The organism is Niabella terrae, assembly GCF_054783135.1.
In genome coordinates this window covers 288357-345762 of sequence record NZ_BAAGRD010000008.1, presented here as the reverse complement: position 1 = coordinate 345762, position 57406 = coordinate 288357, and the positions used below count along the sequence as shown (strand labels likewise).

At 50.1% G+C, this 57406-nt stretch carries 54 protein-coding genes (2 of these 54 only partly in view); 25 read left to right on the top strand and 29 right to left on the bottom strand.

The features are described from left to right. The 4 genes from ACYVI9_RS09655 to ACYVI9_RS09640 form a co-directional block, all read right to left on the bottom strand. Nucleotides 1-434, bottom strand: the 5' portion of a protein-coding gene (locus tag ACYVI9_RS09655; RefSeq protein WP_460763917.1) for a UDP-2,3-diacylglucosamine diphosphatase. It extends 352 nt beyond the left edge of the window; the window shows 434 of its 786 coding nt (coding positions 1-434); its start codon is at nt 432-434; the stop codon falls past the left edge of the window. 62 nt (nt 435-496) lie between these two features. Further along, on the bottom strand, nt 497-1363 hold the full coding sequence (locus ACYVI9_RS09650; RefSeq protein ID WP_460763914.1) for a DMT family transporter: 867 nt from the start codon (nt 1361-1363) through the stop codon (nt 497-499). Nucleotides 1364-1445: 82 nt separating this feature from the next. Beyond that, entirely contained in the window at nt 1446-3125 is a 1680-nt protein-coding gene (locus tag ACYVI9_RS09645; protein ID WP_460763911.1) for a C45 family autoproteolytic acyltransferase/hydolase, read from the bottom strand. After that, nucleotides 3118-4686, bottom strand: a complete 1569-nt coding sequence (locus ACYVI9_RS09640) for a phytoene desaturase family protein (RefSeq protein ID WP_460763908.1) — start codon at nt 4684-4686, stop codon at nt 3118-3120. The genes ACYVI9_RS09645 and ACYVI9_RS09640 overlap by 8 nt, the downstream gene beginning before the upstream one ends. 35 nt (nt 4687-4721) lie before the next feature. Between ACYVI9_RS09640 and ACYVI9_RS09635 the strand changes: the two genes are divergently transcribed. From ACYVI9_RS09635 to ACYVI9_RS09620, 4 genes are all read left to right on the top strand, one after another. Continuing rightward, nucleotides 4722-5114, top strand: coding sequence for an HYC_CC_PP family protein (locus tag ACYVI9_RS09635; protein ID WP_460763906.1), 393 nt, complete (start codon nt 4722-4724; stop codon nt 5112-5114). Nucleotides 5115-5266: 152 nt separating this feature from the next. Further along, nucleotides 5267-5626, top strand: a complete 360-nt coding sequence (locus tag ACYVI9_RS09630; protein ID WP_460763903.1) for a heavy-metal-associated domain-containing protein — start codon at nt 5267-5269, stop codon at nt 5624-5626. A 91-nt stretch (nt 5627-5717) separates the two neighbouring features. Further along, on the top strand, nt 5718-6257 hold the full coding sequence (locus ACYVI9_RS09625; protein WP_460763900.1) for a heavy-metal-associated domain-containing protein: 540 nt from the start codon (nt 5718-5720) through the stop codon (nt 6255-6257). Nucleotides 6258-6394: 137 nt separating this feature from the next. After that, nucleotides 6395-7222, top strand: coding sequence for a hypothetical protein (locus ACYVI9_RS09620; protein ID WP_460763897.1), 828 nt, complete (start codon nt 6395-6397; stop codon nt 7220-7222). 151 nt (nt 7223-7373) lie between these two features. Here ACYVI9_RS09620 and ACYVI9_RS09615 read toward each other — a convergent pair whose 3' ends face one another. Continuing rightward, nucleotides 7374-8024 carry a tetratricopeptide repeat protein gene (locus ACYVI9_RS09615; protein ID WP_460763894.1) on the bottom strand — a complete coding sequence of 217 codons (651 nt, stop codon included), beginning with the start codon at nt 8022-8024 and terminating at the stop codon, nt 7374-7376. Nucleotides 8025-8439: 415 nt separating this feature from the next. Between ACYVI9_RS09615 and ACYVI9_RS09610 the strand changes: the two genes are divergently transcribed. Beyond that, nucleotides 8440-9468 (top strand): COX15/CtaA family protein, encoded by a 1029-nt coding sequence (locus ACYVI9_RS09610; RefSeq protein WP_460763892.1) that lies wholly within the window; start codon nt 8440-8442, stop codon nt 9466-9468. A gap of 77 nt (nt 9469-9545) precedes the next feature. Here the strand turns inward: ACYVI9_RS09610 and ACYVI9_RS09605 are convergent, their stop codons facing one another. After that, entirely contained in the window at nt 9546-10157 is a 612-nt protein-coding gene (locus ACYVI9_RS09605; protein ID WP_460763889.1) for a DUF4332 domain-containing protein, read from the bottom strand. A gap of 165 nt (nt 10158-10322) precedes the next feature. On the opposite strand from ACYVI9_RS09605, the gene ACYVI9_RS09600 reads away from it, so the two are divergent. Continuing rightward, nucleotides 10323-11057 carry a ThuA domain-containing protein gene (locus ACYVI9_RS09600; protein WP_460763887.1) on the top strand — a complete coding sequence of 245 codons (735 nt, stop codon included), beginning with the start codon at nt 10323-10325 and terminating at the stop codon, nt 11055-11057. Between the two features lie 4 nt (nt 11058-11061). On the opposite strand, the gene ACYVI9_RS09595 is transcribed toward ACYVI9_RS09600, so the two are convergent. Continuing rightward, nucleotides 11062-11376, bottom strand: a complete 315-nt coding sequence (locus ACYVI9_RS09595) for an HPF/RaiA family ribosome-associated protein (RefSeq protein WP_460763885.1) — start codon at nt 11374-11376, stop codon at nt 11062-11064. A gap of 35 nt (nt 11377-11411) precedes the next feature. Between ACYVI9_RS09595 and ACYVI9_RS09590 the strand changes: the two genes are divergently transcribed. Continuing rightward, a complete protein-coding gene (locus ACYVI9_RS09590; protein WP_460763882.1) occupies nt 11412-12542 on the top strand; it encodes a serine hydrolase domain-containing protein in 1131 nt (376 codons plus the stop codon). Next, nucleotides 12542-13330: a TIGR02757 family protein gene (locus ACYVI9_RS09585; protein ID WP_460763879.1), complete on the top strand. Its 789-nt coding sequence runs from the start codon at nt 12542-12544 to the stop codon at nt 13328-13330. Before ACYVI9_RS09590 ends, ACYVI9_RS09585 begins: the two co-directional genes overlap by 1 nt. Before the next feature lie 18 nt (nt 13331-13348). Here ACYVI9_RS09585 and ACYVI9_RS09580 read toward each other — a convergent pair whose 3' ends face one another. From ACYVI9_RS09580 to ACYVI9_RS09570, 3 genes are all read right to left on the bottom strand, one after another. Further along, nucleotides 13349-14020 carry a sterol desaturase family protein gene (locus ACYVI9_RS09580; RefSeq protein WP_460763877.1) on the bottom strand — a complete coding sequence of 224 codons (672 nt, stop codon included), beginning with the start codon at nt 14018-14020 and terminating at the stop codon, nt 13349-13351. A 126-nt stretch (nt 14021-14146) separates the two neighbouring features. Beyond that, nucleotides 14147-15394, bottom strand: a complete 1248-nt coding sequence (locus ACYVI9_RS09575; protein ID WP_460763874.1) for a serine hydrolase — start codon at nt 15392-15394, stop codon at nt 14147-14149. A gap of 104 nt (nt 15395-15498) precedes the next feature. After that, on the bottom strand, nt 15499-17892 hold the full coding sequence (locus ACYVI9_RS09570) for an efflux RND transporter permease subunit (protein ID WP_460763872.1): 2394 nt from the start codon (nt 17890-17892) through the stop codon (nt 15499-15501). A 255-nt stretch (nt 17893-18147) separates the two neighbouring features. Between ACYVI9_RS09570 and recO the strand changes: the two genes are divergently transcribed. After that, the gene (gene recO, locus ACYVI9_RS09565; protein ID WP_460763869.1) at nt 18148-18936 is read left to right on the top strand and encodes a DNA repair protein RecO; all 789 of its coding nucleotides are present in this window, start codon (nt 18148-18150) and stop codon (nt 18934-18936) included. A 2-nt stretch (nt 18937-18938) separates the two neighbouring features. Here the strand turns inward: recO and ACYVI9_RS09560 are convergent, their stop codons facing one another. The 3 genes from ACYVI9_RS09560 to ACYVI9_RS09550 are packed head-to-tail and all read right to left on the bottom strand — an operon-like array spanning nt 18939 to nt 21107. Then, nucleotides 18939-19316 (bottom strand): YidH family protein, encoded by a 378-nt coding sequence (locus ACYVI9_RS09560; protein ID WP_460763866.1) that lies wholly within the window; start codon nt 19314-19316, stop codon nt 18939-18941. Nucleotides 19317-19365: 49 nt separating this feature from the next. Then, nucleotides 19366-20358 (bottom strand): bile acid:sodium symporter family protein, encoded by a 993-nt coding sequence (locus ACYVI9_RS09555; RefSeq protein WP_460763863.1) that lies wholly within the window; start codon nt 20356-20358, stop codon nt 19366-19368. An 8-nt stretch (nt 20359-20366) separates the two neighbouring features. After that, nucleotides 20367-21107: an ABC transporter ATP-binding protein gene (locus ACYVI9_RS09550; RefSeq protein ID WP_460763861.1), complete on the bottom strand. Its 741-nt coding sequence runs from the start codon at nt 21105-21107 to the stop codon at nt 20367-20369. Between the two features lie 101 nt (nt 21108-21208). On the opposite strand from ACYVI9_RS09550, the gene ACYVI9_RS09545 reads away from it, so the two are divergent. Continuing rightward, nucleotides 21209-22666 (top strand): TPM domain-containing protein, encoded by a 1458-nt coding sequence (locus ACYVI9_RS09545; protein ID WP_460763858.1) that lies wholly within the window; start codon nt 21209-21211, stop codon nt 22664-22666. A gap of 5 nt (nt 22667-22671) precedes the next feature. Here ACYVI9_RS09545 and ACYVI9_RS09540 read toward each other — a convergent pair whose 3' ends face one another. Both ACYVI9_RS09540 and ACYVI9_RS09535 read right to left on the bottom strand, forming a co-directional pair. Beyond that, a complete protein-coding gene (locus ACYVI9_RS09540; RefSeq protein ID WP_460763856.1) occupies nt 22672-23751 on the bottom strand; it encodes a BtrH N-terminal domain-containing protein in 1080 nt (359 codons plus the stop codon). A 7-nt stretch (nt 23752-23758) separates the two neighbouring features. Beyond that, a complete protein-coding gene (locus tag ACYVI9_RS09535; protein ID WP_460763853.1) occupies nt 23759-24166 on the bottom strand; it encodes a hypothetical protein in 408 nt (135 codons plus the stop codon). Between the two features lie 207 nt (nt 24167-24373). Between ACYVI9_RS09535 and ACYVI9_RS09530 the strand changes: the two genes are divergently transcribed. Further along, a complete protein-coding gene (locus ACYVI9_RS09530) occupies nt 24374-25156 on the top strand; it encodes a patatin-like phospholipase family protein (protein ID WP_460764922.1) in 783 nt (260 codons plus the stop codon). Nucleotides 25157-25169: 13 nt separating this feature from the next. Here the strand turns inward: ACYVI9_RS09530 and ACYVI9_RS09525 are convergent, their stop codons facing one another. The 3 genes from ACYVI9_RS09525 to ACYVI9_RS09515 form a co-directional block, all read right to left on the bottom strand. Continuing rightward, the gene (locus tag ACYVI9_RS09525) at nt 25170-26318 is read right to left on the bottom strand and encodes a beta-ketoacyl-ACP synthase III (protein WP_460763851.1); all 1149 of its coding nucleotides are present in this window, start codon (nt 26316-26318) and stop codon (nt 25170-25172) included. 155 nt (nt 26319-26473) lie between these two features. After that, nucleotides 26474-27391 carry a hypothetical protein gene (locus ACYVI9_RS09520; RefSeq protein ID WP_460763849.1) on the bottom strand — a complete coding sequence of 306 codons (918 nt, stop codon included), beginning with the start codon at nt 27389-27391 and terminating at the stop codon, nt 26474-26476. A 4-nt stretch (nt 27392-27395) separates the two neighbouring features. Beyond that, a complete protein-coding gene (locus ACYVI9_RS09515; RefSeq protein ID WP_460763846.1) occupies nt 27396-27893 on the bottom strand; it encodes a hypothetical protein in 498 nt (165 codons plus the stop codon). 456 nt (nt 27894-28349) lie between these two features. On the opposite strand from ACYVI9_RS09515, the gene ACYVI9_RS09510 reads away from it, so the two are divergent. Then, nucleotides 28350-29549, top strand: coding sequence for a DUF2062 domain-containing protein (locus ACYVI9_RS09510; protein ID WP_460763843.1), 1200 nt, complete (start codon nt 28350-28352; stop codon nt 29547-29549). Between the two features lie 38 nt (nt 29550-29587). Continuing rightward, a complete protein-coding gene (locus ACYVI9_RS09505; protein WP_460763841.1) occupies nt 29588-33439 on the top strand; it encodes a 1-acyl-sn-glycerol-3-phosphate acyltransferase in 3852 nt (1283 codons plus the stop codon). A gap of 77 nt (nt 33440-33516) precedes the next feature. Here the strand turns inward: ACYVI9_RS09505 and ACYVI9_RS09500 are convergent, their stop codons facing one another. Further along, a complete protein-coding gene (locus tag ACYVI9_RS09500) occupies nt 33517-34926 on the bottom strand; it encodes an Ig-like domain-containing domain (protein ID WP_460763838.1) in 1410 nt (469 codons plus the stop codon). A gap of 148 nt (nt 34927-35074) precedes the next feature. Between ACYVI9_RS09500 and recR the strand changes: the two genes are divergently transcribed. After that, a complete protein-coding gene (gene recR, locus ACYVI9_RS09495; RefSeq protein WP_460763836.1) occupies nt 35075-35692 on the top strand; it encodes a recombination mediator RecR in 618 nt (205 codons plus the stop codon). A gap of 30 nt (nt 35693-35722) precedes the next feature. Here recR and prfA read toward each other — a convergent pair whose 3' ends face one another. Beyond that, a complete protein-coding gene (gene prfA / locus ACYVI9_RS09490; protein WP_460763834.1) occupies nt 35723-36790 on the bottom strand; it encodes a peptide chain release factor 1 in 1068 nt (355 codons plus the stop codon). 255 nt (nt 36791-37045) lie between these two features. Between prfA and ACYVI9_RS09485 the strand changes: the two genes are divergently transcribed. From ACYVI9_RS09485 to rpiB, 6 genes are all read left to right on the top strand, one after another. Next, nucleotides 37046-38182: an amidohydrolase family protein gene (locus ACYVI9_RS09485; RefSeq protein WP_460763832.1), complete on the top strand. Its 1137-nt coding sequence runs from the start codon at nt 37046-37048 to the stop codon at nt 38180-38182. Nucleotides 38183-38288: 106 nt separating this feature from the next. Beyond that, complete coding sequence (gene murA, locus ACYVI9_RS09480; protein ID WP_460763829.1) at nt 38289-39593, top strand: UDP-N-acetylglucosamine 1-carboxyvinyltransferase; 1305 nt, start codon at nt 38289-38291, stop codon at nt 39591-39593. A 72-nt stretch (nt 39594-39665) separates the two neighbouring features. Further along, entirely contained in the window at nt 39666-40241 is a 576-nt protein-coding gene (gene gmk, locus ACYVI9_RS09475; protein WP_460763826.1) for a guanylate kinase, read from the top strand. Between the two features lie 121 nt (nt 40242-40362). Next, nucleotides 40363-41610 (top strand): hemolysin family protein, encoded by a 1248-nt coding sequence (locus tag ACYVI9_RS09470; protein ID WP_460763824.1) that lies wholly within the window; start codon nt 40363-40365, stop codon nt 41608-41610. A 90-nt stretch (nt 41611-41700) separates the two neighbouring features. After that, complete coding sequence (gene tatC, locus ACYVI9_RS09465; protein WP_460763822.1) at nt 41701-42567, top strand: twin-arginine translocase subunit TatC; 867 nt, start codon at nt 41701-41703, stop codon at nt 42565-42567. A 12-nt stretch (nt 42568-42579) separates the two neighbouring features. Further along, nucleotides 42580-43032, top strand: coding sequence for a ribose 5-phosphate isomerase B (rpiB, locus tag ACYVI9_RS09460; RefSeq protein WP_460763819.1), 453 nt, complete (start codon nt 42580-42582; stop codon nt 43030-43032). A gap of 13 nt (nt 43033-43045) precedes the next feature. Here the strand turns inward: rpiB and ACYVI9_RS09455 are convergent, their stop codons facing one another. The 3 genes from ACYVI9_RS09455 to ACYVI9_RS09445 are packed head-to-tail and all read right to left on the bottom strand — an operon-like array spanning nt 43046 to nt 46883. Continuing rightward, nucleotides 43046-45514 (bottom strand): bifunctional UDP-N-acetylmuramoyl-tripeptide:D-alanyl-D-alanine ligase/alanine racemase, encoded by a 2469-nt coding sequence (locus ACYVI9_RS09455; protein WP_460763816.1) that lies wholly within the window; start codon nt 45512-45514, stop codon nt 43046-43048. 9 nt (nt 45515-45523) lie between these two features. After that, nucleotides 45524-46504 carry a TerC/Alx family metal homeostasis membrane protein gene (locus ACYVI9_RS09450; protein ID WP_460763813.1) on the bottom strand — a complete coding sequence of 327 codons (981 nt, stop codon included), beginning with the start codon at nt 46502-46504 and terminating at the stop codon, nt 45524-45526. Between the two features lie 31 nt (nt 46505-46535). Then, nucleotides 46536-46883: a HesB/IscA family protein gene (locus ACYVI9_RS09445; RefSeq protein ID WP_460763811.1), complete on the bottom strand. Its 348-nt coding sequence runs from the start codon at nt 46881-46883 to the stop codon at nt 46536-46538. A gap of 242 nt (nt 46884-47125) precedes the next feature. Between ACYVI9_RS09445 and ACYVI9_RS09440 the strand changes: the two genes are divergently transcribed. Together ACYVI9_RS09440 and ACYVI9_RS09435 are read left to right on the top strand one after the other, a co-directional pair. Then, nucleotides 47126-47683 carry a hypothetical protein gene (locus ACYVI9_RS09440; protein ID WP_460763808.1) on the top strand — a complete coding sequence of 186 codons (558 nt, stop codon included), beginning with the start codon at nt 47126-47128 and terminating at the stop codon, nt 47681-47683. A 20-nt stretch (nt 47684-47703) separates the two neighbouring features. Further along, nucleotides 47704-49872 (top strand): cation:proton antiporter domain-containing protein, encoded by a 2169-nt coding sequence (locus ACYVI9_RS09435; RefSeq protein WP_460763805.1) that lies wholly within the window; start codon nt 47704-47706, stop codon nt 49870-49872. Between the two features lie 3 nt (nt 49873-49875). Here the strand turns inward: ACYVI9_RS09435 and ACYVI9_RS09430 are convergent, their stop codons facing one another. The 4 genes from ACYVI9_RS09430 to ACYVI9_RS09415 all read right to left on the bottom strand — a co-directional run bounded on the left by ACYVI9_RS09430 (nt 49876) and on the right by ACYVI9_RS09415 (nt 51980). Continuing rightward, nucleotides 49876-50418: an SRPBCC family protein gene (locus ACYVI9_RS09430; protein ID WP_460763803.1), complete on the bottom strand. Its 543-nt coding sequence runs from the start codon at nt 50416-50418 to the stop codon at nt 49876-49878. A gap of 126 nt (nt 50419-50544) precedes the next feature. After that, the gene (locus ACYVI9_RS09425; protein ID WP_460763801.1) at nt 50545-50886 is read right to left on the bottom strand and encodes a metallophosphoesterase family protein; all 342 of its coding nucleotides are present in this window, start codon (nt 50884-50886) and stop codon (nt 50545-50547) included. A gap of 9 nt (nt 50887-50895) precedes the next feature. Further along, entirely contained in the window at nt 50896-51324 is a 429-nt protein-coding gene (locus ACYVI9_RS09420; RefSeq protein WP_460763798.1) for a metallophosphoesterase, read from the bottom strand. 185 nt (nt 51325-51509) lie between these two features. Continuing rightward, nucleotides 51510-51980 (bottom strand): YciI family protein, encoded by a 471-nt coding sequence (locus tag ACYVI9_RS09415; protein ID WP_460763796.1) that lies wholly within the window; start codon nt 51978-51980, stop codon nt 51510-51512. A gap of 93 nt (nt 51981-52073) precedes the next feature. Here ACYVI9_RS09415 and ACYVI9_RS09410 point away from each other — a divergent pair, with 93 nt between their 5' ends. The 3 genes from ACYVI9_RS09410 to ACYVI9_RS09400 all read left to right on the top strand — a co-directional run bounded on the left by ACYVI9_RS09410 (nt 52074) and on the right by ACYVI9_RS09400 (nt 55362). Continuing rightward, on the top strand, nt 52074-52670 hold the full coding sequence (locus tag ACYVI9_RS09410) for a 3-keto-disaccharide hydrolase (RefSeq protein ID WP_460763793.1): 597 nt from the start codon (nt 52074-52076) through the stop codon (nt 52668-52670). A gap of 93 nt (nt 52671-52763) precedes the next feature. Further along, nucleotides 52764-54296, top strand: a complete 1533-nt coding sequence (gene gltX / locus ACYVI9_RS09405; protein WP_460763791.1) for a glutamate--tRNA ligase — start codon at nt 52764-52766, stop codon at nt 54294-54296. Between the two features lie 142 nt (nt 54297-54438). Continuing rightward, a complete protein-coding gene (locus ACYVI9_RS09400; RefSeq protein ID WP_460763788.1) occupies nt 54439-55362 on the top strand; it encodes a sugar phosphate isomerase/epimerase family protein in 924 nt (307 codons plus the stop codon). 14 nt (nt 55363-55376) lie between these two features. On the opposite strand, the gene ACYVI9_RS09395 is transcribed toward ACYVI9_RS09400, so the two are convergent. Both ACYVI9_RS09395 and ACYVI9_RS09390 read right to left on the bottom strand, forming a co-directional pair. Next, the gene (locus ACYVI9_RS09395) at nt 55377-56612 is read right to left on the bottom strand and encodes an alpha/beta hydrolase family protein (RefSeq protein WP_460763786.1); all 1236 of its coding nucleotides are present in this window, start codon (nt 56610-56612) and stop codon (nt 55377-55379) included. Nucleotides 56613-56688: 76 nt separating this feature from the next. Beyond that, nucleotides 56689-57406 carry the 3' portion of a LutB/LldF family L-lactate oxidation iron-sulfur protein gene (locus tag ACYVI9_RS09390; protein WP_460763783.1) on the bottom strand. 656 nt of this gene lie beyond the right edge of the window, so the window shows 718 of its 1374 coding nt (coding positions 657-1374); its start codon lies beyond the right edge, outside the window; it ends in the stop codon at nt 56689-56691.

Genomic DNA, 57406 nt, shown 5'->3' with positions numbered 1-57406 from the left:
TTGCGGAACAGTTTCTTCAGTCGTTTGTAGCCCTGATCGCCCGGACCCAGACCGTCGCCATGACCAATCAGAAACTGACGGCCGGACCATTCGAATGCCTGCGGTTCAAAATAGACATTCATGCCCAGCTCCTCCTGAAAATAATTGTTCATCCACATGTCGTGGTTGCCGACAAAAAAATGCAGCCGGATACCGGCGTCAGAAAGTGTTGCCAGTTTGCCGAGCAACCGCAGGTAACCACGGGGTACCACATACTTGTATTCATACCAGAAATCAAACATATCGCCGACAATAAAAATCTCGGCTGCCCGGTCTTTGATCTCATCCAGAAACTGCACGATCAGGCGTTCCCGCTCGAGGCTTTTCGCATGGCTGGGCGCCCCCAGATGAAAATCGGATAAAAAATATATGTTCTTTTGCCGTTCCAGATCCATTATGATAAAATTACAGGTTCCCTAAGCTAAAATCCAAAAACCAGCGCTTTCCTCAAAATTTCTTATTCCATCGGTGTGGCAACTTTTTTTTCATAATGACTGATCGCCAGACCGCCCAGCACCAGCAGCACGCCAATGATCGTAAACAGGCTGATCCGGTCCCCTACCAAAAGGGCGGCGATAATAATGCCGAAAATAGGACATAGAAACAGCCAGAAGCCGGCTTTTACCGGGTCCTGACCGATCAGCTTCAACCAGAGCGCTACAGCTACAATGGATACCGGGATAGCCAGCCAGCCCGTACCCAGCCAGAAATCAGTCCCCCAGTGATTCTTATGCGGCTGGTAGGTCATCCAGACAAATGGAACCAAAAAAAGGCCTCCCAGCAGGGTTTGCCAGCCATTGATGGTCAGTAAATGCAGACCTTCCCATTTTCTCATAGTGAAGTAAATAGTCCCGGCCGAATAAGATAACATACTGCCGATCAGAATCACCAGTCCTCTTACTGTTACGGATGCTCCGTCGAACAGGGGCCAGGCGACTACTACAAAACCGGCGATACAGATCAGCAGGGCGGTCAGTACCCGGCTGTTCATGGGCTTCTTCAAAACAAAAAAAGACAGAAAGCTGATAAATACAGGACTGGCGGCAACGGTCAGCGCGCCGATACTGGCAGTAACTTCATCCATTGCCACCACATAAAGCCCCAGATAAATAGAAATATTCAGGAGCCCGTAGATTGCCAGTTGTCTCCATTGGCGACCCCGGGGCAGTCGCTGTCTGAGCAGCAAATGGGCAATACTGAGCATAATCAGCGCCGCAATGGCAAATCGCCAGATGGCGACTACCAGCGGCTGCCCCTCCCGAAGGGCAATTTTAGTAGCCGAGGAAGCCGAAGCCCAGAGAATCGAAAATAACAGGCCTAACAAGACCCAGAGATAATTTTTATGCATGCAGGTAAAGGGCGTGAAAGTACAGCAATCCCTGCAAATCTCCGTACAAACCAGCCGCCTAATCCAGCTTTTCCTTGCAACGCTGCATCCTATCCGTGATATGCCGGCGTTCGGCCGCCGAGGGTATCTCGCGTTGTAATGCCTGCCGGTAATACGGGAGCGCGTCCGCGTACCTGCGCTGCGCAAACAGATAATCACCGGCGATTACGTAACTGTTATAAAGTGCAGGGTTGGCGGCCACCACACTGTCCGGAACAATCCGGCGGTGTTCAAAAGCCATTTCCTTATATGCCCGATAGCGTTCGAAAGCCCGGAACCGGGGACTGTATATAAAGGAGTCTGCCGGTATTTCCAAAGCAGTTTCATCAATCTCATGATTGTCCTGAAGGCCTCGCATCGAAAAGATTTTGTGCAGATCATAGCAACGGAAAGCACCCATCTGCCAGGGGCCGGTTGAAACCCATACTTTTAATTGCCGGGGTTCGAAAACGATCGAATGGTGGGCTATAAACTGATTGACGGCCTTTTCATTGCCCAGTCCGATATCCGCATTATCCAGTCCCTTGTAATCCCGAAGAATGGCCACGGTCTTGGCTACGGTATTGGCTCCGTTGACAGCCAGCAGCTGCTGCAACCGCCGGTAACGATAGCCCGAGGCCGTCTGAGATTGCTGCTCCCGGTTTTTCTCCGTACCACTGAAAGCCCTGCTTTGAAAATGATTGGTGCACTGGATGCTGTCGCCTCCCGGATCGTAGAGTGCCAGGGAGTCGGGGGTTTTTTCCACGATCACCGCGCGGTTATCGGCAGCCGAACCGACCAGAAAAGATTCGCTGACAAACATTTTTCTTTTACGGGCAATTGCCACGGCTTCCGCTATGTTTTTGGCATACTGGATGATTTCTCTGGCTACCAGGCTCACCGGGGTGGCGGCCCCCGATGGAATGTCACTTTTAGCCGCATTGATGGTCACCGTCAGCCCTTTTTCATTCATCCCTGAGACCACGCCAATAAAACCGCCCCAGGTCACACTCATAAAGCGGTAACCCTTGTCCGGTGCCATAAATGCCACAATCTTATTTCGGGCAAAGTGATCGCCCACCCAAAAATCAAAATTTCTTCCGATAATCAGGTTGCTGTCCTGCGAGGCTGCGCCCCAGGTTCCAAAAGACGTACAACCCACCAGCATCATGTTTTGCAGGGCATGACCGATATCATGGGCAGAATGGTAATTCAGGATCCGGGAATACTTGGTACCGATATTACGGTAACCCTCCGATGCCGAACGGGAAACACCGTAAATCTCCTGCTGGTACTCATCGGTTACATAATCCGAAAGGTCCCGGTTGAACCAGCCGATAAAATACTTGAGGAAATGAAGATAAAACCTGGAAGGGATCATTTTACCAATCTGTTCACTGAAATAATCTTCCTGCTTTTGAACCAGTTCTTCACTGAGTTTGCCGTTTTTTACACCCATGGCGAAGGGCGTGCCGGAAACATACATTTCATACAATCCGGAATTGCTTTGCCGAAGCCAGTTATCACCAATTGTATACAGGCCTGTATCCGGTTGGTTGCGTTGCAACGAAAGGGCCCTCGTATCACTGATGACCGGAGGGTCAACCCGGGAGACCCGTACCATATACCAGGCAAAGAGCCCCAGCAGCAGCAAGAGTACCGCCAGCACCCGGCCCAACCGGCGCCAGGTTCTGTTTTTTCTGATTTTCTTTTTATGCATTTCTAATGCTGTCTACCAGCGATTCATCCTGAAGTATCATCATCGAACTGAGTACGGCACTCAGCGAGGTTCCCAGGATACCATGCAAATTTATATGTTGCCCGGTTAAAAACAGATTGGGAATCCGGGTGCGGGGACTGATCCGGGTGGTCAATGGATCCCGATAGTCTTTTTGCACCCCATACATCGCACCGGCGGCATCCCCGATATAATCCCGGTTGGTCAGTGGTGTGGAACTGTAACAATGTCGGACCTGCGCCACTAATTCCGGGAAACGCCGGCCAATGAGTTCCAGGAGGATCTGGGTCTTCTCTGCTTTGAAAGCCGCGTATCCGCTGCCGCGGTCGGAAGCCTGCCCCACCCGGTTATAAGTCCCTGCCCAGGGTGCCAGTTCTTCGTAGCGCATTAGCGTCAACACCGAGACGGTCGCCGTAAAGCCCGGATGGCGTCGGTCTTCGGTAAAATAAAGACCGTAACCCCGCGGCCAGTCGGTTGTGGTATAATCCTCCTGCTGCCATACCTGTCCTTCACGCATATAATAATAATTGGCCGACTGATAAGCTAACTGACCTGGCGCCATGACCAGGTGCAGCGAAAAGCAGGACACCGTTGGCGTCATTGCGGCGATCCTCTTGCGGTACAGTCCCCTTAGCAGTCCCGAATCCGTCATCTCCAGTGTCGCCTGGGGATTGATATTGGACAGGAACTTTGCGCCCCGGATCAGCTCCCCTGTGGCCGTGCGGGCTGCCGTTATCAGACCGCCCTGTTCAATAAGTTGCGTAATTTCTGTATTGCGCAGGATGGTCCCTTTCTGCTGTCGGATGCGGGTCGCCAGCAGTTTGGCAATCTGTGAACCGCCGTTGCGGCATTTCCAGCTACTTTCAATATAACTGTTCAGGATCAAAGCATGGACATGAAAGGGAGTAGCCTCTGCACGACCGGCATAGAGCAGGTTATTGGCGGCCAGAACCTGGCGGAGTTTGGGATCGGAGATCAGTGCTTCGATGACCTTGACAGCGCTCTGGTCTGTGCCTTTATAGTCAGGAACCGCGGTACCTGCCCTGTGCAACTGATATAGGGGAAAAGAGGCACATACTTCCTGGATGGCGGCACAATAAGCCATAAGCCCGTCGCGCTGGTTGGGGAAATCCGCCGTCAGTTTTTCTATAAAAGCGGTATAACCCTGGGCCTGAGCGTATACCCTGGGGTCTCCTTCGATCATTATCCGGTCAAAACAGGAATCCATGCGCTCCAGCCGCAGTTCATCTATAATGCCCGCATACTTAAAGATCTGATACAGGTTCTGTCCCTTATCCAGTCCTCCGATATAATGTACACCGGTATCGAAAAGCTGCCGGTTGCGGGAAAAAGTCTGCAGGTTGCCTCCCAGCTGTTTGTTTTTCTCTACCACACAGACCCTGAGTCCTTTTTTACCCAGGAGCACAGCTGCCAGCAGCCCGCCCAGACCCGAGCCCATAATCACGATATCATAAAATTGCTTTTCCTCCGGCATTAAGACAAAAATCGCGTAAAAACCCAGTATAATTAACAGATTTAGCATTTTTAACCAGACGAATACCTGTAATTTTGCCCCGAATGAAGCAGATGGCCGTCATATTACTGACCTTTTGTTACATGCTGGTGACTACCGGCGTAGTGACGGTATCGCATTTCTGCATGGACCGGCTGGCTTCTGTATCCTTTTACGGTGGTTCCCAGAAAAAATGCGGCAAATGTGGTATGGAAAAATCTGCACACAGCTGTTGTAATGATGAAGCCGCCTTTTCCAAAATAAGCACCGGCCACTTTATGGCGACAGCCACTGCTGTCAAGGTGATGACAGCCAGTCAGCAGGCCCTGTTGCTCACCCGATTCCTGTTAACACCCCTACAAAACGGTGAGCAGTTGCTCCCGACCGGCAATACCGATCCCCCTCCATTACACCAGGGCACTCCGGTTTTCCTGCGTAATAATGTTTTTAGAATTTAATACCCTTCCGGAGCAGTGAAAACTGCCCTATTCTCAGATTTATGCACACAGGTGCAGCAGGATGGCTGTTGCTGTATGTTCGTCCATCTGTATTCCATGACGCTAGCAGGTATGACCGGTAGCGCACCTCCACAAACATTAAATTAAAAAAAATGAAAACATTATATATATTACTGACCGCCCTATTATGCTCCTTTTTCAGCAATAACCTGCAGGCACAGCAGGTCCGCAAAGAAAGTTTTGAAGTATCCGGTAATTGCGGGATGTGCAAAAAAACCATTGAGCAATCCGCCAAAAAAGCCGGCGCCAATTTTGCTTCCTGGGACAAAGACTCCAAAAAGCTCACCGTAAAGTACGGCAGTAAAACAAAATTATCGGCCATACAACAGGAAATTGCTGCTGCCGGGTATGACAATGCAGGCGCGCTGGCTCCTGATACATCCTATCAGCAGTTGCCGGAATGTTGCCAGTACGAACGGAAAGCTGCAATAAAATCAGTCGATAAAAAATAAGTCTTGCGGCTGACGCCGCTTTATATTTAATTAAACTGCAATCTCCGGAGCCCTAGGTTCCGGAGATTATAGTCAGAAAAAATTAGCATACATGAAAACAATTATCGTATCAATATTTGGGCTATTACTGGCGTGGCAGAGTCATGCCCAGTTTTCCAAAGCCACTTTGAAAGCCAACGGGCTTACCTGTGCTATGTGCAGCAATGCCGTCAATAAAGCCCTGGAGCGCCTGAGCTTCGTAGAAAAAGTAGAGGCTGACATTAAAAATACAGCTTTTAATATCCGGTTCAAACCTGATGCCGACGTCCAGCCTGATGCCATCAGGGAAGCTGTTGAGGGGGCCGGATTCTCTGTAGGTAGTCTGCGTCTTACCGCTCAGTTCCATCAGTTGAAAATCTCCAAAGATCAGCATGTGAAAATTGGGAATGCGACCTACCATTTTCTCAATACGCCCGAACAACATTTGAATGGAGAACAAACCATCACGCTGTTGGATCGAAATTTTGTAAGTGACCCGGTCTTTAAAAAAGTAAAAACCTACAGCCAGATGCCCTGTGTGATTACCGGCAGAGCCGCCGCTTGCTGTTCCGATGGCGAAGCCGGTCAGCGTATTTACCACAGTACTATTTAAAAATAGATGACCAGCTACAGCAGTCTGTCGGCTGCTGTAGTTTCTTTATTCCGTCCCGTCAGGGAATCAGGAGATCATGACCCGCGCCGGGGACTGGTTCTCAATGATCTTCTAATTTCTTTGAATCCTACCTTATTATGCAAGCGAAGTATCTTTTAGTAGCTGGGCTGCTGCTTTGGTTCCAATATAGTGGCGCACAAGAACTCTATGTATTTACGGAACCCGCGTCCAATATCCCCGCCCGTTCGTTCAGTGTTAAACTGAGTAGCAATCTGGCCGGGAAATCTATGGAAGACCGAAACATCATCGCCCAGCGTTACCGACCTGAGCTCATGGCCGGTCTCTCCAAGAATTGGATGGTAAAAGCCGGACTCGGGTTCTCAGATTTCAACAGTCCGCAATTTCGTTATGAATCCATCAATCTTTATAGCAAGTACCGTTTCCTCACCAAGGACGGAGACTTCAGCCATTTTCGGATGGCGGCCTTTGCCGATGGTGTCCTGTCCCGTTCTTACAGTCCCTATGATGAAATTAGTCTGCAGGGAGATAAAACAGCTGCAGCGGCGGGGATAGTGGCTACGCAACTCCTGCACCGCTGGGCAATCAGCAGTTCCCTTACCCATACCCAGGTGCTGGACAGGCATCGCTTCCGGCAGGAGCGGGACATTAACGGATTACCTTTTCAGGCAATGGATTACAGTCTGTCAGCAGGTTACCTGCTGTTGCCGCGGGCTTATACCGATTTTAGGCAGACAAATCTCAATCTTTATACAGAATTGCTGGCACAACAGAGTCTGGATGTGAAAGGATACTACCTGGACCTGGCGCCCTCCGTACAGTTAATTTTTAACAGTGATACCAAACTGAATCTGGGTTACCGGATACAAATCGGCGGTAATATGACCAGGATGGCAACCAATAGTTGGCTGCTCAGCTTGGAAAAGAGTTTTTTTGGATTCTTTTAGTGCGTTCAACAGCCAGGTAATTTATGCATTAACTCAGATAATCATGCGCTCAAAAGAAAGAGGCGGGAAGTATGGAAGTCTATTGAACTTTTGCAACTAATTTAAGTTCCTATTATTGAGCTGGTATTTAGAAAGGAGGCATTCGGCAATATTATCCCGGCATGCGGGAAATATATTTACCAATTTCTTTGAGCTGGTCCACGATCTGTTTGGTCGTCGGATTGCAGGCTTTTGCTTTACGGTAGAAATCTTTGGCTGCCCTGAATTCACGCTTATTCATCATAATACTGCACATCTGAAGATAGGCAGCCGCTTCGTTTTCCTTATCGGGTAACCCTTTTCGAACGGCCTGGCGGATATAACTTTCCCCTTGTTTAATATTACCCTTCTGCATGGCCAGCATACCCATTTGCAGCAGACTCGCGCCTTCTGCTTCTTTCATCGGCATTCCCAGATCAAGGCCTTTCTTCATCATCGTCTCCGCTCCGTCAAAATCCTGCTTGCTCATGGCAATATTACCTTTCAGGGTATAGTACACCGAGCGGATGGGCTTATACAGTAAATTGGGATATTTGACTGAATTCAGGATTTTCTCTGCACCTTCCAGGTCACCGTTTTCCATATAATCCTGGATCAGTCGCAGGGGTCCGAAAAAGAAATAACCGAAAATGAGAATCAATGCAATCAGGTATAAAGGAAAAGCGGGCCAGAACCCTGAGTAATAATTGGTAAGACCTCCCAGGATAACTAGTATGAGGGCAATGGGCAGACGATATTTTATAATAAAGTTATACGCTTTCATATTCGAAAAATATTAGGTCGGCAAAGATAAAGGGTTCTGCCTTAAAAGGCCGGTGGGATTTCAGAGAGGTTCGGTCGAAAAGCCGCGGCTCCGGGGCGTTTTGTGGCTCCCGCTGCAGGCAGCTTTTCTATTACAAACACCACAGTGCCGGCAGAAGTCGGCGCTGTGTCTGTAATACCCATCAAAACACTTTTTTAGTTGCGAACCGCTTAAGGACCCGGCTGTATTTAACGGCACCGTCTTTATCGATCTGTTTGATCCTGACATACAGGCGGGCAGAAGAATCTGGGGAATGGGCATCCTTTTTGGAGCAGGCGCTCAGGGATAGAAAATAACCGGCAGCCAATACACCTGAAAGTTATTTGGCGGAACAAAGGCCGGCAGATCAGCACATAGCCTTAATTTTGCGGACGTTATGACAGATCTGAAAAAAAACCGCCCCGTAGCGATATGGCTCATGATCGGAGCCGTCCTGATTATCATACAGATATTGCTGGGTGGCATTACCCGCCTGACCGGTTCGGGATTATCCATCACGGAATGGAAACCCATCCTGGGAGCTTTACCGCCCATGAACGAAAAGGACTGGATGCAGGCCTTTGACAAATACAAGGAAATCGCGCAGTTCAAATACCTCCACAACCATTTTACACCTGGCGATTTTAAATTTATTTATTTCTGGGAATGGCTGCACCGCAACTGGGCCCGTTTCATGGGCATTGTATTCATCATCCCATTTGTCTGGTTTGTTTACAAACGGAAAATAGACGGCAGCATGTTCTGGCCGATGATCATCCTCTTACTGCTGGGCATACTGCAGGGTGCGATCGGTTGGATCATGGTAGCCAGCGGTGTAGGAACCGATCTGGTCTATGTGAGTCATATCCGTCTGGCCGTACATTTTATGGCGGCGCTCCTCCTGCTGGTGTATGTTTACTGGTTTGCGTTAAAACTGAAGGTCCCTGATTTCCAGCGGCTCCGGATACCCCGGATTCGCCGATTTACAGTCCTGCTGCTGGTGGTACTTTGCCTTCAGCTGATCTACGGCGCATTTATGGCAGGAACCCATGCGGGCAAGTCCGCAGTTTCCTGGCCGAGTATCAATGGTCAGCTGATCCCCGGAGGTATGGGGGAAGACGGTGGCATCTTACATAACCTGATTACCATTCAGTTTATCCACCGTGGCCTGGCCTATATTATCCTGGCACTAATTGTCATATTCAGTTACCGGCTCTACCGGCAACCCAAGAATTCCCAACTGTATAAAATGCGCTATTGGCCACTGGCGGTTACCCTGCTACAGGTCCTCCTGGGCGTACTGACCCTGATCAATTACCTGACACCCAATAAACTGGCCCTGGGCATTGCCCACCAGTTCACTGGTATGTTCCTGCTGATCTTGATGGAACGTATTTATTTCTTTAGTTCCGGAAGGCCCAGATAGGTTCGGGCAGCGACCCTGCGCTAAGGTCCCTTTCGCCAATCGATTAGGTACCGTTTTCAGATCGCTGTTCGCCCTGGTTATTTACCGCCGTTAAGTGTCTGCTGTAATGCCTGTAATTCTTCCCATTTTGCTGCTGCCGCCAGTTTGGCCTGTTTCGGCCAGCTGGCCGGATCATGCATCTGAAACTTGGGACCGGCCGCATCCAGAATGGATTTCAGTTTTTTACCACTGGCTTTACCCAGTTCCTTGAAATTCCCGATACCTGCGGCCTGCAGTAATTTCGCAATCTTGGGACCGATGCCTTCAATGCGGGTCAGGTCTTCAGTCAGCGCTGTTTGGGCGGCGACTTTTTTAGCGGGCGCCTTCGCTTTTTTGACGGTTGCTTTTTTAACCGGGGTTTTGGCTTCCGGCCCTTTCACGGTAATCAGGCTGTTTTCCACCCCAAATACCGGATCAAACACATACTGTTCGGCCGCCCAGTCATTCACCCACTGGCCATTATCCAGTAAAAACCGGTATTGGTAGCTTTTTCCGGCCTCCAGGGCCACAGTGGCTGTTAAAAGACCGTTCTTTTGTGCTTTCAGTTGGATGGCTTTTTGGGGATCCCAGTTATTAAAATCTCCGAGCAGCAGTGCTATTGTAGCTTCGCCCAATGCCGCTGCGGGCAGGCTGAATGTAACTTTTTTCATTTTTGCGGTTTTTAAGAATAAAAACAGGTTTGTTAAGAATTTGCAAATATAGCATAAAGCCTGCTTAGCCCCTAACAACCGGAACTGATGTTGTAAAGAATGTGGACGAATCAGTCAATATTTGCTATTTTAGACCTCGTTTCCATTATCAAAAACTTACGGAGCATGCAAAAATGGATGAAATTTCTGGTGGCAGGCAGCCTCCTGTTGCCGCTGCTGACAGTGGCCGGCAGGCAGCCCAAACCCCGGGTGCTGGTCATGTGCAAGACAGCCGGCTTCTATCACAGTTCCATTCCTGCCGGACTGGCAGCCCTCCAGAAAATGGGAAAGGAAAACGGATTTATCACAGACACCACCCGGGATGCCGGTCTTTTCACAGAAAAAAACCTTAAAAAATATGCAGCGGTTATTTTTCTCAGTACCACCGGCACCATTCTGAATCCGGATCAGAAAGCTGCATTTGAAAAATATATAGAAAATGGCGGTGGCTTTGTGGGAATTCATGCCGCCACTGATACAGAATACGAATGGCCCTGGTACAACCGTCTGGTAGGGGCTTATTTTTTGAATCACCCCCAACAGCAACAGGCCCGATTGCTGGTCAAAGACCATCAGCATCCGGCCACACGGCATCTACCTGAAGTCTGGGAACGCAAAGATGAATGGTATAATTTCAAGGACATCAATCCGGACCTAAACATATTGATGACCATCGATGAAAGCAGTTATGAGGGCGGTGCCAATGGCGTCCATCATCCCATGGCCTGGTACCACCAGGTGGGCCAGGGCCGGGCTTTTTATACGGCATTGGGGCATACCGATGCCTCCTACGTCGAATCCCTGTTTCTCGAACATCTGTTGGGCGGGATCCGCTATGCAATGGGTGATACAAAGCCGTAGCCGGCTAGTGGGCTTTCATTTTATCGGTAATCGTTTTCAGCGAAGCCCGCAACTTGTCGATGGCTGCATTTAAAGCCTGATCATAACTATCTCCGAAAGCAGATGCCGCAATAGGATTTTTGCCCTTGATGCGGGCTTCCAGGGTACATCGCTTATCATCACTGGTCTTCCGGGTGGCGTTTTCATCAGAGAAATATACGTCGGTTCGGGTAAGAATATCAGCAAACCGGTCCAGTTCTTTTTGAATAATTCCTTTAATTTTCTCCGCATAGGCGCCATGTACACTGAGGTGCTTGTCGGCATTTATTTCGATTACCATGTTTTATTGTTTAAATATTACAGATCATCCCGGTTTTGAAAGTTAACCAATTTAATGAATATAAGCTTCGGCCTGCTGAATACCGTCAACTGGACCGGCCGGCTGCTTTAATGCTAACAATATTGCTTCCACTCTTGTTCGTTCCGGTCCTACTTCGGGCCCAGGACCCTTTTCAGCACCTGGCTGCTGCGATCCAGCAAAAAGCCGACAGTATGCGATCGGCGGAAGCTTTGCCGGGTATCATGATCGGTCTTTCCGATCAGCAGGGTACCCGCTATTTTGACTTTGGCTTTGCCGATCCGGAACAAGCGCAAGTTTTTGATGCCAATACGATTTTTGAAGCGGGCAGTATTACCAAGACGTTTACGGCCTATATACTGGAATCCGTACTCAAGGATTATGGGATCAGTGATGAAGCAGCTATGCTGGATTACCTGCCGCCACCGGTCCGGGCCAATAAAAGGCTGGCAACCATTAGCTTCAAAAGCTTGCTGAACCATTGTTCCGGCCTGCCCCGCCTGCCGGAAAACCTGCAGGTAGCCGGGCTGCAACCCTATGCAAATTATAACCTGGACAGCCTCTACCATTACCTGGCAAAAGCCCGGCCCCGGCCAGGCAGTCAACCCTTGTACTCCAACCTGGGGGCAGGTCTGGCCGGCGTGCTGGCCCAGCGGATCAGTGGTAGAAATTACCAACAATTGCTGGCAACCTATATTTACAGGCCCTTCGATATGGACGACGTGGCCGCAGATTCCAGCTACCCGCGTAGTGTCGGATACATGACAGGAAAAGTCCCCTATTGGACAATGAATGTGCTGTATCCCGCAGGTGGGCTTCGTACCAATACCCGGCAACTGCTCCGGTACCTGAAAGTGATGGCACAACCCTCAGGAAGCGTCGATACGGCCCTGATCGCTTACTTGCTGCAGCCCACCGTATCTGTCAATCCATCCATACAAATCGGACTGGGCTGGCACCTGCTGCGGCTTCAGGGCCATCCGCCGATCTACTGGCATAATGGGGGCACTTACGGTTTCTCTACCTTTGCAGCCTTCGTGGCCGGAACAGCTAAGGCGGTGGTGGTGGTGATCAATCAGTTTGACAAAAACAATTGCAGTGACGGCCTTGGTATATTCATTATGAAAAAATTACTGGAATTACCCTGATGGAAACAATCCCGCTCAAAGAATTTCTGGATCGCAAACAGACGCAGTACGAACAACCTGATTTTATTCCCCAGGATCCGATTTCCATTCCCCATCGCTTCAGCCGCAAGCAGGATATTGAAATCGCCGGTCTCTTTGCCGCCCTGCTGGCATGGGGCAACCGTAGAAGCATTCTGAACTCATGTAACCGGCTGCTGGAAGCCATGGACCAGGCGCCTTATGAATTTATCTGTGGGTATCAGCCCCGGGACTTGCGCTCGTTGTCGTCTTTTGTTCACCGGACCTTTAATGCGACCGACCTGTTTCATTTATTGCGGGTCTTGCAATATCATTATACAAAGGATGCCGGTAACAGCCTGGAATCCGCCTTTAGCCGGCAATTGAATGCTTCTGAACTTACGGTAGAAAATGCCCTGACGGGCTTCCATGCCTATATTTTTGATGAGCAACTTTTTGAAGACATCCCTGCCCGGACGCGCAAACATATTGCCACTCCGGCCCGCAAATCAGCCTGTAAGCGCCTGAATATGTACCTGCGCTGGATGGTCCGGCCCGCAGATCGGGGCGTGGATTTGGGTATTTGGAAGCAGTTCCGTCCAGCAGAACTGGTTTGTCCCCTGGATCTCCATGTAGGTCGGGTTGCTCGTCATTTCGGGCTATTGAGACGGCCGGCTAATGATTGGTTGGCAGCCACAGAATTGACAGCAGCACTCCGCCGGCTGGATCCTTCCGACCCGGTGAAATACGATTTTGCCCTGTTCGGATTGGGTGTAGTGGAAAAATTTTGAGGACCTGCGTGATCCGTGTCAGGATTTCTTACCGGAGAACATCAATTCCCGGACTTTCTCCTTGTCTTCCTTCTCCTTTTTCAGGTCGAACATCGTACCAAATACATGGTCCCAGATGGTGGTACTCACGCCAAATCCGTTGTGCTCATCCTTGTAATGATGGAGGTGGTGGTTGCGCCATAGTCCCTTCATCCATTTAAAGGGCGGATTCCAGGCATGAATGGCATAATGCATGGTGCCATACATCAGGTAACCCAGCATAAATCCGGGAAAGAACATCAAGCTGTAACGGCCCAGCAGGAGGTAAAAAACCCCCATCAGTAGGGATGCCAGTATGATGCTGGGTACCGGTGGCATAAACAGGCGCTGCCGGTCGCGGGGATAATGATGGTGATTGCCATGCAGGGTATAGGAAATTTTCTGCGCCGTCGGATGGTCGCTGACCCAATGGAAAATAAACCGGTGGGCTATGTATTCAAAAAAAGTCCAGAAGAACATGCCCCCAAAAAAGATCAGCAGCACCCGGGCCACCGAAAAATGTAAGGAATTATGGCTATAATAAAGCATTCCGAAAATGACTGGAATATACATCCCCCAGATCACCAGCGGGTGGGTTTTAGTCAGCATTTCCAGGTAATCATTCTTAAAAAGGCGGGCCTGGCCCTTATTATGAATCTTTTCGAACTTCATGACACAAAAATAAATCAAAATAGTACAATCATAACAGTTAAAACTGCAAGTTGTTCACGCATAATTCTTTAAGAAATCAATCCCCCCGGGTCAAAGACGGGTTCCACCGGTACCGGCTGGCCCAATTCAGTCATAGGAGAGCTGCCACTGACTGAGATCCGGCCGGTGCTTTCGGGTACGCGCCAACTCGTATTGATAGATTTTTTCTCCGACTTCCCTGAAAAAAGGATAGCCCTTTTCCAGGTATTCGTACTTGTTGTCGTTAAGAATGCCGTCCGCATTGACATAGATGGTGCCGCTTAACATAAATTCGACCTGGTTTTTAAAATCCACGATATAACAGACATCCGTGAGGAAACCATGACTCCAGCCGGTTTTATTAAAACTCCGGATATAGGGCGGAATGGGCTGCTGGCCGTCTCGGAAAAAGAAAAACTTGGTATAACTGTCAAAAAACGCCACCGGGTCGTATTCGGGGAACCGGCTTTCTGAAATCCGCTCGGACATATACCGGTACAGGCTCGCATAATCATCGGCGGTAAGGTCAAAATGCCGCGAGGCAGGAACCGAAGCCGGAAACAGCAGGCCCTGCATCATCAGTTGCAGGTCGGACAAAGTCGCCTTATTATGGCGGGTAAAATCATAAGGCGCCTGAACCAATTGCTCATTCCGGTCATAATGGGCATTACCGATCAGTACGGGCCGGCTGAAATCAAAATCAGCCCGCCCTTCAGCCGGCGGCTGTGTATAGATAAGTTTTTCCTCCTTTAGAAACCGGATCTGATTGGTAAACCGGTTCTCTTCCGGGGTCATGGATGTAAAACGACGGGTAATCCGCATATCGGTATAACCCTTGGACCAGAGAGTTTCATTCAGGTACTGCTGACCACAGAACTCGTAAAGCCGGTTATAGGCATCATTATCACTGACCAGGAAAATTTTCCTGAGATAGTGGTCTAATGAAGGCAACCCGTTGGCGGCCGTACTGTCGGCTGTTACCGCTGTCTGTCCGCTGTGACTGGAGTCGGTTAGCATCGGCGTAAACCTGTCGATACCCCTGGATCTGAGATGGTTCATCTTCTCCAGGGCGGTTAACGCGGTGGGCAGTTTGACCATTGATGCGGGATAGAAATACAGGTCCTTGTCCAGGTTCAGGTAATAGTTTTTAAAGCGGGGTCGGTTCCGCTTATCGCGGTCAATACGGGTATAGATGAGCTGGTAGCGGAAGGTATCCTTATGGTTCAGTATTTCTTGCAGCAGCGGCGAGGCATTTTTACGCAGCAGCCGGTTGAACCAGGCATCGGTTTTAGCCTGAGTATGGGCAGAATTCATACCTAATAATAATATAAATAAAAACAAGCCTCCGGTTTTCATAACAGGTTTTTAAACGCATCACAGGCATGGGAAACTGCCCATGGCCGGCGCCCGGACATCCGGACTGGCGCCCTTAAATTAAAACAAAAGCTGCGAACGGCCGATTATCCCGGATTTTTTTGCACCGCCGCCCCTTTGGAAGTCTTCCTGGCAGAAAAATTAATCAGCAGGGCTGGCAAAAGAGCGAGGTTGGTAATGGTAGCCGTAATCAGGGTCATGGAAGTCAGCCAGCCCAGGGCCTTGGTGCCTCCGAATCCACTGAAACAGAATATTACAAATCCGGCGATCAGCACCAGGGCGGTATATATGATACTGATGCCCGTACTGTGAATGGTCTGGATGACCGTCTGTTCCACACCATTCTGCTGCAGGGCGAGCTCCTGTTTATAATTGACAAGAAAACGGATCGTAATATCAATTGCAATACCCAATGCCACGCTGAAAATCAGAACCGTACTGGGTTTCAGGGGGACGCCTGCCCAGCCCATGACACCGGCAGTAATGACCAGGGGAATGATATTGGGTATCAGTGAACAGATAAGTATCCGCCAGGATTTAAACAAATAGAGCATGCAGACCGCAATCAGCAAAAAGGCCCAGAAAATACTTTCCTGCAGGCCGTTAATGATAAAGCGTCCGCCTTCCAGAAAGGCAATGCTGCTCCCTGTCAGCTGAACATTGTACTGGTCTTTGGGAAACAGGGAATCTGCCCGGGCGCGAATGCCTGAAAGTAGCGCTGGCAGCTTATGGGTGCCGATATCGGCCATATTTACCGTGATCCGGGCTTCTCTTTTACTGCTGTCCATGAACCGGGAGAGCAGTTTACCAAAAGCATCGGCACCGGTTGCTTCATTGCCGGATGCGGATTTCATATTCAGGTACCGTGCCAGTCCCGGCAGGTCCAGTTCAGAAGGCATGGAATAATTGCTGCTATCACCTTCAAAAAATGCCTGTTTGGCAAATTTCAGTCCTTCAATTAGGCTGAGCGGCCGGGCCATTTCCGGCTGGGCACTGAGGTACTCGGTAAAGGCATTGATTTTCTCGAGGTTCCCGAAATTTCGGGTCACGCCGTATTTCTTCTTTGTATCAATGATAATTTCCAGTGGCATCACCCCTTTGAAATGCTGTTCGAAAAATTTCAGGTCGGTATAGATCCGATCCGTTTTGGGGACATCATCCACCATATAGGCATTGCTTTGCAGCCGGAAGGTTCCTGCGAGCGCGACGATCAGCAGCAGGGCAGTAATGCCGTAAATCAGTTTACGGTGTCCCAGGCTCCAGCGTTCCAGTCTTGCCAGCCATCGATTTAGCCGGGGGTTGATCAGGTAGCGGGTATGCTTGGCCTTGGGGGCGGCTAAAAAGGAAAGCACCACCGGAATCAGGATCAGTGAGATAAAGAACAGCAACATGATATTGATGCCTGCGACGACCCCAAATTCTTTCAGAATGGCACTTTTCGTCAGTGCGAAGACTGCGAATCCAATCCCTGCTGCCAGATTACAGAACAAGGTCACCACCCCCATACGACCTACCATATCGATAATGGCCCGGTTCTTTTTTTCTCCGGTAGCGATCTGCGCATCGATCGCCTGCTGCCGCTGCCAGCTTGTATGATATTTATTCAGAAAATAAATACAGTTCGGTATCCCGATCACTACGATCAGTGGCGGAATCAATGCAGTCAGCAGGGTGATATTATAGCCAAACAAATGAATGGTGCCCAGACTGAATACCACGCCTATCAGCACGACGGTAAGGGACAACAGCATGGCACTCAGGGACCGGAAAAAAAGCAATAGTATGATGGCTGACAACAATATCGAAGCAAACAGAAAATAACGCATTTCATGCGCAATACGGGTCGCCATAACGGTGCGTATATAAGGCAGGCCGCTGAGTTTGAGACTGACATGCTGTTGCTGCTCAAATTTGCTGGTCAGCACCAGTATCTGGTTGATGGCAGCGTCTCTTTTTTTGGAATTGATGACAGCCGCGTCCATCGTCAGGCCCATCAGGTAGGCGTGGGTGTCGGGATTATATATCAGTCCCTGATAAAAAGGCAGGGTCAAAAATACGGCGGCATTGCTGTCGATCGCTGTCTGGCTCCGGGTGGCATCGGTAAACAGCTTCTGTGCCTTCAGTGTTCCCGAGGCGCTGTCCTTGATCAGGTTGACGGTTCCCGGTACAGCGATGATATCAGTCACCCCGTATACCTGCTTCAGGTCCTGCTGTAATTTCCGGTAGGCATTAAAAAAATCTGCCTGAAAGAACCGGTTGGTCTGCACCCCGATAACCATCAGGTTACCGTCTTCCCCGTATTTTTTCTTAAAGGCCTGATAAGCGATATTTACCGGATGATTGACCGGTATGGCTTTGGTGAATTCATATCCCAGCTCTACTTTACTGCCCCAGTATCCGAATAAGGCCGTAGCGGCTATGATCAATGTCAGGAATATAAAACGATACCTGATTATCACTCTGCCGATTTGCTCCCACATAAATATTTAAGTTTCGAGTTTCCTTGGTCAAAATCAAATGCAGTCCAATACTTTGCAGGTCAAAATACAGGTCTCATGCCCCGCAAAGAAAAGGAAAAAGCGGGCTATGCATGGTAAAATCCGGTTTTCTTTATCAAGCCAAATAGATAAATAAATGATTAGCAGACTGTTAAAAAATTAAATGCGGCCGTTGATTTTCTCCTCCGGCAGGCCTCGAACCCGACAAGCGGCCCCGGCCTGCAAAACAGCCGGGCAATGCTTACCTTGCAGGCTTCCCGGATTATCGTGACGGAAAAAATACATACCACCCACGGCATTGTGCTCAGAACCGTAAAATACGGTGAGACCAGCATCATTGTATCGGTATACACCGAATTATTCGGCCTGCAGTCCTACCTGGTGAATGGGATCCGCAAGGCTAGCCGGAAAGGCAGCAGCAAGGCGGTATTTTTTCAGCCGGCCGCCTTACTGGACATGGAAGTATACCACAATGAACTGCGGCAACTGCACCGCATCAAAGAATACCGGTTCACCCGCCCCTATCAGCGGGTTTTTACGGATGTACTGAAAAATGGTGCGGCCTGCTACATGATTGAGTTGTTGACCAAATGTCTGAAGCAACCGGACAGCAATCCCGGTCTTTTCGCGTTTGTAGAAGATTGCCTGCTGCACCTGGATGCAGCTTCAGGAAAAATACTGGCCAATATGCCGCTGTTTTTTGCGGTCCAGCTTTGCCGGTTTTTTGGCTTTATGCCGGCGGGCCGGTCGATCGCGCTGAAAGAAGATGGCGCTTTGGTTTTCGATGCCCAGGAGGGTCAGTTTACCGAAGGCCCGGTCTTTCACAACGAACTGCTCCGGGGTCCGTCGGCAGCACTGCTGGCCGAACTTCTACTGGTACAGCAACCCGAAGAGCTAGCCACTATTGAAACCAATGTAGCCATCCGGCGCGAGGTACTGGAAATCATGGAAACCTACTATAACCACCACCTGCAGGATTTCGGCAAACTGAAGACCCTACCGGTACTGCGGGCACTCATGCGCTGAGCTCAAACACTTTTGGTCAGGTACCAGATCAGGATTATAGAAATAAGTAAAATGAATCCCGTAAGCAGATACACCAGCAAAGATGATTTGCGGTATTGATGCTGGTTGATCTGTCGGGTCACACCCCGATAGCGCAAAAAAGCCAGCAGGGTGGTCAGGGTACCCGCTCCTACCAGCAACACCCCAATGGCAGAAGAGTAGCCGGGTGAAGGAGCAGCAACCGGACTGCCCAGAATCAGCGAAAGCTGCTTGACAAATAAAGAAAACTTGACCACCACAAATCCGAAAGCCATGATGCCAATGGCAGTACGGATCCAGGCCAGAAAAGTTCTTTCGTTGGCCAGGTGATCGGCCAGTTGTCTGGGATTAGTCGGCTCCATAGGCTAAAGATAGCTGAAAGCGCGGGGATTCGGCGGGACCGGATGCGTTTTAACTGCTGTCGGCGACCTGGTTCGCATCCGCGCTGGCCGCCAGTTTCGTCGCCAGGATACTGATAATAAAAATCTGCAGACCATGAAAGAGCATCAGGGGCAGCAACATCAGACCGACCGCCGTTCCGGCAGGAAATACAATCTTGACAAATACCGTTCCGTGTATCAGGGATTTTTTGGTCCCACAGAATTGTGCAGTGATCTGATCCGCCCGGTTAAAATGCAGGCGGCGGGCCATCCAGCCAATCAGGCCGTACATTATAAAAAATAAGGCCAGCAGCACCAGTATCAGAAGGAGCAGCACTCCGGCACTTAGCTGGCTAAAAAGCTGTTCGTCAAAGGAACGCGCAAAACTTTTGTAAATGATCAGCAGGATGACCGCCCGGTCAAAAACCGTGAGTTGTCTGCTGTAATGCGCAACCCATTTGCTCAGGTATCCCCGCAACAACATGCCCAGGATCACCGGTAACAGAATCTCCGAAACCAGTTTCAAATAGATATCGGTAAGGGAATAGTCATTGTCGCCTGCCTGCAAGAAAAGGCCCATCCACAAAGGGGTAACCAGGATCCCGATCAGCCCTGAGATACTGGCGTTGAAAATGGCAGCGGTGGTATTGCCCCGCGCCATTGATACCATCACGACAGAGGAGGAAACCGTCGAGGGCAGGGCACCCAGAAACAATAAGGACAGCCAGAGCTGCCGGTAATCGCCCCGGGCCGCCAAAGGATATAAAACCAGTATCATCAGAGGAAACAGCAGAAAACTGGCCGCCTGTACCAATAGGTGGAGGCGCCAGTTGCCCAGTCCCTTCCGGATTTTAGTACCGCTGAGCCGGACACCGTAAAAAAAGAAAATCAGCGCCACACCGATTGTGCTGATGCCATCCAGGGGCAGGCTGGAGCCGGCGCGGGCTGCCTGAGGAAAAAAATACGCCAGCAGGAGGGTGGCAATAATTGCCAGCACAAATTTATCGGGTTTTAATTGCTTCATTTTCTCTCTTAATCCCGGTAGGCCCTTCCGGTCAGTTCCAGAAATAAACCTTCCAGCCCCTCCTGGCGGTGGGTAGCCAGCAGATTGCTCAGGCTGTCCGAACTGATAATCTCGCCCTGATCGATCAGGGCGATATCCTGACAAAGGTCTTCGGCTTCCTGGAGTTGATGGGAGGTATATACCAGGGTCGTACCGGCCGCATTAATGGATTTCAGGTAGGCCACTATTGCATTGCGGGACTGTACATCCACACCCACTGTAGGTTCATCCAGAAACAGGAGCTCGGGTTGATGTATCACGCCGATCGCCAGATTGACCCGGCGTTTCATGCCGCCGGAAAACTGCCGCACTGGCTTATCGGCGACCTGTTGCAGGCCCATCAGCCCCAGCAACTCCCGGGTTTTCTCCCGGATCACCGCTGACGGCATACCATACCAGGCGCCGAAGAAAGCCAGGTTTTCCGCCGGGCTTAGTTCTTCATAAAAAGCAAAATCCTGAGGTACCAAACCGATCCGGCGGTTCAGGGCCTGCTGGTGGTCCTTCAGTTCACTACCCAGTAACTGTACCGATCCCTGGTGATAGGCCAGCAGACCGGTCATCAGTCCCATCAGTGTGGTTTTGCCTGCCCCGTTGGGGCCGAAAAGACCAAAACGGGTGCCCTGCCTTACCTTCAGGCCGAGCCCCCGGATCAAAGGCGGCTGTCCCGGATAGGCAAAAGCCAGGTTGCTGATTTCGATGGCTTCACTCATAGGGCGAAAATAGAACAGTCCGCTTAATTATACGCCGGGAATTTACGGTTCCGTCACACAAGTAGGAACCGGCCGATTTGCTTATTTTCGTAGACCTACTTATGATAAAGACCTCATTATTAGCAACCTTATTAGTGTTCTCGGGGCTATGCGTCAAGGCACAATACAGCATCCGGTCGGTGCCGGATCCCAAAGCCAGAAATGCAGCTTATTTTGTCAGCGATCCCAAAGGCATTTTGGGCGCCGATGCCACCCGCCGGCTGAACGAACTATGTGCGGCCATTGAACAGGAAACCAGTGCAGAAATTGCCATCGTGGCCATTGATGATTTTATAGGGAACAGTGATTTTGATTTTGCCCATGAGCTGTTCAATTACTGGGGGATCGGTAAAAAAGAAAACAATAACGGGCTCCTGCTCTTAATAGCCAAAGACCGGCACCGCTACCAGTTCGTTGCCGGTTATGGCATGGAAGGCATCCTCCCGGATGTCACCCTTGGCCATATTGGAGCAACCTATCTGGTGCCCCGTTTTCGGCAGGGAGATTATGGTGGTGGTGCCCTGGCCGCAATTGAAGCCATCGGGGCCATTCTACGGGATCCGGCACAGGCAGCATCCCTGCTGGTCATACCTGAGCGCCGTAGCGGATGGCAGCGCTATAAATACCCGCTACTGGCAGGCTGTTTGTTAGTGCTATATGTACTTGTTTTTCAACACATGCGCCGGGTCATTCGCCGGCGCCATCTGAAAGGTTCCAATACCTCCTTTTATATCGCCGGTTTTTTATCGCTGTTCCTGGGTTTTTTTGGCTTCATTTTTCTGCTGGTCAGTTTACAGGGTAAGGGTAGCCCTGTTTTCAGCGCTGCAGCGTTGCCCTACTGGATCGCCATTCCTGGCGGATGGCTGCTGTTCCTGCGGTACCTGACCGGACGGAGCGAACTGCTCAGCCGTACTAAAGATGTAGCCAACCGGGTCGACCGGCTATTGGCGTACGATCGCAGGATGTTGCCTGCCATGCTGATGTCCCCCGTCTGCTTTCTGGGGAAGATCGGCCTGATCAGACATATACGAATCCGTAACCGGCGACTGAAGCCGCCAGACGACAGTGGTCAGTGGAAAAGAATCAACAAAGACAAAAGAGGCGCCCTCCATCGCTACCTGAACCCCGAACAGCGGAAACTGGAAAAATACCAGTCCATCAGCCATGAAATATGGACAAGTAAAGACCGGGATCAGGTAAAGATCATCGCTTATCCGGGCACCCGGTTTAAAAAATATGAAGATTGCCCGCGCTGCCATTACCATGGCCTGAGGTCCAAAATCAAAACCCTGAAAAGCGCCACTTATTCCCGCGAAGGGCTGGGGCAACGGATGCAGGCCTGTGCGGTCTGTTCTTTCGAACAAAGCCTGGGTACGGTCGTACTCCCCCAATTAGTCAGAAGCAGCGCCTCCTCTTCCGGCGCCTCAAGCAGTTCCTGGAGCAGCAGTTCCGGCAGCAGTTCTTCCGGAAGCTGGGGTGGTGGCAGCAGTGGCGGCGGCGGTGCCGGAGGTAGTTGGTAATAATTTCACCGGGCTTTGCCGATGCATTGTTTTAAATCCTGAAAAGCTTTTTTCTCCAGTGCCGAAATGGCGATCAGGCGCTCGCCCATATCCTCATAATCCGACTGGGCGTTGAGCCTTCCCTTGTAGATGCCGGCCGCCTGAATGGCGGCGTCCCTCCAGCGATCTCCGGCAGCAGTAAACTGTGCCGACACTTCCATTAACGCATCGATGGGCAGGTAAGCATGTGCCTGTTGCAGAAAAGCCCCGTATATAAAACGGAACCCGCCGCCACCCGTACCGATCTCTTCCTGCATGCGGACCAGTTGTGCGAGATAGCTGCGTGCCTTTTCATCACCCAGCCGGGACTTCCATTTTTTGATCTGCCGGCCGGTATAAGCAATCCCGGAAACGCCGGCGATAGGACCGGGTATCTGCAGCATATCCCTGCAGTTTCTTTTAATGCCTTTGATAATACCCTGCCGCATCTGTTCTGCTGAGGGTTCCTTCAAATGATCGCCCGGATAATAGAGTTGTCCATGGGGTGCAAAAGCGCCCTTCGCAAAACGCACCCGTTGAAGTTCATAGCTGTTCATGGTCACCAGGTCTTCCATGATGGGATCACTGATATAATAGTCGTCACCGATCTTATCCACAACGATCAGGTTATGGGCATTGAAATGAAACCGGTATTCCCTGGGGAAATAAGTCAGATAAAACACACCCACCTGGCAGGCGCTGGGTTTACCGGCCAGCAGCCGTTCGTCCAGCTCCCGCATCGCCTTTTCGGGAGAACGGTATTTTTTTCGGGTTACCTGCACGCCCAGGGCTGTACAGGTCCGTTTAAAGATCAGTCCCGGCATGGTCCGGAAAGAAATAGCCGGTCCGCCGTTCACTTTCATAAAAGGCAACTGGACATAAAACAGGCCGGAACCGATGCCAAAAGCCAGGGGTTCTGTAATCCTGGAAATGCCGTAATGATGTAATAAAGCCGTAGTGACACCATTTTCGCAATGTGCCGCCTGCATATGTTTGAATGCTGTATGCTGTAATTCCAATTTCAGTTGATTGTAGTTGATGGTGCCACGGACCCTGGCCTGTAGCATAATGTGATTACGGAGTGGCTCCGAAAGGAGATTTAAGTTCCTCAAGGGAAATTTCAAAAAGATCGGCATACCGCTGCAGCTTTTCATTGGAAAGCCTGCGGAATACATCCGGTTTTAAATGTCGTTTCACGGTCCATTTCCAAAAACCCGTATAAGCTGACAGGATACTGACATCCATAATTTTCTTTTCCATAAAATAAAAGATGGGGCTGACCTGTCCTTTTAACAGTTGTTCTCTGGCTGCGGCCACTTTGTGGTCCACATCCTGCCAGGCGATGTCCAGGGCCTCAGTTTTAACTTTCCAGCCGCTGCTCTGGCCGGTCGTATAGTTGCCCTGATCGTCCACGACATAGGTCACTTCCCGGGCAATCCGTCCCAGTGCGCCGTCATCCTGTGGAATTTCATCTTTTTTCATATACCCTAAAGTTATTAAAACCGGTCGATTGCCGAACAGGTAAACATCCTGTTACCGCGGCAAGCTAAGTAAATTTGGTGAAACTGTTCCGGGAGTTTTACCTTCGTTTTATCGGAAAACCCCGCCAGTGAGCCGGAAATTTAACCGGGGATTTTCCCCCTGCAGAACCGGAATTATTCCAAACCAAAACCTGTAGCTTTGAATCTGATGCGTCTATTCAGAAAAAAAAAGAGGATTATCGGACTGACCCTTTCCGGAGGCGGGCTTCGGGGGATTGCCCACCTGGGCGTCATCAAGGCGATGGAAGAACGGAATATGGCACCACAACTGATCTCCGGTTCCAGCGCCGGCGCGATAATTGGCGCCTTTTATGCTGGCGGTTACGGCCCGGATGAACTCATAGATATTGTGACCCGGGTCAGTTTTTTCAGCGCCCGGTCACTGCGTCTGCGGCGCTCCTCCTTATTCGACCGTGAAATCCTGATGAAGATTTTCAAACATTACCTGCCTGAAGATTTTTCGCAACTCAAAATACCCCTGTATGTAGCCGCCACGGACATTGTTACCGGGAAACCCAAATATTTCAGTGAAGGCGCGCTGCATGATGCGCTTATGGCTTCGGCCAGCATTCCCTTTGTTTTTCCGGTGGCCCGTATCCGGGAACATTTTTACCTGGATGGCGGCATCATCAATAACCTGCCGGTAGAACCGATCCGGGAGCAATGCAGTTTGCTGGTCGGTGTCAATGTGAATGCCATTTCCCACAGGGAGGGCGCTACCCTGAGTGGCAGGTCTTTGTTTGACCAGGTCATACACCTCACACTGAGCCAGTCGATACATCATAAGGCACGACTTTGTGATCTGTTTATCAATCCGCCTGATATGACCCGGTACAGTATGTTTGATAAAAAAAACGCTACCGTGATTTTCCAGTATGCCTATGAATATGCCTGCGGCTATCTTGATGCCAGAGCCGCCGATCTTCGTTGATCCGGGCGCATCATCAGACGGCTGTCAGCAGGGCATACATATAGCTGAACCGGGAACTTTCGGGTACGAGCAGAAATATTTTGTCGCCTTTTTTGATTTTGCCGCTGCGCAACAGTTCGTCCACCATAAAATATACAGAGGCGGCACCTACATTGCCGACATAGTTCAGGTTGACAAACCATTTTTCATAAGGAATATGATGGCCCAGTTTGAGGTGTTCTTCGTAAATTTTATCCTTAAAGAAATTACTGCTCATATGCGGGCAGTACCAGGTAATATCATCGGGGTTCAGCCCTCTTCTTTCAAATAGTTCCGGCAGTGGCCGGCCGCCCAGCGGTACGATATTCGGACTCAGGAGTTTCACATCCTGTTTGATGCTCATGACGGATTTTTCGTTCAGCTCCTCGTGGGTAAATTCCAGATAACTTTTCAGGGTGCCGTCTTCCTGCTTTTCTGCGCCGCAATACATGCAGGCTTCCATGTCGTCGGCATAGGAAATCCCCTCGATCCACTCCACTTTCAGGCTCAGGCCTTCCTTATTGGGTTGATTGGTCAGCAGGAAGGCAGAGGCTCCATCAGAAAGCATCCATCGCAGAAATTCCTTATCAAAACTGATATAAGGGTTCTGTTCCAGTTCTTCCAGCTTGTGCACTTCATCCTCAAACTGATTAGCGACCAAAGAAGCAGAAAAACGTTCGGAACCCGTCGCCACGGCAGTCTGTGCATCACCTGTTTTCACCGCCATATAGGCATATTTTAAAGCGTGCATACCCGCACAGCAAACGCCACTGGGAGACACCACTTCCAGTTTGCCCAGTTCGGGCAGCCAGCCATGGACCATGACCCCATGGCTGGGCATGATCTGGTCGGGAGAGGAAGTGCCACAGGACAGTACATCCACCTGCTGTAATCCATCCGGGTCGTCCTGGAACAAAACTTTAACCGCCTGCGCCGTCAGCTGGGCATTGGTATGGGTGGGTTTCCCCCCTTTTTCGAGCGCATAATAGCGGTTCGTAATCCCATTATTTCTTAACACGATTCTCCGGGACTTCGAAGGTTTACCATTAATATAACCCAGGTATTCTTCCATATCATCATTTCCTACCGGTTCATTGGGGAAATAATGTGCCGTCTTTGTAATATAAACTTCGTTCAATGCCATATACTTTTCTACTCCTTTTAATCCGGCAGAGGCCCGGATGCCATCATCCGGTCGCAGGGAGGTTTACTGTTTTCGTTTTGACCTCGACGGCTGCGGTTGCAGTAAAGATTTCGATGCAGGTTTTCTTGTTCCGCAACCCCTGCCGGCGCCAATTGTTAAATTTGTTCTTTAAAATCCACACTCCTGTAATAGGCCAGCAGCCGCCTGTTTTTCTTACCCGAAAAGGGTCGGAAAAGCAAAGCATCCACCAGCAAAATCAAAGGAGATGCCACTAAAAGTGCCACCGCAAGATAATGTTTATACAGGACAAGTATCTGAGTTCTTTTTTCAGGATGTTTTCGAATAAGCTGCACCCATTTCTTAAATATTTTTCCGGCTTTGCGCTCAATAAACATCAGGGAATATTTTACCGGTACCGCACCCGCAGCCAGCAGGGCCGGTTGTAAACCCGTATAGTCTCCTTTTTCCAGATAGGGCAGTAATAGTTCTCCATATCGGGAAGCCCCCCGAATATCAGCTTCCGCTACGCCGGGCAGTGGAAAAATGCCCCATTTGCGGGTTTTCTTTCCTGTCCCCAGCCAGTGAAATATCGTATAGTAACTCAGGTGATTAAGATGGCGGTCGACCAGGGCAATATTGCCGACAAGCCTTGCGCCCGCCGCCTGCAGGAGCGCCTTGTTGCGTTCCTGGGCATTGATCCACATATTGCGGCAACCGCTGATTGTGATGACCGGTGTATCTTTTATCAGCGCCTGAAACCGGGGATCCTGGAGCAGGGAGCTGGAAGGAATACTCGGATTCAGGTTCCAGGGCTGCCAGCCCCAGATGATCAGATCATAATGGTCATGCCGGGTCTGCCAGGGCTCCAGTTCGGTAGCGACGCCGTCCACGGATTCCGGAACGGTATCAAAAAATTCAGGTTTTGTCCAGGGGAATGGAAATGGTTTTTTGGTCCTGTTCTGCAGAAACTCCACTTCGACACCCGCATCCATCAGCGGTGCGGTGAAATAATTCAGGATTTCTCTTAATTGTCCGGATTGGGTGTAATACGGCACCAGGATTCTTATAGCCATTCCTTTAACTTTCCCTCTTTAATGCCGATGATGGCAGCGCTTTTGATTGTTTACTATATATATGCACCCTTTTTTGAACCAGGGTGGGGAGGCGATCATAACCACCGATTACTTTTTTACTGTCTTCGCTGGTATTCTTATAATAACCCAGATTTCGGGGTGCATGTTCCTGAATCATCAGTCTCAAAAACCGGTATTCCGGATTTTGAGGCGCAGCAGCAATGGCGGATTCCAGTAATTTATACCCCTGTTTGAACAGGGCCAGTTTTTTTGCAGGAACAGCTACCAAGCCTGCTTTACGCATTAACAGCGCGCCTTTAAAGGCACGGCTTTCTGTCCGGGATTCAGTAAGTCGACCCAGCTGGGCATCTACCACAGCCGTACTGCCGGAACTCAGTGCATCATAAATTGCTTTCCGGTTGACCGACTGGGCCGCTGCCGTTAAGGTTCCCGCAAAACAGGCCACCAATAAGCTTATTTTTAAAAAGTTCAGATATCGCATCATGAATAAGTTTGCAAATGTAGAAATAATTTTGTGCCCCCGCAGGCATTCCGCGCCCGAATCGATTCAACCGGCACTGATTCCCGGGAATCGCCGGTTCCGCACCCGTTGCTATCAACAGATGGCTTTGGCGGCTTTCAGGTTGCCTATGCCCCGGGTGGCCAGGGGCAGCACATCAGCTAAACTTTTGAAAATGAGAAGCCGGGGTTTAATCTCGGGGCAAAAAATATGCGCCTGTTCTAGGGGTCGTTCAGCGATTAAAAATTAAATAGGTACTGATTATTAATAACTTACGGAAATAACCCATGGTTTTTCAATGGATTCCCGATCTGTAACCGCTTTCAACGATCCATCGGCAGGGAAATGGTTCAGGATACAAAGCCGAATCCGGCCCGGCTTTTCTTTGTTGTTTTAAGCCGGTGATTGGCAGGCAAACTTTATTTTTGGTGCGTGACCATGGATTCACATATCCTAAATCCAACCCGACCGTTTTTTGAACAGGAAGGCATCTGTGTAATAATTCCTACCTATAATAATGCCGGAACGGTTGTAGCAGTGCTGCAGGAAGTCCTGCAGTACACCGATCAGGTTATCGTGGTCAATGACGGCTCGACTGATGACAGTTCCCGATTGCTGGAAGCTTTTAACCAGGTGACCCTGATCAGTTATCAGCCCAACCGGGGCAAAGGTTATGCCCTGAGAACCGGTCTGCGTCGGGCCCTGCAAGCCGGTTATCGCTATGCCATTACCATGGATTCCGATGGCCAGCATTTTGCCAGTGACCTGCCGGTTTTTCTGGAAGCCCTCCGAAAATCCGGGCCGGCCCTGATTATGGGCGCCCGGAATATGGATACGGCCGACAATGTCCCCGCCAAAAGTAGTTTCGGCAACCGGTTCAGTAATTTCTGGTACCGCCTGGAAACCGGTATCGACCTGCCGGATACCCAGACCGGCTACCGGCTCTACCCGCTGGAACCGATTCGGGGGATGCGCTTCTTTACCCGCAAATACGAATTTGAGATTGAAATCATTGTCCGGCTGGCCTGGAAGGGCGTCCCGGTGAAAGCGGCACCCATCCGTGTTTATTATCCCCCCGCTGAAGAGCGGATCAGCCATTTCCGGCCTTTCCGGGATTTTATGCGCATCAGTCTGGTGAACACTGTGCTGGTAATCATTTGCTTTTTTTATATCTGGCCCCGGAACTTTTTCAGACGGTTTACCGGAAAGAACTGGAAAAGGGAACTGAAAAGACTTTTATTAAAACCGGGAGAATCTGATATCAGAAAAGCCAACGCTGTAGCATTCGGGGGCCTGATGGGCGTATTGCCCATATGGGGCTTCCAGCTACTGATCGGGGTGCCCCTGGCCCACCTGCTTCGGTTGAATAAAACCCTGTTTATCCTGGCCGCCAATATCAGCATTCCGCCCATGATCCCGGTGATCCTGTTCTTCAGTTATAAACTGGGTAAACCCTTCATGGGAAGCCGGGCGGTGGACATCCATTTTGATAAAAAGCTCACCCTGACAAAACTGGCACAGAACTTTGAACAGTACCTCTACGGCAGTCTGCTATTGGCGCTACTGGTAGCCGCCGGTTTCTGGCTGCTCACTTTTATCCTCCTCAAACTGGCTGCCAGACGCCGCAGTTTGTCCTGATCTGGCCGACATTCAATATTTTTGGCACCCATCAAAGAATGCAACAATTATTCAGTTCCATATTCTCTTTCTTTAAGCGCCATAAGGCGTTATGCTATGGCTGCTTTTTTACCAGCCTGGGACTCAGTTTGTTTTTTGGATTGCAGGTACGTTTTGTGGAGGATATTTATGCCATCATTCCGAAGGACCAGAAAATTGAAAAACTAACCCGGATATTCGAGAACTCCCGGTTCGCAGACAAAGTGGTCATCATGGTCTCTGCCAAAGACACCCTGCACCCAGCGCCCCAGGCACTGGTCGCTTATGGAGATGCGCTGGCGGCGGCGCTGGAGCATCAGGCCGCGCCCCTGATCCGTAATATCCGCTATAAGATTGATGCGTCTTTTACCGATCAACTTTTTGAAACCCTCCAGCGGCATCTGCCGGTCTTTCTTACCGAAGCGGATTATCATAAGATCGATACCCTGATGCAACCTGCGGAGCTGAATAAATCACTGAACCGCAGCAGTTCGATACTGAGCCTGCCCGCTGCCAGCCCGCTTAAAAATATTGTCATTAATGACCCGACCGGCATTTCATTTATCGCACTGAAAAAACTGCAGCAACTCCAGTATGAGGACAATATTTCCCTGTACCAGCAACATTTTCTTACCCGGGACCAACAGCACCTGTTGCTTTTTCTGAGCCCCGCTTATCCTGCAGGCAATACCGGTAAGAACCAGCAGCTTTTTAAGATCATGGACCGGCTGAAAGATTCACTGAGCAGCCAGCCAGGCCCCCGCATCGGGATGCAGTATTTCGGGGGGGCCGTTGTTTCCGCAGGTAATGCCGCCCAGTTGCGAAAAGACACCCTGTTTACACAAGGCATCACGGTTGTCCTGCTGGTCCTGTTCCTGGGTTTGTATTTTAAAAAGAAAAGAGCGCCTTTATTGATATTGGTGCCGGTTATCTATGGCGCCGCTTTCGCATTAGCCGCCATTTATTTTATCAAAGGCAGTATATCCGTAATTGCCCTGGGTACCGGGTCCATCGTGCTGGGCATCGCCGTCAATTATTCCTTGCATGTCTTCAATCACTACCGCCATACCGGAGATATCCGGACCGTGGTCCGTGATCTGGCTTTCCCGCTGACGATTGGAAGTCTGACCACCATACTCGGTTTTTTCAGCCTCCGCTATGCCCAATCAGAAATGTTGCGTGATCTGGGGCTATTTGCAGGCTGCAGTCTGATCGGTGCCGCCTTATGTTCACTGATTTTCCTGCCGCATTTTATCAGCGGACGAAAACCGCCGGTGGTACGTCCTACCTGGATCGATCGAATATCCGGTCTGCGACTCGAGCATAATAAATGGCTGGTTATCGGCATTCTGGCACTCACCGCTGTTTTCTATTATTTTTCCCGGCAGGTTTCTTTTGAACCGGATATGACCCGGCTGAACTATATGCCGGCGCAGGTACAGCAGGCAGAACAACAGCTTAACCGTATCAGTGGGGCGGCCCTTCGCTCCCTCTATGTGGTGCATGAGGCCCAAAGCCTGGACGGGGCGCTTCGAAAAAGCGAAGCGGTCCAGCCCCTGCTCGATCTGCTGGAAAAAAAACATTGGATCTATACGCGATCCGGCGTCAGCAACCTCTTTATTTCTGACAGCCTGCAAAAGAACCGAATCGATCGCTGGAACCGGTACTGGACAAAGGAGAAAAAGCAAGAGGTTTTGCAGCAGCTGGATGTCACTGCTCCCACATCCGGATTTACGGCGGCGGGACTGGAAGGATTCCGTAGTCTGCTGAACCATGATTACCAGCCGGTAGCCTTTCAGGAGCTGCAACAGCTGCGCCGGAGTTTTTTGGAGGATTATATTACAGAAAAAAAAGACGGGAGCTCGGTAGTTACCCTGGTTAAAGTACCACAGGAACATAAAAAACAGGTTATTCAAAGCCTGGAACAGCAGCCCGGCACCACTGTACTGGACCGCCAGTATCTTACCAGTCGGCTCACCGATATGGTACAGGCGGATTTTAACCGCATTGCCTGGACCATTTCGCTGATCGTTGCGGTGGTGCTGCTGCTTACTTATGGCCGGATCGAACTGATGCTGGTTTCCTTTATACCCATGCTCATCAGCTGGATCTGGATTCTGGGCATTATGGCCATTTTTGGCATTCAGTTCAACATCGTAAACATCATCATTTCTGCATTGATATTCGGACTGGGTGACGATTACAGTTTATTCGTCATGGATGGCCTGATCCAGCAGTATAAAACGGGCAGAAAAAACCTGGCCTCCTATAAATCCTCAATCTTGCTGTCCGCCATTACTACGATTACCGGGCTGGGGGTACTGCTTTTCGCCCGACATCCGGCCCTGCAATCCATCGCTTTTATATCAGTGACCGGCATCCTCTGTGTGGTGCTGATGTCGCAGATCCTGATTCCTTTCTTTTTTAACCTGGTCATACAGCGCCGGGCCCGGCGCCAATTCCATCCCTGGACGATCTGGAGCTGGAGCAGGTCGGTATTCTCTTTTGTCTATTTTGGCCTGGTGAGCCTGCTGCTCACCCTGATTGGCCTGGTGGTAATCCGACTGCGTATTTTCGGCCGGAAAAATGGCAAGCGTATTTACCATTACCTGCTCTCCGGATTCTGCATGTCGGTACTGTATATCATGGGTAATTTCCGCAAGCGACAGCTTAATCCGCAACGGGAAAATTTTGAAAAACCGGCGGTCGTGATTGCCAATCATCAATCCTTTCTGGACATTCTCCAAATGGCTATGCTGAGTCCCCGGTTGATCCTGCTGACCAACAAATGGGTCTGGAAGTCTCCGGTCTTTGGCTGGGCCATAAAAATGGCTGATTTCTATCCGGTTGCCAACGGTATTGAAAATAGTGTACCGTTGCTGCATGCCCAGGTAGAGAAAGGCTATTCTATCGCCGTTTTTCCCGAGGGCACCCGCAGTCCGCAACCGCCGATGAAACGCTTTCATAAAGGCGCTTTTTATCTGGCAGAAGCGCTGGGCCTGGACATCGTACCCGTCCTGTTTCACGGGCTGGGCTACACGATGACCAAGGGTGATTACCTGCTTAAAAACGGACCCATTACCGCCCAATACCTGCCGCGCATCAAAGCAGATGACAAGTCCTGGGGCGATACCTATCAGGAACGGACCCGAACGATTTCCCGATATTTTAAAGAACAACACCGGCAGCTTACCCAGGAACTGGAGCAACCGGTCTATTTCAAAGAACATCTTCGGTTCAATTATCTTTATAAGGGCCCGGTGCTGGAATGGTATCTGCGGATCAAGCTGCGCCTGGAAAACTATTATCAGCCCTTTCATGAACTTTTACCGCGAAAGGGCCGGTTTCTCGACCTCGGATGCGGCTATGGGTTTCTGGTTTATATGATGCACTGGAGCAGCCAGGGCGGCAGAAAGTTCACCGCGGTGGATTACGACGCCGAAAAAATCGCCACTGCAGCTAATTGTTTCAGCAAAACGGAAGACCTGACATTTATACATGGTGATATTGCGGGATTTGAAATGGAGGCTTACGATGGTATCCTGATCTGTGATGTGCTGCATTACCTCGATGCGGAACAGCAATTGCAGGTATTGCGGCGGGCCATCGACAGCCTATTGCCGGGAGGCCAGCTGATCATCCGCGACGGCGATGCCGAACTCAGGGAAAAACACCGCGGTACCCGGCTTACCGAATGGTTCTCTACCCGGATATTTTCTTTTAATAAAACAAACCAGCCCCTGCAATTCCTGTCCGGCAGTATGATCGAAAGACTGGCAAGGGAACAGGGCCTGCGGTTCCGCCGTATCGATGACACAAAATATACATCCAATGTAATCTGGGTGCTGCAGCGGGACGCCCGCCGGGAATAGTCACCAACAAAAAGCTTTAGGGTGCAGTAATTTTTAATGCCTGCAGCGGCAAGGACTGTCCGGGTTTTCCCGCATGGCTATTGCATTCTTACCTCAAACTCGGTCTTCCATTGATTGGGTTTGATCACAAGTTTCCTGGAAATCCCATCTATGAGTTCGGGTTGGCGGTGTTCTTTGAAAAATTCACCGGTATCCCATTGCAGGTTGCCATTGCGGTCATAGAGGATACGCATGTCATACTCGCCGGGATTGTAAAGCTGCAGTCGTATGGTGCGATCTGCCGGAATCGCAAACGCATCCCTGACCGCCTCGCCCTGACCGATCAACAGTACCGGGTGCCGGTCCAGATCAATATCGACAAACTTTATTTCTGCCTGACCGTAATCGTTGCGGGAGCGGGTACGGAACCGGATGGTATCCTGCCTGGCAATGGTTCTGTCCAGGCTATCAGCGGCGAATTCCTTTTCCAGAATCAGATTATACAAAGTATCCTCCTGCCATGGGACATTCATCGTAATTACTTTATGCGTGCTGTCCAGCGAAAAATGGTATTCCGGAGCCGGGGTAAAATTGCTGTCCAGACTCAATCGCATTTTGGTCGTGTCAAATGTCTTCAGGGGATCCAGGAAACTGATGGTAAAAGCTTTCAGAATGTCTTGTTGTTCCCCTTCCAGATTCGACTGAAGCTTCAGTCGTTTCTCCTTGGGATCGGGCTCATCGGCTTCGTCATCGGTCTCACGCACCCGGGCCGGCTGATAAGCCCAGAGACGTACTGGTGGCGGCGGTGTGGGGCTGATCACTACGGGGCTATCCGCAAAGGCAAAAACCTGTTCTCCGTTGAACAGATAAGAACCGCCTTCGTCTTTCATGGCATAGACCCGGTACGTGCCCGGCGCCAGGAAACGGAAGAAAAAAGTACCCGAAGTATCTACCCGGGTAATATAGCGGGGACGCTCTTTGGTTATCACACTATCCTCCATACTACTGTAGAGCATAACAGTAAGGGTGCTATCCGCTTTTCCTGTATTGGCCATCCGGACATTGCCGCTCAACTCCAGGGAATCAAAATAATTACCGGTTGAAAATACATACAGCAGGTCCTTGCCCCGGTTGCCTTCATTGAGATCCTTAATCACATTGGCAAAATTGTAGACATAGGTCGTATTGGGTTGCAGGCTATCTTTGATTTTTACTGTCACTGTCCTGAGTTTCCGGGTAACTTCAGGCATCAGCCGGGGAAAGGGTGAAATCACCATATTCTTATAAACATCTTCGAGCTCCACATATTCATCAAACAGAATCTTGATTTCCTTCTTGTCAAAATGCAGGGTTTCATTGGGCGGATCCACGCCCACGATCACGGGTGGTAAAGTGTCCTTCGGCCCTCCTGAAGGTGGCACAATATTGGCGCAACCGGTATCCATCAGGGCCAGTGCCGCCAGACAAATTAATGCCAGCACAGTTATCAGCAGGTTTCTCAGACGCATAGAAAGCAAACATAAAACGTTTTCAGCAAACTCAACAATTCCACCGTCCGGGCTAGCTAATATTAACAAACTATGGTCCGGCGCGCCACCATAGGTCCTGCATCCAGATTCCCGTTGGATCAAATGCAGGATGTTTTATCTTTGCCGGATGCAATTTTCTTCGGCATTATTAGAAGCCGCCGTTACTGAATTTTCCCGACTGCCGGGCATCGGTAAGAAAACAGCACTCAGGCTGGTCTTACACCTCCTGAAGCAGGAACCGCAGGAAGTCAAGCAGTTTAGTGAAACGATCGAAAGAATGCGCAGCCAGATAAGGTTTTGCAAACGTTGCTTTAATGTGGCAGACGGTGATTATTGCAGCATCTGCGCCAATAGTTTCCGGCAACAACACAGCATCTGTGTGGTAGAAACCATCAGGGATGTAATCGCCATTGAAAGTACCCAACAGTTCAGCGGCACCTATCATGTACTGGGGGGTGTCATTTCACCGCTGGATGGCGTGGGACCGGACCAGCTGACCATTGAGCCACTGATCAGCCGGATTGGACAGGAAAACACCGAGGAACTTATTTTCGCCCTCAATCCGAATATCCAGGGAGATACAACCATTTACTATATTCAGAAAAAACTTCAGGATAAGCCGATTCGAATTACGACCATTGCCCGCGGTATTGCTTTTGGCGGCGAACTGGAATATGCTGATGAGCTGACCCTGGGACGGAGTCTGCAGAACCGGTTGCCGGTAGAAAAATACATGAATGGCTAAAAGCCCCTAATCGTTATTGAGTCTGGACGTTCAACTTTCCTGGCGGGTCAGTTTTTCGGAATTCTCCGCAAACTGCAGGGCATCGATAAATTCCTGAAGGTCTCCGTTCATCACTGCATCAAGATTATACGCCGTAAAATTGATCCGGTGATCGGTCACCCGCCCCTGCGGAAAATTATAGGTACGGATTTTGGCGCTGCGGTCGCCACTGCTGACCAGACTTTTACGGTGCCGGGCTATTTCCTCTTCCTGCTTACGTACCTGTTCTTCGTACAATTTGGTCCGCAGCATTTGCATGGCTTTTTCCCGGTTGCCCAGTTGGGTCCTTTCGGTCTGACAGATCACCACCGTGCCGGTGGGTAAATGGGTAAGCATGACCTTGGTTTCCACTTTATTTACGTTCTGACCGCCCGCACCGCCACTCCTGGCTGTCTCCATCTTCACTTCAGACTCCTTCAATTCAAAATCAATTTCTTCAGCTTCCGGCATCACGGCAACCGTAGCCGCGGAAGTATGTACCCGGCCCTGGGTTTCCGTATCGGGGACCCGCTGCACCCGGTGTACCCCGCTTTCAAATTTCAGGGTACCGTAAACATCGTCGCCGGTAACTTCCAGCTGCACTTCTTTATAACCGCCGACCGTGCCTTCACTCTCGCCCAGCACCGCGGTCTTGAATCCATGATGTTCGGCATATTTGACATACATCCGCAGCAGGTCGCCGGCAAAAAGGCTGGCTTCATCACCACCGGTTCCGGCGCGGATTTCCATGATGACATTCTTCTCATCCTGCGGATCCTTGGGTATCAGTAACTGCCGGATCGACGCTTCCATGGTTTCCCGGCGCTCCTGCAGGTCGGTGGTTTCGGCCTTGGCCAGTTCCCGCAGTTCCTCATCGTCGCCGTTCAGTGCTTCCTTATTGAATTCAATATCGCCCAGCAGATTTTTATAGGATTCATAGGCCCGCACGATCTTTTCCAGCCCGCGGTATTCCTTACTGGTAGCTGCAAATCTCTTATTGTCACTAACGATTTCGGGATTGGTTAGCGCCACCCCCAATTGTTCATATTTTGCCCGAATGGCTTCTAATTTATCTAGCATACATCAAATTTTTCTGCCGGCTGACGGGCCTGGCAGCTGTTGGCCGCTACAAGCGCTACCCTCCTGCGCCCTGTTCGCCCAAAAAGCGGCTGCGAAATTACACAAATTTCACCGGTTTCATGTAAAACCAGTCAGGAGGTGTTCCGCCCGAAAGCCGTGGACTGCTCTGGTCCTTTGCCTCCTGCCTCAAGGAATCTTCCAGGACGCCGATTTTGTTTACTTTTGATCCGCCGCCAGGGCCTGGCGGTATTTTTTATGAGGTGGACAAAACTTTACCCCGATCAGATTTTTGACGGTTACCGGATCCATTCCGGCAAAGTCCTGATCCTGGACCGGGACAACCGGGTGGAAGCCCTGTTGCCGGCCGGGGAGGCCGGAGAAGAGCTCCAGCCCCTGAAAGGGCTATTGACACCCGGTTTCATTAACTGTCATTGTCACCTGGAGCTGAGTCATATGCAGGGCCAGATAGCGGAAGGCACCGGACTTACGGGCTTTGTCCGCGAGGTTATCCGGCAAAGACAGCAGCCCGAAGACAGGATTGTAGCCGCGATCGAAGCAGCCGACACTGCCATGCAGGAAGCGGGTATCGTCGCTGTGGGCGATATCTGTAACACCACCGATACCATCCGGCAAAAGGCCGTCAGTCCGATCTATTACCACAATTTCGTGGAAGCCATGGGTGCTGATCCGGCTGTAGCCGATAAAAATTTCACCTATTATCAGCAACTGAAGCAGCAATGGGTCGAAGCCGCAGGTCCCCGTCGGGTTTCACTGACGCCGCATGCGCCCTATTCGGTTTCTGAAGAACTGATGACAAAAATACTCGCAGCCGGCGGTCCGCAGCCCCTTCAGAGTATCCATAACCAGGAGACCCAGGATGAAAACCAATGGTTTATTTCCGGCACCGGCGCTTTCGAACAATTATTTACCCTGCTGGGTATTGATACCCGCCACTTCCAGCCGTCGGGGCAGAATAGTCTGCCTAGTTATGGCAGGCATTTCGCCGCAGGCCAGCAATGGTTGCTGGTGCACAATGTGGCCACCGCACCCGCCGATATAGATTTTGCCATGCAGGCGCCGGCTTCCGTTTACTGGTGTCTGTGCCCCAATGCCAATTGGTATATCAGCAGGCAGCTACCGAACCTGACCAGCCTGGTATCCTACAGTGACCGGATCGTCCTGGGCACCGACAGTCTGGCTTCCAACCACCAGCTCAGCATCCTGGCTGAAATAAAAACCCTCCGGCAACACCGGCCTGATCTGCGCCTGGAACAACTGCTTCAATGGGCTACCCTGAATGGTGCCCGGGCCCTGCGGATCGATGACCGGTTCGGTAGTTTTGAAAAAGGCAAAATTCCGGGCCGGGTACTGATCGATCCCGAAACGATCTGATCCGTTCCGCGGAGATGCCCTCACTAACGGGGATGGGAAGAATTCAGCCCTGAGAATGGGCGGTGCATCGGTTTGCCTTTATCTTCGTAAAAAAATAAGATTCCTGATGAATGTTTTTGAAGTACAGGGCGGTAAACGACTGCAGGGGGCGATCCAGCCACAGGGTGCCAAAAATGAGGCCCTGCAGGTAATCAGCGCCGTACTGCTTACCCCCGAAGAAGTAACCATCAACAATATTCCCGATATCCTGGACGTCAACCTGCTCATTGAACTGCTGAGCGAAATGAACGTCAAAGTCAACCGTATCAGTCGCAGTGAATGTGTCTTTAAAGCCGATCAGGTTAATATCGAATACCTGCACAGTGCGGCTTTCAAGCAGAAAAGTGGCCGGTTGCGGGGCAGTGTCATGCTGGCCGGCGCGATGCTGGCCCGCTTTCAGAAAGCCTTTATACCCAAGCCGGGCGGAGACAAGATCGGACGCCGCCGGCTGGACACCCATGTGATTGGGTTTCAGCAATTGGGCACCCAGCTGGAATACAATGCCGAAGACGGTTTTTTTCATTTAACAGCACCCGAACTGAAAGGCAGCTATATGTTATTGGATGAACCTTCCGTAACCGGTACGGCCAATATCGTGATGGCCGCCACCATGGCCCGGGGCACGACGACGATTTACAATGCCGCCTGCGAACCCTATCTGCAACAGCTTTGCAATATGCTGAATCTGATGGGCGCCAAAATCAGCGGCATCGGCAGCAACCTGCTGACCATCGAAGGCGTGGACTACCTGGGTGGCACCCGCCATACCATCCTGCCCGATATGATTGAAGTTGGCTCTTTTATCGGTCTGGCTGCAATGACACAGAGTGAACTCACTATTAAAAATGCAGGGATCAGCCATCTGGGTATTATTCCTGAGAAATTCCGGCAGCTGGGCATTCAGATGGAATTCCGGGGTGATGATATCTATATTCCTTCCCAGGAACGCTATACCATCCAGAAATATTTTGACGGTGGGGTGCTCACTATTTACGATCATCCCTGGCCGGGCTTTACGCCGGACCTGCTGAGCATCGTACTGGTGACGGCCATTCAGGCACAGGGCAGCGTGCTGATCCATCAGAAAATGTTCGAAAGCCGCCTTTTTTTCGTAGATAAACTCATCGAAATGGGCGCCCAGATCATCCTCTGTGATCCGCACCGGGCAGTAGTCATTGGCCTGGAACGCGCCCATTCCTTGCGGGGTATTACCATGAGCAGTCCCGATATCCGGGCCGGCGTAGCCCTGCTGATCGCTGCACTGAGTGCGGAAGGTACCAGCCGCATCCAGAATATTGAACAAATCGACCGGGGCTACCAGTATATTGATACCCGCCTGCAACAGCTCGGTGCCGATATCCGTCGGCTGTGACCGATATAGCTGCCGTCCATACGGCACCAACGGATTTTTTTCTACAAAGACAATTTCCGTAATTTGTAGCCCATGGCTTCCTCAAAAAATAAGATCCTTATTATTACCGCACCTTCCGGCGCGGGCAAAACTTCCATCACCCGATACCTGCTGGAAAAGTTTCCGCAATTGGCTTTTTCGGTTTCAGCAGCCACCCGCAAACCCCGGCGCGGCGAAAAAAACGGCCGGGAATATCATTTCATGTCGGTGGACCAGTTCCAGCAGAAAATCAGAGAAGGCGCTTTTCTGGAATGGGAAATGGTTTACGAAGGCAAGTATTACGGCACCCTGAAATCAGAAATTGACCGGCTCTGGGCCAACCATACTTTCCCCCTTCTGGACATTGACGTAAAAGGCGCCATACATATTCAGCAACAATATCCCGGCCAGTCCCTTTCGATCTTTATTGAGCCACCATCCGTAAGGGAACTGGCCCGCAGGCTGGCGAGCAGGGGTACCGAAACAGAGGAATCCCTGCAGACCCGTGTCAATAAAGCAGAGTATGAAATGTCATTCAGTGACCATTTTGATCATGTGGTGGTCAATGACGATCTCCAGGAAGCCTGCCAGGAAGCAGAGGACCTGATACGAAAATTCCTGGGTCTATAGCAGCCGGAGCTTCCAAACGACAGGGTGGTCGGCGGCTCAAAAAAGGAACCCATAGAACTTTTACCGGTCGTCCACCAGAAAATCTATCGGTATGATACTTGCAGGATTGTATCTTTAACATATGGATTCGACGCTTATATTATGGATTGTTGCGTTGTTGTTTATGATGTTCTTCGCGGGTATTGAAATGGCTTTCTACAGCGCCAACCGCCTGAATATCGAACTCAAACGCAAACAGGATACCACGGCAGGACGCCGGATGGGCAAATTTGTCAGTAGTCCCGCCATTTTTCTGGGTTCCGCCATTACCGGCTATATCCTGGCCCTGACCGCATTTGTATTGCTCACGGCCGAAGTCATGCGTCCCATCTGGGAACGGCTGAATATCCAGGTAAGAAGCACCCAGATTCTTCTGGAAATACTGCTCAACCTGGTCCTGGTCCTGCTGCTGGTAGAATTTATCTCGCGGGCTATTTTCCGGGCTAAAAGCAATAGCCTGCTGAGCCGGCTTTCGATATTGGCGGACTTTTTTTACTGGCTTTTTGCCCCGGTGACTTCTGCCCTTTTCAAAATTTCCAACTGGATTTTAAAATATGTCTTTAACGTAAGGCTGGACAAGAACAAATCACCCCTGGGGCGCTCCGATCTGCGTTTTATGTTTGCCGAAGGGCTGCGGAGTGAACGTAAGGCTGAAACCAGCACCCAGTTGCTGGAAAATGCCCAGGAATTGCCCCATGTCCGCATCAAACAATGCCTGGTGCCCCGAAAGGAAATCATTGCCGTCGACGTGAAGACTTCGGTGGATGACCTGCTGCAGAAATTCAGCGAAACCAAGCGCAGCCGGATCATTGTTTATGAAGACGCCATCGATAATATTCTGGGATATGTGCACCAGCTGGATCTGTTTAAAAAACCAGCTGATATTTCTTCCATCCTGATCCATATCATGGCGGTACCGGAGAGTATGAATGCGGTAGACCTGATCCATAAGTTCAGCAAGGAAGCCAAAAGCATTGCCTGGGTGGTGGATGAATTCGGCGGCACGGCTGGCATCATCACCATGGAAGACCTGCTGGAAGAACTTTTTGGTGAAATCTGGGATGAATACGATACCGAAAAATTCGTGGACAAACAGATATCTGAAAATGAATTTATTTTCAGCGGCCGGCTGGAACTGGACTATCTGGAAGAAAAATACGAGCTCTCTTTCGAGGGCAATGAGGCCGAAACCCTGTCGGGCTATATTATCAATCACCACGAAACCATCCCGGGCCAGAAAGAGCGGATTATCATCCGGGACTATGAGTTTGATATCCTGGCGGTTACCCATACCCGTATAGAGATGACCAAACTCAAAAAACTTAAATAGCGCCGCCGGCAATACCATCGCAACAATTCCGGCTCTTGTATTGCGTATTGCCAATAATACCACATCTTTGCGTACATATTTTTTTTACACATGGCTTTAATGGATTTTTTACGCAAGCGCAGCGAAGGCAGCAAGGGCTCCGAAGACGAAATGTCATTTATTGACCATCTGGAAGTGCTTCGCTGGCACCTGATTCGCGCCATCCTGGCGGTCGTTATCTGCGCGATACTGGTTTTTATTTTTACCGATTTTTTTGTGGATGATATTATTTTCGGACCGGCGAAACCCAATTTTATTTCTTCCCAATGGCTTTGTTCCATTGGCCAGAAAGTCGGTGTAGGGGATTCGCTCTGTTTTAAGGATACCGAGATTCAGTTTCAGGAAACCACCATGACCGGACAGTTTATCGCTTCATTTACTGTGGCATTTATCGGCGGTTTCATTCTGGCTTTCCCCTATATCTTCTGGGAGATCTGGCGTTTTGTAAAGCCTGCTTTGTCAAGTTCTGAGAAAAAACAGTCCAGCGGCATCATTTTCTGGGTCTCTACCCTGTTTTTTATCGGGGTGTGTTTTGGTTACTTTATACTGACCCCGCTGATGGTCAACTTCTATTTTAATTATAAGCTCAGTGAAATGATTAAGATCCAGCCCGTCTTCTCGGATTATCTGGAAAATATCATTTATACCACTGTGGGTGTTGGCCTGTTGTTTCAGCTGCCCCTGCTGATCCTGATGCTTTCCCGCGCCGGTATCATCACTTCCAAGGTGTTAAAAAAATTCAGAAGACACGCTTTTGTTGTAATTTTAATTGCCGCTGCCATCATTACACCGACCACTGATCCGTTCAGTCTGGCGGTGGTGGCAGTACCCTTATATCTGTTGTTTGAAATCAGTATTGCACTGGCTGCCCGTGGAGAAAAGAAACAACTGGAGGAAACTCCGGAGGAATGGAGCTAAAAATATAATGGTATGGAAACAACATTTGATTTAAGCCGAAAAGTGGCAATTGGCGGGGATCATGCCGGCTTCGCCATGAAGGAACAGGTCGTTTCATTTCTGGAAGGCAAGGGTCTTGGCTTCCAGGATTTCGGTCCCCTATCCGCCGATTCGGTAGATTATCCAGATTTTGCACATCCGGTGGCTGAAGGGGTCGCCAACGGCATTTTTGCTTTCGGTATCCTGCTTTGCGGCAGTGGGAACGGTGTAGCCATGACTGCCAATAAACACGCTGATATACGGGCGGCCCTTTGTTGGGACGATGAAATAGCCTCACTGGCCCGCAAGCACAATAATGCCAATATCCTCTGTATTCCTGCCCGTTTTGTTTCGGAATCGGTTGCCGAAGAAATGATCGAAGTGTTTATCCAGACTGCCTTTGAAGGAGGTCGTCATGAAAACCGGGTTCAGAAAATAAGTTGTTGAAACAGCGGGCGGATCACAGACTCCAGTAAACCCGTTTAACCCGTTGAGATATCCCGGTCATGATTTCGTAAGGGATGGTACCGACTTTCCGGGCCAGTTCTTCCAACGGCAGCCCCTCACCAAAAACCAGCACTTCGTCACCCTGCCGGACCCCTTTAATGCCGGTGACATCAATCATGACCATATCCATACAGACCGTACCGACTACCGGTGCTTTTTTATTTCTGACCAGCATGTATCCCACGCCCTGTCCCAGCTTTCTGGAATAGCCATCGGCATAACCGATCCGTACCGTTGCGATCAGGGATTCTTTTACAATCCGGCCCCGGCGGTTATAGCTCACCGTCGCACCAGGTGGCAGTTGCTTGACTTGGGCAATGGTAGTTTTTAGTGTGAGGGCAGGCAACAACCGGGTGGGTCCTGCCTTACCGCCGATACCGTAGAGGCCAATGCCCAGACGGACCATATCCAGCTGCAGTTCCGGCATTCTGCGGATAGCCGCACTATTGGCGATATGTTTGATTAGCGGGTAACCCAGCAATTCTTCCAGGCGCGCGGCCGCATCCATAAAAAGTTGGTACTGCCGACGGGTAAAAGCATCAGAGCGGTGGTCTTCACTGGCAGCCAGGTGACTGAAAACCGATTGCGGACGCAGCCAGGGCTGGTCTTTCAGCCGGGCGCCCAGCCGGTCGACCAGTGCCGGATCAAAACCCAGCCGATTCATGCCGGTTTCGAGTTCTATATGAATCGGATAGGCACTAAGACCCACATCCTGCACATGTTGTTCAAAATCATCCAATTGTTCAAAACCATAGATATCGGGCTCCAACCGGTGATCCGTAATGGCATCAAAGGCAGCCGGCTCGGGGTTCAGCACCATCACCGGCGTCCGGATACCGGCTTGCCGCAGTTCTACGCCTTCATCGGCATAAGCCACACCGAAATAATCCGCCTGCCGGTATTCCAACAGGGCCGCGATTTCCGATCCGCCGCTGCCATAGCCAAAAGCCTTGACCATGACCATCATGCGTGTCCGGGGTGCTAATAACTGTTGAAAAGCATTGAAATTATGGGCGATGGCGTCCAGGTTAATCTCCAGGACCGTTTGATGGGCTTTCTGTTCCAGCAGGGCCGCAATCTGTTCAAAGGTAAAAACCCGGGCGCCCTTGATCAGAATCGCCTGGTCCTTAAACCGCATGGCGGGGAACGCTTGGAGAAATTCCTGGGTATTCCGATAGCTGCGAAAAGTTAATTTTTTCTTTCGTCCGCTGAGGAGCTGTGGCAGCAGCTCCTGCATATGGGGACCAATCCCGATCAACAGGCGAACCTCATGACGCTGTAACTGATCGAGAATTTCTTCATAGATCAGACGGGGCTCCTGCCCCCCCTGCATAAAGTCAGAAAGGATGACGGTTTTTTCAAGACCTTTGCCTACCTGTGTCAGAAAATCCAGCGCAATGGAAAGGGAATCGGTATCCGCACTGTAACTGTCATTGATAATGACAGAATTGTGAAGCCCCCGGTTAAAAGCCAGTCGCATATTGACAGGTTGCAGGCGGCTGACAGCTTCGCGGATGAATTCCGGCGAAAGCCCCATGCAGAGTAACAGGGCACAACAGCTAATAGCATTTTCAATGGACGCCGCGTCCTGCAGGGGTAGGGCCAGCTCCAAAGGACGCCCTTCATAGACCAGGTGGATCAGCGCGCCGCCACGCTGCCGCCTTACACGGCGCAGCTGCAAGTGGTTCTCGCCGCTCTTTCCCCAGAAAAAAATCCGGCCGGGCAATTGCTGCACCGCCTTTCGGATCGAAGGCTGATCCCCATTGGCGATGACCAGGCGGGCCTGTCCGAAGAGTTGTAGTTTTTCTGTAAGTTTCTGGCTGCGGCTTTTAAAGCCTTCACTGTGAGCGGTGCCAAAATGCGTCAGTACGCCGATGGTAGGCCGGATAACCGTCTCCAGTTTTTCCATTTCTCCAGGCTGACTGATGCCGGCTTCAAAAATGCCCAGCTCGTGGCGGTCAGCCATCTGCCAGACACTGAGCGGTACGCCGATTTGGGAATTATAACTTTTGGGGCTTCGGACGATGCGGTATTCCTTGTGCAGCAGTTGATACAGCCATTCCTTCACCACCGTCTTTCCATTACTGCCCGTAATGCCGATGACCTCATAATCGAAGCGCTGCCGGTGACAGGCAGCCAGCTCTTGCAGGGCAGCACCTGCGTCCGCTACCTTTAAAAATACTGCTCCGGGATATTTTTTTCTGTCTACCGGCTGATCCACTACAAAATACCGGAGGCCACTTTGATAGAGCAATCCGATAAACTGATGGCCGTTTCGACGGGGACCGCTCAGGGCAAAAAACAGGGACCGGGTCGGATCGGTCAGCTTACGGCTATCCGTAAGCAGGATGGTGATCTCTGCCACAGGCAGCCTGCGTGTTGACAGGCCCAGAAATCCTGCGATATCCTTGAGTTGATACATGGGGTCTCATCAGGGTTGGGGTGCCGGGGGCTCATTTTCTCCGGCTGACAGGTCCTTGCGCGGCTTCCTGATTACCGACACCAGGATGCTGCCGGTGATACAGACCAGAATAACGCCCAGGGAAATCACCACCATTTGCTGTTTGGGGATCCAGGCGGAAATCCAGTGTTCGGCAATCATCTTTACACCGATAAAAATCAAAACGATCGCAATACCCTGTTGCAGATACTCAAACTTATTGACAGCGCCTTTGAGCAGGAAGAATAGTGACCGCAGGCCCAGTACCGCAAATATATTGGAAGTGTAAATGACCATGGGATGTCGCGAAATACCCATAACGGCAGGAATAGAATCCAGTGCAAATACAATGTCGATTCCGGCCAGCATCAAAACGACGACAAAAAGTATGGTATATCTTTTTTTTCCTCCTTCCCGTACGGTAAAACGCCCACCGCCGTCATGGGGTACCATGGGAATGAGTCTTTTGATCAGCCGGTAGAATGCATAATCATGGGGATCCTTTTCAGCCTCCTGATCATGGGGTAAAAACATTTTGATACCGGTATACAGCAGGAAGGCGCCGAACAGATACAGGATCCATTCAAACTTGTTGACCAGGCTAACGCCTACGGCGATAAAAATGATTCGGAGAAGAATTGCGGTCAGGATCCCGATCAGTAATACCCTTCCGTAATGTTTTTCTTTAATGCCAAAAGAAGTGAATATCAGAATAAAAACAAAAATATTATCAATACTCAGGCTCCATTCCATCAGATAGGCACTGATGTATTCAATCGCCAGGGTCTTACCGTCTTCAAACCAGACGAATACAAAAAAGGCCAGTGAGAGGGCTACCCAGAAAAAAGTCTGGAGCAATGCTTTTTTAATGGTGATGATTTCGCCTTTTTTACTCAGCAGTCCCAGGTCAAAAACAAGGGCAAATAGGATCACTATCCCAAAAACAAGGTACGTGATTTGTTCATGTGTCATTCAGAAACAGATATTATTGATCAATCAGGGTTTACACGGAAAAACTCTCTCCGCAGGCACAGGTACGGGATGCATTGGGATTATTGAAATAAAAACCTTTGCCATTCAGTCCTTCGGAGAATTCCAAAGTGGTTCCCAGCAGATACAACAGGCTTTTCATATCGGTTACGATCTTGATATCATTATCCTCAAATATCTGATCTGCAGGCTTTTCTTCACTGTCAAAATCTAATTTATAGCTGAGTCCGGAGCAGCCACCGCTTACCACACTGACTCTTAAAAACCGGTCCCGGTCCTTCCCCGAGTTCAGAATTTCAAGAATACGCGCTTTGGCGGTATCGCTGATTTTAATACTGTCTGCTGCAAATGTTGTATCCATGCTATTGATTCTTGTTTTGAGCACCGGCTCAAGGACGGCAACAATCTCAATAATAAATTGTTCACCCTCCGGTAGATTTTACCCCCGGAAAGAAGAAAACTTTCCCGGAAGGACAAAGTTACCATATTCCTGCGGAAACCAGGGATTTGGCAGCCCGAAGTCGGTAGAATTTGCCGGGTTCAGGGATTGAATTTTTAGCAGAATTGCCGTTCTTTACCCAACAAAAACGCTACATTCGAATGATGAGAACAGGTTTAATGACAATGCTACTCGGCATCCTGGTCCTGGGTTCCTGCGGGTTGAGCCACGATCAACAGCAGCAGAAGCAAAAAGAAGCGGAACTGAAACAGCAACAACAGCAACTAAGCGCCTGGCAGAACCAGTTGTCGGAAAAGGAAAGGTTGCTGGAGCAAAGAGAGTTTCGGCTGGACAGCACCAAACGTGAAATCGACTCGGTAGCGATCCATGGCCCCTCCATTTTGGGACGCTGGCAGGTAAAAATGCAGTGTGTGGAAACTTCCTGTCCCGGGTCGGCCATAGGTGACGTTAAAACGGAAATCTGGGAGTTCAGTGTAAATGAGCATGCCATTACTGCCAAAGCCTATTCCGGCAAAACCCTGGCCCGGATCTATAAAGGTGGTTATACCCAAAGTGGCCTGCAACTTTCAGAACACGCTTCCGGCACCAGTAATATGGATGTGACGATGCGTATCCTGAAGGAAGGAAAAATGGACGGCATCAGGGAAATTATTATGGCCGACTGTAAAACAACTTATTCTTTAAACGCCAACCGCTTATAAGCCGGCACCGTTCCATTATTATGGTATTATTAGCAACTTCAGATTTTAGTTTGCCGTTAACCAATCCGGTCATCATCTTTGCGCTGGTATTATTTATAATACTTTTCGCACCGATACTATTTGCGAAAATAAAGGTCCCGCATATCATTGGCCTTATTATCGCAGGGGTACTGGTAGGGCCGCACGCTACGAACCTGCTCCAAAGGGATATGAGTATCGTGTTATTCGGAACCGTAGGACTGCTGTACATCATGTTTCTGGCCGGGCTTGAAATCGATCTTGCAGAATTCAAGAAAAACAAATCTAAAATACTTGCTTTTGGCCTGATTACCTTTCTGATACCATTAACACTGGGATTCCTGGCCGGTTATCATGTCCTCGGATTTAATCTGATGCCCTCTCTTTTACTGGGAGGCATGTTTTCCACCCATACCCTGGTATCTTATCCGATTGCCAGCAAGTATGGCATCACCCACAATAGCGTAGTAGCCATTGCTGTCGGCGGTACGATGATTACTGATACGGCTGCACTGCTTTTACTGGCAGCGGTCTCCGGCATGACCCAGTCTCAGGTAAGTGATAGCTTTTGGCTGCAGCTGGGTATCTCCTCGATCATATTCGTATGCATTGTATTTTTCGTATTCCCCATCATCATCCGGTGGTTTTTTAAACAATTTGATGACAGCGTATCACAGTATATCTTCGTCCTGGGTATGGTATTTCTGGCTTCCTTTCTGGCAGAAGTCGCCGGTCTGGAACCCATCATCGGCGCGTTTTTTTCCGGACTGGTGCTGAACAAATTTATTCCGCATTCTTCGGGGCTTTCCACGCGCATCAATTTCGTCGGGAATGCCATTTTTATTCCCTTTTTTCTGATCGGTGTGGGGATGCTGGTGGACCTCAAAGTCCTGTTCAAAAGCTGGGAGGCAGCCAGGGTAGCCGGGGTCATTATCCTTGTGGCCATTTCGGGAAAGCTGGTTTCTGCTTGGCTTACCGCTAAAATTTTCAAATTCAACGTTTGGGAACGCGGCCTGCTACATGGCCTCAGTTCTTCCCATGCGGCTGCTACGCTGGCAATCGTGCTTGTCGGCTATAATATCATTATCGGCGAGACGCCTGTGGGCGATCCCATCCGGTTACTCAATGAAGATGTCCTGAATGGTACGGTACTGCTGATCCTGGTCAGTTGCGGCATTTCCTCTTTTATTACGGAGCGCGCCTCTAAATCTTTGGCATTGATACAGGAAGAAAGAGATGCATCAACCACCCAGTTCAAACCCGGAGAAAAAGTATTGATATCAGTAGCCTATCCTGCGATTGCCAATGACCTGATGGATCTGGCTGTCATGTTGAAAACGGGCAAATCGGATTTGCCGATGTATGTCCTTCACATTGTGGAGGACGAAAGCGAAGCCACTAACGCCGCTGGTAAAGGAAGAAAAATACTGGATAACGCCATTAAGTATGCAGCAGACTCAGAAAATATTGTCACGCCACTGCTCCGATACGACTCCAGTATCAGCAATGGTATCATTTATACCATCAAGGAACAGCAGATTACCGATGTGGTTATTGGATTGCATCAGGGTGCCGACGAAAAAGTCTTCTTTGGAGAAATCACGGAAAACATCATCCGACGCACTTTTGAGACGATTTATGTCTATCGCCCGGCACAGCCCTTCAATACCCTGAAAAGAATGATTGTACTGGTGCCGCCGCATGGTGAAACCGATCCGGGATTCACGCACTGGGTACAGAAATTAGAATCTATCGGGAAAATCTCGGGAATGAAGCTTAAATTTTACGGCACCGATGCTACTTTGCAAGCCATTAAAACGGTCCTTCAGTATATTCAGAACCCTACGGAGGCTATTTATACTTCTTTTTACAACTGGGACGATTTTCTGGTATTTACCCGTGAGATTAATGCCAATGACTTATTTGTAATCGTGTCTTCGCGCAAAGACCATAATTCCTATATCAGCCAACTGAATAAACTGCCATACTATCTGTCAAATTATTTTAAAAAGGTGAGTTTCATGCTCCTTTATCCGAAGCAACTGGACACGGGCATCAATATGGAAGACATTCAGCAGGCAGATGGCAAACTGATCGAAACCATCAGTGAACAGTTCGGCGCCATCAATAAGGCCGGAAAAAAACTCCGTAAAAGAATCTGGCGAAAATAAAAATTAACGGTTTTCACAGTGATGTTTCAGCTGGCCCAGCCCCCGTGACATTTCCTTTTCCAGATAGCGACTGACGCCGGTAAACAAATGTATCAGGCGCAACTGATAAGGGAGCTGCCCCTTGAATTCCCAGCTGACCATGGAACCATATACTTTTGCCGGTTCTATCCGGATATACATCTGACCATCTATATGATGTGGGCTAATAAGTTGCAATTGGCATTCCACCAGACGGTAGGGCTTCAGTTCTTTAAAGATCAGGCAACCCCTGCCCACGACTCTTCTGTTACTGGTCCAGCAGAGCTTGGCACCGGGTTTTCCATCCTGCTCGGAAATCAGCACATTCATGCCATTGTCCTTATGCAGCCAGGGATTCCAGGTATTTATTTTTTTAATGGTATTGACATGGGTCCATACCTTTTGTGGTCGGGCAAAAATATGTATGGTTTTCTTATAACTAAAATCGCGACCCACAAAAATCGCTGCAATCAGCACAAGCAGGATGGCAGCCAACAGGCCCAAAACCAGGTATCGCAGGAAACGCATGCAGCAGTCGTTTTGTAGAGTTCCGGTAGACAATGTCTTATTTCAAAGTTACTGTTTTAGTTTTAGAAAAAGACTTGATCTCAAACAGGAAAACCCACTACCTTTTAGCTGGTACTATTGCTATTTTCAGGGACAGCCGCAGGTGGATTTCAGGTCCATAAAACAGTCGTTTCTAAACAAGTCGTGTTCTTCCAACTGAACATATCCCAGTTGATTGGTAAGCATCCTGGTATTTCCGATACAGAACGCCGGTGTGTTGTAATGGTGATGACCGTAAACCCAGGCAGCGATACGCGAATGCTCAATCAGGGCATCCACATCCACAGCAAAGGCTTCATTCAGGGGGTCCCCTTTGTATTTTGGAGGATAATGCTGAAAGGTGGGACAATGATGCGTAAACACTGCCAACTGTTCCGCCGCCGCATCCATAACAGTCTGCCGTATGAAGTCCAGGCTGTCCTGATGCAACTGATTATACTATTCAATATCCAGCTTACGGGTCCCGTAGCGTATCATATGAAAATCGTTCAAGGATGCTTCAATCCGGAACTGCCACCGCGGACTGATCCGGCTCCATAAGGTGGAAAATACCAGCCGCAGGGAACCGTGATCTGCTGTAGTATTGTTGACTAGAAATACATTATCCCGTATGTTTTCTTGTAGCTTTCCCGACCGGAGTGACAAATCGTAATCGTAGTACTCATGATTACCCGGCAGCCAATAAGTGGCCGCAAAATGATCCGAGAGATAATTGAAAAAATCCCGGTACGTTTCGATTGCGCGCAAAGGCAGGATATCTCCGGCCAGCACCAGTACTTCGGCCACCGGCTGCAAGGGGTGTCGCTTCATATAGGACGCATTCTGCGGAAACTCCAGGTGGAGATCCGAAGCAAACTGAATCTGCATAATACACTATTTTAAAATATGAGGAGGATCTGGGTATCCGGCATAGCCGAACCCGTCGAACTTTGCGGATGGATCAACCCATCCGCTCACAGCAAAACAATCGGCAAAACAATAAGGGCTGCCCGTCCCGGATCCGATACCGGGCGCCGCTTGCAACGCAAAACTACAAAAATAATGCCCCGAAATCAGGGCGACTTCCGGGTAACTGATTTACTGTAGGGCAGGTAAAGGGGCAGCGCCGCAGCGCCATACCAGTCAAATATTTCGGCTTCCAGCAAACCCGCTTCAATGGCCGGATCCGTTTCCAGACAGGCTGCTGCCTCCTTGCGGTCTTTTGCTTTCAGGATAAACAATCCCCGGTAGGCTTTTTCATTTTTGGCGAAGGGTCCTGCGACAATGAGCTTGCCGGCGTCTACCAGCCTGTTGATGTTTTCCATATGGCCCCGGAACAGGGTCTGTATCTGCTGTTGGTCTTCCAGTTTTGACGGGCCGGTCTTCAGGATCACGAACTGGTACATCCGCATGCCATATTCGTCAGCCCCCAGGCTGTCTGCCAGCGCTTTGTTATAGGTCGGAGCGGTTGTCAGGCTGTCCTGTTGTGCCCCAACGAGCAGCCCGGCAAACAGGAGCAGACAGGTTAATAACAGGTGTCGCATAACTGAAATTTTAATAGGGGGTCGATTATAACGCCATCCGGTAATTCTTTGTATCTTTCCCCCTTCATGTAAATTTAACTTTAATTGTCATTGATGAAAAAAATTCTTGCAGTCCTATTGATCCTCTCTGTAGTCACACAGGCAGATGCACAGCGGGTGATGTCCCTCTTTAACGGAAAAAATCTGAAAGGCTGGACCGTACACGGCACAGAAAAATGGTATGTGGAAAAAGGAGAACTGATATGTGAAAGTGGTCCCGACAAGCAATACGGCTATTTATCCACCGATACCGCTTTTGATAATTTTGAATTCTTTGTAAAATTCAAACAGGAAGCCAATGGGAACAGTGGTGTATTTTTCAGGTCTTCAATCGAGGGCGTAAAAATCAACGGCTGGCAGGTAGAAGTAGCACCGGCAGGGCTTCATACCGGCGGCGTCTATGAATCTTATGGCAGGGGCTGGCTGATCAAACCCAAACCCGAAGATGAAAAATGGTTGCGGGAAGGTAAATGGAATACCCTGAAAATCCGGGTCCTGAATGACCGCGTAACCACCTGGCTGAACGGCCATCAGATGATCGATCTCACTGATGCCAAAATCGGTGCCGGAAAAGGATTTATCGCCCTGCAGATCCACGACGGTGGTGGCATCAAGGTTAAATGGAAAGATTTTATCCTCAAAGAATTGTAACCCTTCACGTATATCCCCGCGGAAATCTAACCCAGGGGTGGTCGTTTTCGGAAAAACTTGGAAGCGGCTGCCGCATTGCGTTACATTTGCGACATGAATGATCGGAAAACAAGGGTGCGCTTTGCCCCCTCCCCTACAGGAGGACTGCATTTGGGTGGTGTTAGAACCGCCTTATACAATTACCTGTTCGCCCGCAGTCAGGGAGGCGAATTTATCCTCAGAATAGAAGATACGGATCAGACCCGTTTTGTAGCGGGTGCTGAAGCCTATATATTCGATTGTCTGGCCTGGCTGGGCATTGAACCCGATGAGAGTGCCCGGCACGGCGGGCCATTTGGCCCCTATCGGCAGAGCGAGCGGAAAAGCAGTTATGCACCGTTGGCCGAGCAACTGATTGCCCAGGGAAAGGCCTATTATGCTTTTGACACGCCTGAGGAGCTGGAATCCATGCGGCGGCAATACATAACCGAAGAAAACCCCCAGCCCCAGTATGATCATAAGCTGAGGATGAAAATGCGTAATTCGCTGACCCTGCCGGCCGCAGAAGTCGAAGCCCTGCTGCAGCGTCAGACGCCCTATGTCGTACGCATCAAAATGCCCGACCAGGAAGTACTGGAATTTGAAGATATGATCCGGGGTAAAGTCAGTTTTAATACCGCATTGGTCGACGATAAAGTCCTGCTGAAAGCTGATGGTATGCCGACCTATCACCTGGCCGTGGTGGCTGATGATTATCAGATGCAGATTACGCATGTTTTCCGCGGCGAAGAATGGCTGCCCAGCACACCCGTCCATATCCTGCTTTGGAAATACCTCTACGGGCTGGATAAAATGCCCCAATGGGCGCACTTGCCGCTGATCCTGGGCCCGGAAGGAAAACTGAGTAAAAGAGATGGTGCCAAATACGGATTCCCCGTTTTTGCCATGAACTGGACGGATCCCGCCTCCGGCGTTATGACCGAGGGATTTAAGGAAAGAGGTTTTTTACCGGAAGCCTTCATCAACCTGCTGGCGCTGCTGGGCTGGAACGATGGCAGTGGCCAGGAATTGTTCAGCCTGGAGGCGCTGATCAGCAGGTTTGCGGTGGACCGGGTGCACAGTGCAGGCGCCCGATTCGATTTTGAAAAAGCCAAATGGTTCAACCACGAATGGATAAAGGAACTGAATAATGCAAGCCTGCTGCCCCGGGTAGGGGAAGTTTTGCAGGGACGCGGCCTGGATCATGTGGATCCCGTCCTGCTCGAAAAAATTATCGGGCTGGTCAAAGACCGTTGCACCCTGCTGACGGATTTTTATGAGCAGTCGGTTTATTTCTTTCAGGCGCCAGAACACCCGGATCTGGGTCCGGTAAAGGAAAAATGGGACGCCTCAAAAACCCTGTTTTTTAATGAGCTGATCCGCAATTATGAACTGGCCACCGGCTGGGATGCGGAAGGCCTCGAACATAATTTCAAAGAAATCGCCGCAGTCAATCAGTTAAAGCCAGGCGCACTGATGCTGCCGTTCCGGATCATGCTGGTGGGTGGAAAGTTTGGCCCGGGCGTTTTTGAAATTGCCGCCCTTATTGGTAAATCCGCCACGATCGAAAGAATCAGGGAAGGTCTGCGCCAGCTGTCGGTAGCATAAAGGAACACATTCCATCCTACTTAGCACTGATGGAATCCTAGTGCACCATATTTTGCAGGCCAAACCGGCGCTTTGCCGGTTCTTGTCTGCAGGGGACACGGTATTGATTACCCGGGCCTTCTCTGAAAAAAACCTTGTCATTATGTATAGCCGAAAAACCTTTTTATCAGAAGCTGCCCTGGCAGCCACTGCTTTGTTTATTTCCTCCATGGATGTATTTGCAAAGCCCCTTCCTACCAGGATAAAGCAGGGGTACAGCTTAAAAATTATGGCGCCCTTCTGGGGCTTTGAAGGCAGTATTACTGCTTTTTGTAAAAAGGCTAAAGATGATGGATATGATGGCGTGGAAATCATCTGGCTCACAGATAAAGCCCTTCAGGAAGAGCTTTTCGCCGCTTTAAAAACCTATCAGCTGGAAGTAGGCTTTCTTTGCCGGGGAGACGAGCCCCAGCCGGAACCGCATTTCAATACTTTTAAAAAAGTACTTCATGCCGCTATCCACAATGATCACCAGTTGCCGTTGTATATCAATGTCCATTCGGGCAGGGATTATTTTTCCCTCAGTGATAACCAAAAGTTCATTGATCATACCCTGCGTGTGGAGCAGGAATCGAATGTTCCGGTTTATCATGAAACCCACCGCAGCCGGATGCTCTATTCCGCGCCGGCATCCGCCCCCATTCTGAAAGCCAACAGGGACCTGCGGCTCACCCTGGATATTTCCCATTGGTGTAATGTCAGCGAAAGCCTGCTGGAAGACCAGCAGGACACTGTTGCACTGGCCCTTAATCAGACCGCCCATATACACAGCCGGGTGGGACATGCCGAAGGACCACAGGTAAGCGACCCTCGTGCACCTGAATGGAAAACGGCGGTGGCAGCGCATTTTGCCTGGTGGGATACCGTAGTGGAGATGAAAAAACAACAGGGGCAAGTTTTAACCATGCTGACCGAATTCGGGCCGGCGGGTTATATGCCCACCCTGCCCTATACCAACCAGCCGGTCGCCGACCAATGGGAAATCAATACGCATATGATGCAGGTCTGGAAGAAAAGATATCTCTGAATCCGTCGGATCAGTTAGTTGCACTGCTGATTTAAGAACCGTAAAGCAGCCCGGTTATAATCACTGTACATACTATGTCCCGACAAGGCCAGGCCTGCCTGGGCCAGGACAAAAATCTGCTGGGCTGCCGGTAAGGCGGCCAGCCGGGGAAAATCGTCAGGCCTGGCGGCATAGGCTGCTTTCAGCGCATCGGTGGTTCCGATGAAATAATTGTTGCTATCGATAAAATGATTGGATTGTAATTCCTGAAAGACAGCAGCAGACTGACCCAGGCTGATCTCCCCGTTGCGGGCAAATCTTTCGGGATACAGCGGACTGCGTTCCTTGATCCGATAGTTGCTGCAGATCCCCCTCGCTTCCAGGGCTTCGGCATTGGCCTGTGCCCGAATATTGCCCTCGGGACCTACGGAAGGATTTTCATCAAAGCGGGCCATACAAAACTGCAGGGGCGTCCGGGTCATCTGCGCGATCTGATCGCCTGAAGGCGCGCAGTAACTGATGGCGGCTTTAAAACCTGCAATGGTGGCCAACGCCGTCGAAAAATTACCGCCGTTACTCATGCCAATTGCATACTTTGGTTTATCCGGATCGCTAAGACCCCTTTTGTAAAACTCAGCGGTTATCAATAGGATATTGGCGAAATCCACATTGGCATCCAGGTCCCAGGGCAAATTATTCCAGCGGAGCTTTCCGTCTGCGTTACTGTCAGTTTGGGTGGTCGCTTCTTCTGACTCGGTAATGATCACCGCAAAATGATCATACACCAGATCCTTGATGAGTTGCTGCCATTCAAAATTATGCAGCAGGACTGCGGCGCTGCCGCCGGTGCCGTGCAGCAGAAATACGATGCCCTTATGGTTCTCCGGGAAATAATAATAGACCGGCTTGTCCCGGTCCCGCCCCCCGATTTGTTCGAACTGTAGGGTAAAAGCGGGCATGGCCTGCAGGTAGGCCGTAAAGCTTAGATCCCGGGCGGGCATGATGAGCCAGGTATGCCATTCTGCAGCTGCATTCAGCAGTCCGGCTTTGGGTCCTGACCAGCCCCCAAAGACCTGGTCGGCTCCATATGCTTTAGAAAACAGATGTACGGTATCGCCTTCTCTGTACTGCCCGCTGCCATAACCGTTTACCAGATTGAGTTGATACAGGTCGGCTTCACCGGAGGATCCGGAAGGTTCGGCACCCTTGGTGCAGCCGCCGGCCATCCAGAGCAACAGGCCGATCAGGAATATCCTATAACAGAATTTCATCTTCCGCATTTTCTGTTATAAGGACTGGTCGGGAACTAAAAGGTTTAAGAAACAGGCGGGTCGCCACCCATAGGCGTCATTTCTGGCGCTCCGCCCATTGTTCATTAAAAGATTTCCTGGGAAACCGGAGCGGACTTCTTCCTTTGGACCAGGCACCGCCTACGGCATTAATAAATTTTTCTTTCAACTGGCCGTTACCCATATTCATCCTGCCGCGCCGCAACATGGCAAAGCGCCAGATTTTCCAGGCGGCTTTTTCAGTAAGCGGTGCATAACCTGCTTCCCGGGCTTCGTGGCGGTTCTCCAGCAAGAGTTCATGCAGGTTGATCTTTACGGCACAGACTTCTGTACAGTTGCCACAAAGCGAGGAAGCATGACTCAGGTGCTTCCATTCCTTCATGGGTTTGAGGTGTGGCGTAATGACGGCACCGATGGGACCGCTGTAAGTGGCTGCATAACTGTGACCGCCAATATTCTTATACACCGGGCAGGCATTCAGGCAGGCACCGCAACGGATGCAGTAGAGGGCCTCCCGGGTTTTTTCGTTGGCCAGCATCCTGGTGCGGCCATTGTCCAGCAGGATCACATACATCTCCTGCGGACCGTCGGTCTCTCCCGGCTGCCGGGGACCGGTGATAATCGTACTGTAAGAAGTGATCCTTTGACCGGTACCAAAAGTGGATAACAGGGGCCAGAACAAGGCCAGGTCATTCATGGAAGGAATCACTTTTTCAATACCGACAATCACAATATGGGTTTTGGGCATGGAAGCGCTCAGGCGGCCGTTGCCCTCA

Bases quoted from the DNA above. Each gene is read 5' to 3' on its own strand.
- ACYVI9_RS09445 (WP_460763811.1), bottom strand. From the start codon at position 46,883: ATGGATACAACATTTGCAGCAGACAGTATTAAAATCAGCGATACCGCC.
- ACYVI9_RS09635 (WP_460763906.1), top strand. From the start codon at position 4,722: ATGAAGCAGATGGCCGTCATATTACTGACCTTTTGTTACATGCTGGTG.
- prfA (WP_460763834.1), bottom strand. From the start codon at position 36,790: ATGCTAGATAAATTAGAAGCCATTCGGGCAAAATATGAACAATTGGGG.
- gmk (WP_460763826.1), top strand. From the start codon at position 39,666: ATGGCTTCCTCAAAAAATAAGATCCTTATTATTACCGCACCTTCCGGC.
- ACYVI9_RS09610 (WP_460763892.1), top strand. From the start codon at position 8,440: ATGACAGATCTGAAAAAAAACCGCCCCGTAGCGATATGGCTCATGATC.
- ACYVI9_RS09535 (WP_460763853.1), bottom strand. From the start codon at position 24,166: ATGAAAAAAGATGAAATTCCACAGGATGACGGCGCACTGGGACGGATT.
- gltX (WP_460763791.1), top strand. From the start codon at position 52,764: ATGAATGATCGGAAAACAAGGGTGCGCTTTGCCCCCTCCCCTACAGGA.
- ACYVI9_RS09415 (WP_460763796.1), bottom strand. From the start codon at position 51,980: ATGCGACACCTGTTATTAACCTGTCTGCTCCTGTTTGCCGGGCTGCTC.
- ACYVI9_RS09595 (WP_460763885.1), bottom strand. From the start codon at position 11,376: ATGGTAATCGAAATAAATGCCGACAAGCACCTCAGTGTACATGGCGCC.
- ACYVI9_RS09600 (WP_460763887.1), top strand. From the start codon at position 10,323: ATGCAAAAATGGATGAAATTTCTGGTGGCAGGCAGCCTCCTGTTGCCG.
- ACYVI9_RS09625 (WP_460763900.1), top strand. From the start codon at position 5,718: ATGAAAACAATTATCGTATCAATATTTGGGCTATTACTGGCGTGGCAG.
- ACYVI9_RS09620 (WP_460763897.1), top strand. From the start codon at position 6,395: ATGCAAGCGAAGTATCTTTTAGTAGCTGGGCTGCTGCTTTGGTTCCAA.
- ACYVI9_RS09585 (WP_460763879.1), top strand. From the start codon at position 12,542: ATGGAAACAATCCCGCTCAAAGAATTTCTGGATCGCAAACAGACGCAG.
- ACYVI9_RS09605 (WP_460763889.1), bottom strand. From the start codon at position 10,157: ATGAAAAAAGTTACATTCAGCCTGCCCGCAGCGGCATTGGGCGAAGCT.
- ACYVI9_RS09410 (WP_460763793.1), top strand. From the start codon at position 52,074: ATGAAAAAAATTCTTGCAGTCCTATTGATCCTCTCTGTAGTCACACAG.
- ACYVI9_RS09550 (WP_460763861.1), bottom strand. From the start codon at position 21,107: ATGAGTGAAGCCATCGAAATCAGCAACCTGGCTTTTGCCTATCCGGGA.
- ACYVI9_RS09420 (WP_460763798.1), bottom strand. From the start codon at position 51,324: ATGCAGATTCAGTTTGCTTCGGATCTCCACCTGGAGTTTCCGCAGAAT.
- ACYVI9_RS09540 (WP_460763856.1), bottom strand. From the start codon at position 23,751: ATGCTACAGGCCAGGGTCCGTGGCACCATCAACTACAATCAACTGAAA.
- ACYVI9_RS09575 (WP_460763874.1), bottom strand. From the start codon at position 15,394: ATGAAAACCGGAGGCTTGTTTTTATTTATATTATTATTAGGTATGAAT.
- ACYVI9_RS09530 (WP_460764922.1), top strand. From the start codon at position 24,374: ATGCGTCTATTCAGAAAAAAAAAGAGGATTATCGGACTGACCCTTTCC.
- ACYVI9_RS09580 (WP_460763877.1), bottom strand. From the start codon at position 14,020: ATGAAGTTCGAAAAGATTCATAATAAGGGCCAGGCCCGCCTTTTTAAG.
- ACYVI9_RS09500 (WP_460763838.1), bottom strand. From the start codon at position 34,926: ATGCGTCTGAGAAACCTGCTGATAACTGTGCTGGCATTAATTTGTCTG.
- ACYVI9_RS09560 (WP_460763866.1), bottom strand. From the start codon at position 19,316: ATGGAGCCGACTAATCCCAGACAACTGGCCGATCACCTGGCCAACGAA.
- ACYVI9_RS09615 (WP_460763894.1), bottom strand. From the start codon at position 8,024: ATGAAAGCGTATAACTTTATTATAAAATATCGTCTGCCCATTGCCCTC.
- ACYVI9_RS09645 (WP_460763911.1), bottom strand. From the start codon at position 3,125: ATGCATAAAAAGAAAATCAGAAAAAACAGAACCTGGCGCCGGTTGGGC.
- ACYVI9_RS09630 (WP_460763903.1), top strand. From the start codon at position 5,267: ATGAAAACATTATATATATTACTGACCGCCCTATTATGCTCCTTTTTC.
- ACYVI9_RS09430 (WP_460763803.1), bottom strand. From the start codon at position 50,418: ATGCGTTTCCTGCGATACCTGGTTTTGGGCCTGTTGGCTGCCATCCTG.
- recR (WP_460763836.1), top strand. From the start codon at position 35,075: ATGCAATTTTCTTCGGCATTATTAGAAGCCGCCGTTACTGAATTTTCC.
- ACYVI9_RS09510 (WP_460763843.1), top strand. From the start codon at position 28,350: ATGGATTCACATATCCTAAATCCAACCCGACCGTTTTTTGAACAGGAA.
- recO (WP_460763869.1), top strand. From the start codon at position 18,148: ATGCTTACCTTGCAGGCTTCCCGGATTATCGTGACGGAAAAAATACAT.
- ACYVI9_RS09395 (WP_460763786.1), bottom strand. From the start codon at position 56,612: ATGAAATTCTGTTATAGGATATTCCTGATCGGCCTGTTGCTCTGGATG.
- rpiB (WP_460763819.1), top strand. From the start codon at position 42,580: ATGGAAACAACATTTGATTTAAGCCGAAAAGTGGCAATTGGCGGGGAT.
- ACYVI9_RS09640 (WP_460763908.1), bottom strand. From the start codon at position 4,686: ATGCTAAATCTGTTAATTATACTGGGTTTTTACGCGATTTTTGTCTTA.
- tatC (WP_460763822.1), top strand. From the start codon at position 41,701: ATGGCTTTAATGGATTTTTTACGCAAGCGCAGCGAAGGCAGCAAGGGC.
- ACYVI9_RS09525 (WP_460763851.1), bottom strand. From the start codon at position 26,318: ATGGCATTGAACGAAGTTTATATTACAAAGACGGCACATTATTTCCCC.
- ACYVI9_RS09440 (WP_460763808.1), top strand. From the start codon at position 47,126: ATGAGAACAGGTTTAATGACAATGCTACTCGGCATCCTGGTCCTGGGT.
- ACYVI9_RS09505 (WP_460763841.1), top strand. From the start codon at position 29,588: ATGCAACAATTATTCAGTTCCATATTCTCTTTCTTTAAGCGCCATAAG.
- ACYVI9_RS09570 (WP_460763872.1), bottom strand. From the start codon at position 17,892: ATGTGGGAGCAAATCGGCAGAGTGATAATCAGGTATCGTTTTATATTC.
- ACYVI9_RS09515 (WP_460763846.1), bottom strand. From the start codon at position 27,893: ATGCGATATCTGAACTTTTTAAAAATAAGCTTATTGGTGGCCTGTTTT.
- ACYVI9_RS09435 (WP_460763805.1), top strand. From the start codon at position 47,704: ATGGTATTATTAGCAACTTCAGATTTTAGTTTGCCGTTAACCAATCCG.
- ACYVI9_RS09450 (WP_460763813.1), bottom strand. From the start codon at position 46,504: ATGACACATGAACAAATCACGTACCTTGTTTTTGGGATAGTGATCCTA.
- ACYVI9_RS09555 (WP_460763863.1), bottom strand. From the start codon at position 20,358: ATGAAGCAATTAAAACCCGATAAATTTGTGCTGGCAATTATTGCCACC.
- ACYVI9_RS09520 (WP_460763849.1), bottom strand. From the start codon at position 27,391: ATGGCTATAAGAATCCTGGTGCCGTATTACACCCAATCCGGACAATTA.
- ACYVI9_RS09470 (WP_460763824.1), top strand. From the start codon at position 40,363: ATGGATTCGACGCTTATATTATGGATTGTTGCGTTGTTGTTTATGATG.
- ACYVI9_RS09545 (WP_460763858.1), top strand. From the start codon at position 21,209: ATGATAAAGACCTCATTATTAGCAACCTTATTAGTGTTCTCGGGGCTA.
- murA (WP_460763829.1), top strand. From the start codon at position 38,289: ATGAATGTTTTTGAAGTACAGGGCGGTAAACGACTGCAGGGGGCGATC.
- ACYVI9_RS09485 (WP_460763832.1), top strand. From the start codon at position 37,046: ATGAGGTGGACAAAACTTTACCCCGATCAGATTTTTGACGGTTACCGG.
- ACYVI9_RS09455 (WP_460763816.1), bottom strand. From the start codon at position 45,514: ATGTATCAACTCAAGGATATCGCAGGATTTCTGGGCCTGTCAACACGC.
- ACYVI9_RS09400 (WP_460763788.1), top strand. From the start codon at position 54,439: ATGTATAGCCGAAAAACCTTTTTATCAGAAGCTGCCCTGGCAGCCACT.